Genomic DNA, 55,654 nt, shown 5'->3' with positions numbered 1-55,654 from the left:
CGGCGAGCTGGTCGTCGTCGGGCGCACCAGCCCGCTGTCGCCCGCGCAGTCGGCGGAGCTGGCGGCGGTGCTGCGCCCGGCGGGCGAGGACCACCCCTGGCCCGAGCGCATCGGCACCGGCCGGTTCGGCGGCGGGCGGCTGTCGGTTCCGCTCACCCGCGTCGAGCCGGCCGCCGTCGTCGAGGTGAGCGCCGACGCCGCTCTGCAGGCCGGGGTGTTCCGCCACCCCCTGCGCTTCGTCCGGGTCCGGCCCGATCTCCGCCCCGAGGACCTCTCCCCGGTCTGAGCAGCTCTGTGCCGAGCCGCTGCCACAGCTCGCCGGCCGCTCGGGAACGTCCCCTTCTGAACCCGGGCCCTACGGCTCCTGCGGCACCCGACCCAGGCCGACCAGGAGACGGCGCAGCAGCGCCGCGAGCTGCTCGCGGTCCTCCGACGGCAGCGCGTCGAGCAGCCGCCGCTCGGTGTCCAGGTGGTCGGGCAGCGCGGCGTCCAGGGCCGCCCGGCCGGCCGTGGTCAGCGTGACGACGACGGCCCGGCCGTCGGCCTCGCTCCGCTCGCGGGTGATCAGGCCCTTCTCCTCGAGCCGGTCCAGCCGCTGGGTGATGGCGCCGGAGGTGACCAGGGCGGTGCGCATCAGCGCGGTGGGCGTGAGCTGGTAGGGCTCCCCCGCCCGGCGCAGCGCGGCCAGCACGTCGAAGGACGGCGCGTCCAGGCCGTGACGGGCGAAGGTGGCCCGCTGCGCCAGGTGCACCTCGCGCTGCAGCTGGGTGATGCGCCCGACGATCCCCATCGGCGAGCAGTCCAGGTCCGGCCGCTCCCGGGCCCACTGCCGCAGGATCTGGTCGACGGCGTCCTCCACGTCGCTCACCGTAGTGGGCCAGCCCACACGGCTCGGGCGGCGCGCGTCAGCGCAGCCGCGTGCTGAGCCGGACGGTGCACCCCACCTGCTCCGGCAGCACGTCGACGTGGTCCCAGAGCTTGCGGGCCAGCCACAGGCCCATGCCACCGTTGGCGAGGTCCACCCCGTGGGCCGGCCGGAAGCCGGCGAAGGGGACGTCGAAGCCGCCGCCGTGGTCGCTGATCGTGCACACCAACCGGTCGGCGGTGGCCCACACCCGGGCGGAGACCGGTCGCGAGCCGTGCCGGAAGGCGTTGGAGGCGATCTCGCTGACCGCGAAGTGCAGGTCGGCGGCCTGGTCGGGGTCGGGGACGCGGCTCTCGACGACCCCCCGCAGCTCGCGGCGGAGCACGGCCAGCGACGGGGAGTCCTCGATCGCGACGTCCGGCGCGGCGTCCTCCACCGGCTCGCGCGGCAGGGGCAGCCGGCGGACGAAGTCGGCCGGCTCCTGGAACCCGGGGCTGGGGACGGCGCGGGGGTGGACCCCGTCCAGCAGCGTGGGGTGCGTGGCGGGCACGCCGGCCAGCACCTCGGCGGGCAGCGCCCGGCGGTCGAAGAGGCACAGCGCCGAGACCGGGCGGGCCGCCAGGAGGAGGTTCATGGCGGCCTCGTAGCGCAGGCCCTCCCGCCAGTTCCGCGGCTCGGGGCCGAAGTCCAGCTGGCCGGCGATGCGCAGCCGGCCGGAACCGCCCGCCTTCGCCCGCCGCATCAGCTCCCACGTCGCCGCGACGGCGTCGGGCACGGCGGTGTCCAGCAGGCGCAGCCGGGCGTCGGACTCGACCGCCCCCGCGCGCTCACCCAGCGCCCCGGAGATCAGCGTCGCGGTGTCCGGCGCGCACGCGAGGACGACGAGGTCGTCGTCGCGCAGCCCCTCGTCCAGGTACGGCAGGGCGCAGGCGAGGAGGTCGTCGTCGGAGCCGACCAGCGCCGCCACGTGGCTGCCGCGCGGACGGGTCCCGGCGACAGCGCCGGCCGCGTCGCCGCCCGCCACCTGAGACATCCCGACCCCTGCACCATCCGGGACCGGAACCGTCCCGGCCAACTGGTTGAGCATTCTCCGACATCATCCGGCACGCGCCGCCGCCGGGGCGCGGCGGAACGAGCTCCGTTCACTCCGAAGGGCGGCCTGCGGCGGAGGCGCCCCGCCGGATGTTCCACGTGGAGCAATGCGCGGGTGGGCCGCAGCACGGGAGGAGCGGCCGGACCGCGGGCCTGTCCCGTTCCCCGATCACCGGCCGCCCCACCCGCCTCACCGGCGGCGGGACACCGTCACCATGAACTTGGGGTCCTGCCCGGCCACGCGCGTCGGCCCCACCACGCGACCGAGCACCGGGCGGTAGCGCAGCGCGGAGTTGTAGACCGTCCAGAGCTCACCTCCGGGCCGGAGCAGCCGCGCCGCGGCCGCGAACAGCCGGTCGGCCGCCGTGGGAACGACCGCGGCGCCGACGTGGAAGGGCGGATTGCAGACGACGAGGTCGACGCTGCGGTCGGGCACCGTCGCCGCGGCGTCGTCCCGGAGGGCTGCCACGCGGTCGGCCACCCCGTTGGCCGCGGCGGTCGCCGCCGCGGAGGCGACCGCCGCCGCGGACTGGTCCACGGCGAGCACCCGCAGCTCCGGCCGGCTCCGCGCCAGGAGGGTGGCCAGCACCCCGGTTCCGCAGCCGAGGTCCAGGGCGGTCCGCGCGTCGGCGGCCATCTCCGGCAGCGAGCGCACCAGCGCCCGGGTACCGATGTCGATCTTCGTGCCGGCGAACGCGGCGCCGTGGGCGCAGACGGTCAACCCCAGGTCGGGGTGCACCTGCTGCCGGGGGAACGACGACGGTCGCGGCCGCGGCCCGCGGGCGACCAGCACCCGCGACTTCTGCCGCGCCAGCGTCGCCTGCACCTCGCCGAACGACGCGCCGAGGACGTCGTTCATCGCGTGCGTCATGTGCTTCACCCGGCCGCCCACCAGGACGGTGACGCCGGGAGCCGCCGAGGCGGCGACCACCTCGGCGATCTCCCGCAGCGCGTCGAGCGCCTTGGGGGCCTTGACCAGCACCACCCGGGCCCCGGCGGCCAGCTCCTCGCCGAGCGGCAGCGAGCGGAAGCTGCCGGCCAGGCCCACCCGCTCGGCGTTGGCGGCCAGCGCCCGCTCCCCCACCAGCAGGTCCTGGCTCACCCGCAGGCCGGTCAGCCCGTGCCGGGCCGCCAGCCCCAGGGCCAGCGCGCCGTAGGAGTCGTCGACGACGGCGACCTCCCCGCCGCCGCAGCCGGCGACGAGGTCGGCCGCGATGTCGAGCAGCAGCCGGTCGGTCGCGTCGACGGCGACCAGGTCGGGGGCCTCGACGTCCGGCTCCCGCCGGAGCGCCCCGAGGACCTCGGCCGGAGAGACGGGCACGTCCGCGTTCAGGGCCGGGGAGTGGCGGCGACGAGGTCGGCGACGACCCGGGCGAGCTCGGGGCCGACGTCCTCCTGGAGGAAGTGCCCTCCCCCGCGCAGCGTCGTGTGTGCCATCCCCCGGGCCCCGGGGACGAGCTTCTGGAACACCCGCTCGCCCCCGCCGGTGATCGGGTCGCCGTCGGAGAAGGCCGTCAGGAAGGGCTTCTCCCAGCGGGTGAGCACCTCCCAGGCGGCTCGGTTGGCCGCGGCCGCCGGATCGCCGGGCGACGTCGGCACCAGCGCGGGGAACTGCCGGGCCCCGGCGGTGTACCGGTCGTCCGGGAAGGGGGCGTCGTAGGCGGCGACCACCTCGGGGGCGAGGCCGGCGACGGTGCCGTTGCCGACGATCCGGCCGATGTGAAACTTCGGGCTCTCCTGGGAGAACCGCTGCCAGGCCAGGAACGCCTCGCTCATCTTCTGGTCACCGGTCGGCAGGCCGGTGTTGGCGGCGACCACGCGGGCGAACCGGTCGGGGTTCTCGGCGACCAGCCGGAGGCCGATCAACCCTCCCCAGTCCTGGCCGACGAACGTGATGTCGCGCAGGTCGAGCTCGTCGAGCAGCGCCTGTCGCATCCACTCCACGTGCCGGGCATAGGTGTAGTCCGCGCGGTCGACCGGCTTGTCCGAGCGGCCGAAGCCGACCAGGTCAGGAACGACGACGCGCAGGCCCGCCGCCGTCAGCACGGGGATCATCCGGCGGTAGAGGAACGACCACGACGGCTCGCCGTGCAGGAGCAGCACCGTCTCGCCGTCCGCGGGGCCCTCGTCGAGGTAGGCGATCCGGAGCCGCCCGCCGTCGCCGTCGTCGACCTCGACGTAGCGGGGCTCGTACGGGAAGTCGGGCAGGCCGGTGAACCGCTCGTCGGGCGTCCGCAGGATCTCCATGAAGCCGCCTTTCCCAGGCCTCGGGCACGCCGAACCCATGCATCCGGTCTCGTCGGCAGAACCGTGTGCACAGCCTCCTGTTCCGGAGGGCGGGTCACACGTTCGGCAGCCCCACGGGGCAGGAGACGCCGGTCGAGTGCACCGGGCAGTAGCCGTTGGGCACCTTGTAGAGGTACTGCTGGTGGTAGTCCTCCGCGTAGAAGAACTCCCCCAGCGGCGCGATCTCGGTGGTGATCTCGCCGTAGCCGGCGGCGGTGAGCCGCTCCTGGTAGGCGTCCCGGGTGGCCAGCGCGGCCTTCTCCTGCTCGGGCGAGGTGTAGTAGATCGCCGAGCGGTACTGGGTGCCGATGTCGTTGCCCTGGCGCATGCCCTGCGTCGGGTCGTGGTCCTCCCAGAACGCCTTGAGCAGCTGCTCGTAGGAGGTCACCGCGGGATCGAAGACGACGAGGACGACCTCGGTGTGCCCGGTGCGCGCCGAGCAGACCTCCTCGTAGGTGGGGTTGGGCGTGTGACCACCCGCGTAGCCGGCCGCCGTCGAGTAGACCCCGGGGAGCTCCCAGAACACCTTCTCCACGCCCCAGAAGCACCCGGCGCCGAACACCGCGGTCTGCATGCCGTCGGGGAACGGCGGCTGGATGCGGTTGCCGTTGATCGCGTGCACCTCGGGCACGTGCGGCAGCGGGTCGGGACGGCCGGGCAGCGCGTCCTCGGCCGAGACCGGCTGCGTCTTGAACCGGGAGAAGAGCATGCCCCGAGCGTAGGCCGGGGCCGCAACCCGACGGCGCGCGACCGGACCGCCGTCTGCGGCGCTGACCTGCACCGGGCAGGATCGCGGTCGTGCCCGTAGCGACGCGTGAATGGCAGCTGGCGGCCCGGCCGCACGGCGAGCCGACCCCCGACGACTTCCGCCTGGTCGAGCTGGAGCGACCCGATCCGGCCGACGGACAGGTCGTCGTCCGGATGCTCGTGATGAGCGTCGACCCGTACATGCGCGGCCGGATGAACGCCGGCAAGTCCTACGCCGCCCGCTGGGAGATCGGCGAGACGATGCGGGGCGGCGCGGTCGGCCGGGTGGTCGCCTCCCGTTCCCCCGACGTCCCGGAGGGCGCCCTCGTCCTCGCCGACGCAGCCTGGCGCGACGTCGCCGTGCTCGACGCCGCGCACGTCCGGGTGCTGCCCGAGCTGCCGGGCATCCCGCCGAGCTACCACCTGGGCGTCCTCGGCATGCCGGGCCTCACCGCCTGGGCAGGCCTGTTCCGGCTCGCCGCCTTCCGGGAGGGCGACGCGGTCTTCGTCTCCGGCGCCGCCGGCGCGGTGGGCAGCCTGGTCGGCCAGTTCGCGCGGCTCCACGGTGCCTCGGCGGTCATCGGCAGCGCGGGCACGCCGGAGAAGGTGCGCTGGCTGACCGGGGAGCTCGGCTTCACCGCGGCCTTCGACTACCACGACGGACCGGTCGCGGAGCAGCTCGCGGCGGCGGCGCCCGGCGGCATCGACGTCCTCTTCGACAATGTGGGCGGTGAGCACCTCGAGGCGGCCATCGGCGCGTTCAACGAGCACGGCCGGGGCGCGCTGTGCGGCGCGATCTCGGGCTACAACGCCACCGAGCCGCCACCCGGGCCGCGCAACATGTTCATGATGGTGACCAAGAAGCTGAGCCTGCGGGGGTTCATCGTCGGCGACCACGCCGATCTGGCCCCGGAGTTCAGCGAGAAGGTGGGCGCGCTGCTCACCTCGGGGCAGCTCGTCGTCCGCGAGACCGTCCGCGAGGGGCTGGACGACGCAGTCGACGCCTTCCTCGACCTCCTCCGCGGCGGGAACACCGGGAAGATGATCGTCAAGCTGGCCGACTGACCCCGCGGTTCCCGGGGACGACGGCGGGGCAGAGTGCGGGTCATGTGGCTCTTCTTCACCCGCCGGCTGCGCATGTGGCTGATCCTGACCGTCGTCGTCCCCCTGGCCACCGGCGCGCTGCGCCGTCTCGGGCGGGGGATCGAGCAGCGCCGCGGTCCCTCCACGGTCAGCAACGCCCTGCTCAAGGCCGGGGACCTCGGCGACCGCGCCCGGGCGAGCCTGGGTGGCGGCCGCCGGTCCCGCCGATCCCGCCGGGCGTGACCGGGCCGGTCCTCGAGACCCGGCCGGCGACCACCGGGCCCCGCGCGGTCGCGCTGTTCTGCCACGGCGGGACGGTGGCCAGCGTGGAGCCGCCCAAGGAGCGCGCCCTGTCGCTGGTGCGGATGCGGGCGATCGAGCACTTCGTCTCCTCGGCCGCCGCCGGCCAGGGGCTCACCACCAGCCTGCTGCGCTACCGGGTGGCCGGCTGGAACGGGGCGGCGGCCGACGCCTACGCCGACGTCCGGTGGGCCCTCGACCGGATCCGCGCCGAGCACGGCGACCTGCCGGTCGTCCTCGTCGGGCACTCGATGGGTGGCCGGGCGGCGCTGCGCGCCGGCGGGCACGACGGCGTCACCGCGGTCTGCGCGCTGGCTCCCTGGACGCCGCCCCGCGAGCCGGTGGCGCACCTGCGGGACCGCACGGTCGCGATCCTGCACGGCCGGGGCGACCGCTGGGTGCCCGCGCAGCTCTCGGCAGAGTTCGCCGTGCGGGCCCAGCAGGCGGGGGCACGGGTGGCGCGGTTCACCGTCGCGGGCGGGCACAGCATGGTGCGCTCCGCGCACCGCTGGCACGGCTTCACCCGCGACGTCGTCCTGGCCGGGGCGGGGCTGGCGCCGATGCGGCCCGACGTCGCCGAGGCGCTGGCCCGGCCTGCGCCGGAGGGCCTGGCCGTTCCGCTCTGAGGACGCCGCCCGCTCCGGAGCTCAGCCGCGGACGGCGACCTCCGGGGCGGGGTCACCGGCCAGCCGGGCCCACAGCAGCTCGTCGTGCTTCACGCCGTCGCCGTAGCGGAAGGACCGCCGCAACCGGCCCTCGTAGCCGAAGCCGGCCTTCTTCGCGACCCGCCCGGAGGCGGTGTTCTCCACCGCGTGGCACAGCTCGATGCGGTCGATCGGCAGCGCCCGGAAGGCCCACCGGCAGACGGCGTCGACCCCCGCGGCGGCGAGACCCCGGCCCCGGGCGGCGGGCACCGTCCAGTAGCCGACCTCGGCACCGCCCTGGAGCCGGTCGATGGAGTGCAGCGACACCGACGCCAGCAGCTCCCCGGTCACCGGCTCCACCAGCGCCCACGACGCGTGGTCGCCCGACGTCCAGTCCATCCGGCGGCCGAGCAGCACCAGGGCGTCGGTGCGGGAGGCCACGCCGCCGCCGTTCCAGAGCCGGATGCCGGGGTCCTGGAAGGCCGTCCACACCGCCTCGACGTCGTCCTCCCGCCAGGGCCGCAGCAGGAGCGGGCCGACGGGCAGCTCGACGCGCTCCAGCGGCCCGGGCGGCTGCGGCGGCGTCACGTCCCCGATCGTGCCGGACGGCTCACCCCTCGGCGGAGCCCGGGGCGGCCATCGGCTTCATCGTCTTCGCGGCGGCCGTGTCGGGGGTCACCGCCGACATGCGCCCCATGGCCTTGCTGGCCAGGGAGCCGGCGAACACCGTGGCCTCGCCCTTCATCAGCGCCGCGAAGCCCTGCTCGGCCACCTGCGCCGGGTCGTCCTTCTTGTCCGACGCGCCGAGCTTGGTGTCGGTGAGGTCGGCGCGGTCGAAGAACTCGGTGTCGGTCGGACCGGGGAGCATGGTCGTGACCGTCACGTCGGTGTCGGCGAGCTCCTCGCGCAGCGCCAGCGCCAGCGACTGGACGAACGCCTTCGACGCCCCGTAGACCGCCTGGAAGGGCTGCGGCGCCTGGGACGCGACCGACGAGGTGAACAGGATCCGGCCCTCGTTGCGGACCACCATGTCCTGGGCGATCCGCTTGGCCAGGTGCATCGTCGAGACGCAGTTCAGCGCGACCAGGCGCAGCTCCGCCTCGAGGTCGGTCTCGACGAAGCGGCCGCCGACGCCCACGCCGGCGTTGAGGGCGGCCGCGTCGAGCGGCCGGCCGGCGCCCCGCACGGCGGCCACCAGCTTTTCCACCTCCTCGCGGCGGGCGAGGTCGGCACGCACCGGGGAGACGGCGGCGCCGCGCTGGCGCAGCTGCAGGGCCGCCGCCTCCAGCCCGGTGTCCTCGGCCGCGACGATCAGGTCGTAGCCATGCTCGGCGAACTGCTTGGCCAGCTCGAGCCCGATGCCGCTGGAGGCACCGGTGACGAGGGCGAGGGGGCGGACTGCGGTGTCGGGCACGGGACCTCCACGGTCGGACGGGGAACGGCTGATCCGTGCCCAGGGACGGCGCGGCCCACTCCTGGCCGGCCGCACGTGTCGCCCGGCGGACCGGCCGGGTAGGGGCCCCGGCATGGCCGTGGACGTCACCGTCGCGGTGCCACCCGCGCTGCGGTTCCTGCTCCCGGCGCGGGACCGCGCCGTCGGCGTCCGGCGACTGCGGTTCGATCCCGACGCGACCCTCGGCCACCTGGTGCGCGCGGCGGGCGTGCCGCCGACCGAGGTCGGCTCCCTGCGGCTGGACGGGGAGCCGGCCGCCCCCGCCGCCCGGGCCCGGCCGGGCAGCACCCTCGTGATCGAGGAGCGCGCCCGCCCGCAGGCCGCGCCGCCGGGCGGCTACCTGCTCGACGTCGGCCTCGGCACGCTGGCCCGCCGGCTGCGGCTGCTCGGCCTGGACGCGGCCTGGTCGAACCGGGCGGAGGACGCCGACCTCGTGGCCCGCGCCGCCGCGGAGGACCGGGTGCTGCTCACTCAGGACCGCGGGCTGCTGATGCGCGCGGCCGTGCGGCACGGGGCCCTCGTCCGCGGCGCGGGCACCCAGGCCCAGCTCGCCGACGTCCTCGACCGCTTCGCGCCCGCCCTGGCGCCGCTGACCCGGTGCCCCGCCTGCGGTGGCGTCGTCCGGCCGGTGCCGAAGGCCGAGGTCACCGAGCTGCTCGAGCCGGGCACGCGGCGCAGCGTCGACGAGTTCGCCCGGTGCACCGCCTGCAAGCAGGTGTACTGGCGCGGCGCGCACGCCCGGCGCATCAACGCCCTCGTGCGCGCAGCGGGGGCGCGGGCAAGGCCAGCCTGACCTTGGCCCCGGGGGGCCACCGGTCGGCCCCGGCGTGACACCTCCGCCGGGCAGGAAAGGAGCGATCACCCACCGTCCGCCCGCCCCGGAGGCCGCCGTGTACCTGTCGAAGACCGAGGCCGCCGTCCTGCCCACGACGCTGGGGCCGGCTCCGCGGCCCTACGCGCCCGCCCCGGGCCGCCGGCGGCTGTGGTCGATGCTGGGCCCGGCCTTCGTCGCCGCCGTCGCCTACGTCGACCCCGGGAACTTCGCCACCAACTTCTCCGGCGGTGCGGCCTTCGGGTACACGCTGCTGTGGGTCATCGTCGCGGCGAACCTCATGGCGATGCTCATCCAGTCGCTGACGGCGAAGCTCGGGCTGGCCACCGGCCGCGACCTGGCCACCCTCTGCCGGGAGCGCCTTCCCCGGCCGGTCACCTGGGGCCTCTGGCTGCAGGCGGAGGCCGTGGCCATCGCCACCGACCTGGCCGAGATCGTCGGCGGCGCGGTGGCCCTGAACCTGCTGTTCGGGGTGCCGCTGCCGATCGGTGGGCTGATCACCGCGGCCGTCGCCTTCATCCTGCTGGCCGCCCAGTCCCGCGGGCACCGGCCCTTCGAGCGGGTCATCACCGGGCTGCTGCTGGTCGTCGGCCTCGGCTTCGGCTACACGCTGATCGGCGCCGGCGTCGACATGGGCGGAGTGGCCGGCGGGATGGTGCCCTCGTTCGACGGCGCCGACAGCGTCGTGCTGGCCACCGGGATCCTCGGCGCCACGGTCATGCCGCACGTGATCTACGTGCACTCCGCGCTCACCCCCGGCCGCTACGGCGACGCCGTCACCGCCGGCCGCACCCGGCAGGGACGACGGCGGCTGCTGCGAGCCCAGCGGCTGGACGTGCTGCTCGCGATGGGCCTGGCCGGGCTGGTCAACGCGGCGATGCTGGTCATCGCCGCGCAGCTGTTCACCAGCGGCAGCGGCGCCGACACCCTCGAAGGCGTGCACGCCGGGCTCGGCGACCAGCTGGGCACCGGCGCGGCGCTCGCCTTCGCCGTCGCGCTGCTGGCCTCCGGGTTCGCCTCCTCCTCGGTCGGCACGCACGCCGGCCAGGTGGTCATGGCCGGGTTCCTGCGCAAGCACATCCCGGTGCTCACCCGCCGGCTGATCACCCTCGCGCCGGCGCTGGCGGTGCTCGTGCTGGGCGGCGACCCGACGACGGCGCTGGTGTGGTCCCAGGTCGTGCTGTCGTTCGGCATCCCGTTCGCCCTGGTACCGCTGCTGTGGCTGACCAGCCGCCGCGACCTGATGGCCGGCTGGGTCAACCGGCGGGTCACCACCGTCGTCGGCTGCGTCGTCGCGGCGCTGATCATCGGGCTGAACGGCCACCTGCTGCTCGGCCTGGTGACCGGCTGACCCGCTAGGCGTCCCAGATGCCGGCGAAGTGGTGCACCGGCCCGTGCCCCGAACCGACGCCCAGCGCCGCACCCCCGGCCAGCGCGGCCTGCAGGTAGTCGCGGGCGCCCTCGACGACCGGCGCCCAGTCGGCCACCTCGACGGAGACGTCCACCGATCCGGCGCGACGGCGGGCCAGCAGGGCGGCGATCGCCGACGACAGCGTGCAGCCGGTGCCGTGCGTCGCCCGGGTGGAGATCCGCGGCCGCACGGTGGTCAGGACGCCGGCCGGGGTGGCCAGGACGTCGACGCTGTCGGCCCCACCGAGGTGCCCGCCCTTGAGCAGCACCGCCCGCGGGCCGAGCTCCAGCAGCGCGCGCGCCTGGGCGGGCAGCTCGTCGGCCGTCGCAGCCGGCGGTACGTCGAGCAGTGCCGCGGCCTCGGGCACGTTGGGTGTGATCAGGTCGGCCACCGGTAGCAGGACGTCGCGCACGGCGGCGATCGCGTCGTCGTCCACGAGCCGGTCGCCGCTGGTGGCGACCATGACCGGGTCGACGACCACCGGCCCGGCGGCCCGGCCGGCCAGTCCGGCGGCCACGGCGTGGACGACGTCGGCCGTGCCGAGCATGCCGGTCTTGGTGGCGTGCACCGTCACGTCGTCGAGGAGCGTGCCGATCTGCTGGGCCACGAACGCCGCCGGCACGGGGTGCACGCCGGTGACGCCACGGGTGTTCTGCGCGGTCAGCGCGGTGAGGACGGCGGTGCCGTAGACCCCCAGCGCGCTGAACGTCTTGACGTCGGCCTGGATCCCGGCGCCGCCACTGGGATCGCTGCCGGCCACGGTGAGCGCCACGGGGGTCATGCCGGCCCCGCCACGGCGAGGGAGGCCCGCAGGGACCGGGCCGCCGCCTCCGGGTCCGCCGCCGCGCAGATCGCGGAGACCACGCAGATCCCGTCCACGCCGGTCACCTCGGGCGCCCGGGCGGCGTCGATGCCCCCGATCGCCACCGAGCGCAACCCGCCGGCGCGGGCGGCGGCCGCCAGCACGGCCACACCGGAGGGTCCGATGCCGGTTCCCGCGTCGGGCTTGGTCGGCGTCGACCACACCGGGCCGATGCCCACGACGTCGACCGTGCCCGGCGGCAGGGCCAGCGCGACGGCCATCTCCGCCTCGTCGCCGGTCGAGAAGCCGAGCAGCCGGTCGGGGCCGATGAGGGCGCGCACCTCGGCCGGCGGCAGGTCGTCCTGCCCGACGTGCACGCCGTCGGCCCCGGCCATCAGCGCGACGTCGACGGCGTCATCGACGAACAGCGCCACGCCGGACGTGCCGGCCAGCGCCTCCCGGACGGCGAGGGTGAGGGCGTACAGGTCGCGCCGGGACGCCGTCTTGTCCCGGACCTGCACCGCGGTGACGCCGCCGGCCACCGCGGCCCGGACGACGTCGGGCACGCTCCGCGCTCCGACCAGCTCCGTGTCCGTGACCAGGTAGAGCGTCGGGTCGAAGGCCGGCCTCATCCGGTCACCTGCGCGGGGCCGAGGTCGGTGACCGCGTGGAGCGCGTCGAGCCAGAGCGGGGCGAACGTGCCCGGCCCGGCGGCGACGGCAGCCGCGGCCTCGGCGGCGAGGGCGACGTGCGCGTGGGCGGCGACCGCGCCGGTCAGCGGGTCGCCGGTGACCGCGACGTAGCCGGCGACCAGCGCGCCGAGGGCGCACCCGGCGCCGGTGGTGCGGGTCAGCAGGACCGAACCCCCGCCGATCCGCACGGTGCGGGACCCGTCCGTGACCACGTCGACCTGCCCGCTGACGGCCACCACTCCGCCGGTGCGCCCTGCCAGCGCCGTGGCGGCCTGCAGCGCGTCGTCGGGAGTCGCCGTCGAGTCCACCCCGCGCCCGCCCCCACCGGCACCGGCCAGCGCCATGATCTCGGAGGCGTTGCCCCGGACGACGGCCGGCCGGGAGTCGAGCAGCTCGGCGGCCAGGCCGGTGCGGAAGGGCAGTCCGCCGACCGCCACCGGATCGAGCACCCAGGGGGTGCCCGCCCCCGAGGCCGAGCGGGCGGCGAGGCGCATCGCCGCAGCGGTGCGCTCGTGCACCGTGCCGAGGTTCACCAGCACCGCCGAGGCCACGGCCGCGAAGCCCTCGGCCTCCAGCGGTTCGTCCACCATGGCCGGCGCCGCACCCACGGCCAGCAGCGCGTTCGCGGTGAGCGTCTGCACCACGGTGTTGGTCAGGCAGTGCACGAGCGGAGCGGCGCCGGTCAGCGCCGATCGGGCGGTGGTCAACGCAGCGGCATCCACGCCGTGACATCCCTTCGCCAGCATGACCTGGTCAGGTTCGACGGGTGTGGTCTCAGCCCGCGCGACGGCGGACACCCCGTGTCACTCGGCGGCGACGGTACCCCACCCCCGGGCAGCGGCGTCGAAGAAGTCCAACTCCAGCCGCATCGCCCGGCGGTACGCCCGTCGCACCTCCGGGGTGTCCGCGGCGGTCCGGTCGAGCAGCGCCTCCAGCGTCGCGGCGAGCTGGTCGAACCCGGGGTCGGCGTAGGTGTCCACCCACTCCCGGTAGGGCCCGGTCGCCCGTGGAGCCAGCGCCTGACCGAGGTGCGCGTACAGCCGCATGCACGGCGTCATCGCCGCGCACGTCTGCCCGGCACCGCCCAGCGCGGCGGTGGCCAGCAGGAACTCGGTGTAGGCCAGCGTCGCCGGCGCGGGCTCCACGTCGGCCAGGTCGATGCCCCACCGGGCGGCGTAGCCGTCGTGCAGCCGCAGCTCGTCCCGGACGCCGGCCAGCAGGTCGGCGAACGTCTCCAGCGTGTCCCGGTCGCGGCTGTGCGCCACCCCGAGGGCGTAGCCGCGGGCGAACGCCTCGAGGAAGAACGCGTCCTGGGCGACGTATCCGGCGAAGCGCTCGCGGGGCAGCGACCCGTCGGCGATCCCCGTCACGAACGGGTGCGCCAGGGCGGCCCGCGCGAGGTCGGCGCTGCCGGCCCACAGCGCGGCGGAGAGCGTCATGCGGGCAGCGCCGTCGGCCAGAACGCCGTCTCCGCGTCGACCACCTCGAGGAAGACCGCGTCGACGGCCGCCGCGTCGGCGGCCGCCGCGTGGACGGCCGCATCGGCCGCCTCCTGGAGCAGCGCGACGTATGCGGCGAAGCCGGGAACCGTCCAGTGCTCGACGAACGCGCGGTAGGCCGGCGCGCCGGGCAGCGCCGAGGACCATGCGTCCAGGTACGTCCGCTCGATCGTCCACAGCGCGGTCAGCGCGGTCGCGACGTCGGCGCCGTCCAACCGCTCCAACAGCCGCGCATAGGCCTCGGTGGCCGGCAGCCGCGGCCCGCCGAGGTCCAGCCCCCGCACGGCGGCCTGCTCCTCGAACCAGGCCAGCTCCTCGACCAGCGCGACGCACCCCGCGGCCAGCACCGGCTGCGCGGCGCGTGGGGCGCGTGCCAGCAGCCGCGCCTGGAAGTGCAGGAGGTCGGCGACGAAGTGCGCGTCCTGCACCAGCCAGGTGTCGAACGCGGCGGCGGGCACGGTGCCGTCCCGGACGGCGCCGAGGAAGGGATGGCGGGTGGCTCCGCGCCAGGCGTCGGCGTGGCGGGCGAGCAGGTCGGTAACCGGCATGCCGGCCAACCTACGACGTGCGTATGGTGACCATGCCATGTGCGGGAGCTCGGATCGACCGGGCTGAGAGGGCGACTGGACACGTCGCCGACCGCTGGAACCTGACCGGGTAATGCCGGCGTAGGGAGCGACCATGAGCACGTCGGACCACGTCCGTACCCCTGATGCACCCCTCACCCTCGGCGAGGCGCCACCACCCACGCTCGGCCTCCGGGACACGGTCGGCCTCTGGGCGAACCTCGGCGTCAGCCTGCTGCTGCCGGTGGCGGCCGTCTTCGTCGTGCTGCCGGGCCGGCCGCTGTCGGTGACCCTCTCCGCGATCGTCGTCGGCGCGGTCATCGGATCGGTCCTGCTGGGGCTGGTCGCGGCAGCGGGTGCGCGGGAACGCGTACCGGGGATGGTGCTGCTGCGCGGCCTGCTCGGCCGGCGCACGTCCTGGCTGCCGACCGCGTTCAACCTCGTCCAGTGCATCGGCTGGGCGACGTTCGAGATCGTCATCATCGCCGAGGCCGCGTCGCGGGTGCTCGATGCACCCCGCTGGCCGTTCGTCCTCGCCGCGGGGGTGCTCGCGACCGCGATGGCGCTGCGGCCGCTCGGCGTCGTCCGCGTCCTGGCCCGCTACGCGGTCTGGGCCGCGCTGGCCGCCGTGGTCTACCTGTTCGTGCAGGTGCTGGCCGAGCCGCTGCCCCCGCTCGAGGGCGGCGGGGCGACGTCGTTCTGGACGGCGGCCGACGTCGTCATCGCGCTGCCGGTCTCGTGGCTGCCGCTGGCCGCCGACTACACCCGCCACGCGCGCAGCACCCGGGCCGCCGGCGTGGGCGCGGGCGTGGGTTACGGGCTCGCCACGGTCGCCATGTTCACCCTCGGCGTGCTGGCGCTGGCCGCCTACGGCAGCGGCGGGCTCGACGTGATCGACGCGCTGCTGGCCGTGCCGCTCGGCGCGCTGGCGGTGCTGGTGCTGGTCACCGTGGAGCTCGACGAAGCCTTCGCCAACGTCTATTCGACCGCGGTGTCTGCGCAGAACGTCGTCGGCCGGCTCGACCGGCGGGTGCTGGCGGTGGCCGTCGGCGGCGTCGCGACGCTGCTCGCGCTCAGCCTCGACGTGGTCGCCTACGAGCCGTTCCTCTTCCTCATCGGCGCGGTGTTCGTGCCGCTCGCCGGCGTGCTGCTGGTGGCCTACTGGCTCACCCCGCGCGGCGGCTGGGACACCTCCGACACCGCGCCGGCCCGGCCGCTGTACCTGCTGCCGTGGCTCGCCGGCTTCGCCGCCTACCAGCTCACGCTGCCCACGTACTTCCCCGGTCCGGGCTCGGGCTGGACGGCGTGGTGGAGCGCGCGGCAGGCCGACCTGGGCATCGATGCGGGCAACGGCTGGTCGGCGTCGCTGGTGGGGCTGGCCGTGGCCGTCGCCCTGACGCTGCCGCTGGTGCTGGCGGGCCGGCGCCGGTGACCGACGTTGCCGTCGCGGGCGGGGGGCTCGTCGGAATGGCGGTGGCCTGGCGCTCGGCGCTGCGCGGGCTGTCGGTGACCGTCGTCGACGACGCCCCGGGAACCGGTGCCTCGGCCGCCGCGGCCGGGATGCTCGCGCCGGTGACCGAGGCGGGCTACCGCGAGGAGGCGCTGCTGGGGCTGGGCACGGCCTCGCTGCAGCGCTGGCCCGCCTTCGCCGCGGAGCTGGAGGCGGCCTCCGGCCGGACGGTGGGTCTGCGCACCGCCGGCACACTGGTGGTCGGCTTCGACGAGGACGACGTGCGCGAGCTCGACGCACTGCACGCCTTCCAGCGCGAGCTCGGCCTCGCCGTCGAGCGGCTGACCCCGCGCGAGGCCCGCCGCCGGGAGCCGGCGCTGGCCACCCGGGTGCGCGGTGGGCTCCTGGTCCTGGGCGACCACTCCGTGGACGGCCGTGCCGTGCACGCCGCGCTGCTGGCCGCCGCAGAGACCGCGGGCGTCGCGGTCGCGCGCGGGCGGGTGGCCGACGTCGCCGTGGCCGGCGGCCGGGCCAGAGGGTTGCGGCTCGAGGACGGGACGACGGTGCCGGGTGACCGGGTGGTGCTCGCGCTCGGCGCGCACAGCGGCGGGCTGCCCAGCGTGCCGCCGCTGCCGGTACGACCGGTGAAGGGGCAGATCCTGCGGTTGGCCGGCGCGGGCGGGCTGCTCGAGGGCACGGTGCGCGCGCTGGTCCGCGGCCGGCACGTCTACCTCGTCCCCTACGGCGCGGACCGGCTGATCGTCGGCGCCACCGTGGAGGACCGTGGTTTCGACGCCCGGGTGACCGCCGGCGGCGTGCACGACCTGCTGCGCGACGCGATCGAGGTCGTTCCCGAGGTCGAGGAGCTGGAGCTCGCCGAGACGCTGGCCCGCTGGCGCCCGGGCACGCCGGACAACGCGCCGCTGCTCGGGCCGTCGCCGCTGCCCGGCCTGGTGCTGGCCACCGGCCACCACCGCAACGGCGTGCTGCTCACCCCGGTCACCGCGGAGGCGATCGCCGAGCTGCTGGCCACCGGCGCGCTGCCCGAGGTGGCCGCGCCGTTCACCGCCGACCGCTTCGCCGTCGGCTCGTCAGGGGAGGTCCGAGGATGCAGGTGACCGTCAACGGCGATCCGGCTGAGCTGGCCGACGGCGCCACCGTGGCCGACCTGGTGGCCGCCCGCGCCGGCGGGCACGACCGGATCGCCGTGGCCCGCAACGGCGACGTCGTCCCGCGCAGCAGCTGGGCGCAGACCCCGCTGGCCCCCGGCGACGCCGTCGAGGTGCTGGCCCCGACCGCAGGAGGGTGAGATGACGACCGACGACGTGCACACCGAGGGCCTGGCGTCCGCGCTGGCGCAGGAGGAGACGGCCGACCCGTTCCTGCTGGGCGGGCAGACCTTCCGCTCGCGGCTGCTTCTCGGCACCGGCGGGGTACCGAGCCTGGAGGCGCTCGAGGCCGCGGTGCGCGCGTCGGGCACCCAGCTGGTCACCGTGGCGCTACGCCGGGTGGAGGCTTCGGCGTCCGGCTCGATGATGCAGGTCCTGCAGCGTGCCGGGGTCCAGCTGCTGCCCAACACCGCCGGCTGCCGGACCGCCAGGGAAGCCGTGCGCACCGCCCGGCTGGCCCGCGAGGCGTTCGGCACCCCGTGGGTGAAGCTCGAGGTGATCGGCGACGACCGCACGCTGCTGCCCGACGCGGTCGAGCTGCTCGACGCCGCCGAGCAGCTGGTCGCCGAGGGTTTCACCGTGCTGGCCTACACCACCGACGACCCGGTGCTCGGTCGCCGCCTGGCCGACGCCGGCTGCGCCGCGGTCATGCCGCTGGGCTCCCCGATCGGCAGCGGTCTGGGGATCCGCAACCCGCACAACATCGCCCTCCTGCGCGAGGCGGTCGCCGTACCGGTGGTCCTCGACGCCGGCATCGGCACCGCCTCCGACGCCGCGCTGGCCATGGAGCTCGGCTGCGACGCGGTGCTGCTGGCCTCGGCCGTCACCCGCGCCCGCGATCCCGAGCGCATGGCGCTGGCGATGCGCCAGGCGGTCGAGGGCGGCCGCTCGGCGAAGCTCGCGGGCCGCATCCCGCGCCGCTGGCACGCCGAGGCCTCGACGTCGTTCGAGGGTCTGCCCGGGCTGTGACCGTTCCCCGGCTGCTCGTCGTCACCGACCGGACGCAGGCGTCCCGGCCGTTGCCGGACGTGGTGGCCGCAGCCGTGGCCGCCGGCGCGCGCGCGGTGCTGCTGCGGGACAAGGACCTGTCCCTCGGGGAGCGGCGCGCCCTGGCCGGGGAGCTGCGCGCGGTGCTCGACCCGGTGGGCGGCCTGCTGGTGTGGGGCGGCGCGGCCGGGGCGCCGGCAGGCACGGCGGTGCACCTGTCGGCCGACGACCCGTTCCCAGCGGTACGCCCGCCGCTGGTGGGGCGCTCCTGCCACTCGGCGGCCGAACTGGCCGGGGCCGCAGCCGAGGGCTGTGACTGGGTGTCCCTCTCCCCGATCTTCCCCACGTCCTCCAAGCCCGGTTACGGCCCGGCGCTCGGCCTGGACGGGCTGGCCGCACTGGCCCCGGCGGCGCCGCCGGTGCTCGCCCTGGGCGGCGTGCGACCGGAGCACGTCCCCGGCTGCTTGGCTGCCGGCGCGCACGGCGTCGCCGTCATGGGAGCGGCCATGCGGGAGCCCGCCGTCGTGGCCGACCACCTCGCTGCGCTCGCGGGAGCCACGTACCAGCAGGGGACCGCCTCGGCGCCGGGAGTGCGGGATCCTGATGCGCTGTGGTCCTCCGCCGCGGGCCGTCAGCGCGTCTGACCCGGGGGTGCTCGAGAGAAGCCCACCGAACGGTCGGTCTCTGCTTACAGGGGGAAGCAGAGACCGACCGTCCACCGACCACACCCCCGGCCCGCGTCGTGGCCCGCAGCCCGGCGGTCCGGCACTCCTCACCGCGCGCGTGGGCGCTCGCCGGCGCCGACCTGACCGGTTACTGGTCACCGGTGTTCGTCGGCTGATCTCCCTCGGCGGTGTGATCTGGGCGACTTCGGGTTTGTTCCGCTTCGCGGAGGCCGATAGGGGATTGTTCGGTCGGCACGGGCATCGCGTCGGCCCGGGACCGAGGGGCACACACGTGACAGGGCAGGCGGCCGGCACCAGCTGGCCGTCGGCGTTCCCGCCGCCCGCTGATCCGGTGCTCTCCTGGCAGCTGCGGGACGTCGCCGAGCTCCCCGCCGTCCGCGCGCAGGTGCGGGCGCGCGTGGACGGAGCCGACGCCGACGACCTCCTCGACCGGCTGGTGCTCGCGCTCGACGAGATGGCTTCCAACGCGCTACGGCACGGCGGCGGGGACGTGCGCGCAGCGGTCCGCCGCACCGGGGGGGCCTACCTCGTCGAGGTCTCCGACCAGGCGGCGCAGACGCCGCCCACGCCGGCGGTCGGCCGCGATCCCAGCCTCGGTGGCCTGGGCCTGTACCTCATCGCCGAACTCGCGCCCCAGCACGGCTGGTACGTCGACGGCGGCGCCAAGCACGTCTGGGCGCTGCTCGCCGGCTGAGCCTCGCGCCGTGCCGCCCGCTCAGTCCTGGGGGTGCAGCCGGATGGCCACGAGCGCGACGTCGTCCTGCAGCCCCTCGGGTCGCAAGCGCTCGATCACCGCGTCGCACAGCTCGGGCAGCGGCCGGTCGGCCAGTTCCCCCAGCGCCGCCCTGAGCCGGGCCGTGCCCTCGTCGAGCGAGAGGTCGCGTCCCTCCACCAGCCCGTCGGTGTAGAGCAGCACCGTCGTCCCCCACGGCACGGTCACCACCGTCTCGCTCCGCCGAGCGCCGGCATCCACCCCGAGCATGAGCTCGGCCCGCTCCCCGGCCAGCTCCTCCATCCGGCCGTCGGGCCGGAGCACGAGCGGCGGCGGGTGCCCGGCGTTCGACCAGCGCAAGCGGGTCACGCCCGCGGCACGCTCCTCGGCGGTCTGCTCGATCCGCACGATCGCGGCGGTCGCCAGCGTGCCCATGCCCAGGCCCTGGACGGCGGCGTCGAGCTCGGCCAGCACCGCGGCCGGGCCGATGCTGTCGCGGTAGCCGATCCCCCGCAGCATCCCGCGCAGCTGCCCCATGGCCGCGGCCGCCTCGGTGTCGTGGCCGACGACGTCGCCGATGACCAGCATCGTGGCGCCCGACGGCTGCACGAAGGCGTCGTACCAGTCACCGCCGACCTCGGCGACGGCCATCGCCGGGAGGTAGCGCACCACGATCTCGGAGTGGTCCGGCTGCGGCGGCGCGGTGAGCAGGCTGCGCTGCAACCCCTCGGCCAGCCGCCGCTGCTGCTCGTAGAGCCGGGCGTTGTCCAGCGCCAGCGCGACCCGCCCGGCGATGTCCCGCGCCGTCGCCACGTCCTCGTCGTCGGGCACCGGCCGGTCCGGCGAGCGGTAGACGCTGAGCGCACCGAGCGTCCGGCCGCGGGCCGTCATGGGCAGCGTCATCGCCGATCGCGGGCACAGGGCCGAGAAGGCATCGCTCACCGGGCCGGGCGGCAGCGTCCGGCCGACGGCCGCGCCGACGTCGGGAACGACGAGCGACTGACCGGAGGCCAGCGCCCGCAGGACGGGCGCGTCCGGCTGCAGGGCCGCCAGCCGGGTGGCCGCGTACGCTGCCACCACGTCCCGGCGTTCCGCGTCGCGGTGCCAGCTGGCGACGTCGCGCATCCGCCCGTCGGCGTCGACGAGGCTGATGATGACCCAGTCCCCGAGCTCCGGGATGAGCAGCCCGGCGACCCGCTGCAGCGCGGCCTTCTCGTTCTCCCGGCTGTCGAGCGAGGCGGCCATCGCCGTCGTGGCGTGCGCGACGAGGCCGAGGCGGGAGGCGCTGCGGCGGGCCTGCTCCCCGGCCGCACGGCGTTCGCTCACGTCGAGGAAGGACACCGAGAGCCCGTCGGGCGTGGGCCAGGCGCGCACCTCGAACCACGCGTCCAGCGGCGGCGGGTAGTAGGCCTCGAACAGCCGCTCCTCACCGCTGGCCACGGCCGCCCGGTACTGCCGTTCGAAGTCGCTGCCCACGGCGGCCGGGAAGAGCTCCCAGACGACGCCCCCGAGCAGCTCCTCGCGGGAGGCGCCCAGCACCCGCTCGGCCTCGGCGTTCACGTAGGTGAAGCGCCACTCCCGGTCCAGGGAGAAGAACGACGCCTTCATCGCCTCCAGGAGGCGGGCGATGCGGACGTCCTCCTGCCGCTGTGGCGTGGTGTCGTAGCCGGCCCCGAGCAGCCGCGCCGCGGCCCCGCTGTCGTCGGCGACCGCCCGGCCCCGGCCACGCACCCAGCGGGTCTGCCCGGCCGGCAGCACGACGCGGAACTCGGCGTCGTACTCGCCGACCGTCTCGACGGCGGTCTGCAGGGCCTCCAACGTCCGCTCGCGGTCGTCGGGGTGCAGACGCGCCGCGAACGACTCGATCGTCTCCTGGAAGTTCGCCCGCTCATAGCCGAACAGGGCGAGCATCCGGTCGTCCCACAGCAGCCGCCCGGTCTCCAGGTTCCAGTCGAAGCTGCCGATGCCCGCGGCGTCGATGGCCAGCTCGAAGCGCAGCCGGTGGGCCTCGTACTCGGCAGTGAGCGCCATGAGCTGCAGCTCGGTGCCCACGGAGTCGGCGAGCTGGCGGAGCAGGGCGACGTCCCGGTCGGTCCAGCGCCGCGGCCGGGACTCGTACACGCACAGCGCGCCGATCGGCCGGCCGGTCACGCGCAGCGGGATGCCGAGGTAGGCCCCGACCTCCCCGCTGCGGACCGGGGCCCGGCCGGACACCCGCTGGTCCCGGGCGGCGTCCGGCACGACGACGGGCGCGTCGGCGGCGACGGCGACGGCGCACAGCGACTCGGCCAGCGGCAGCCGGGCCCCGATGCCGCCCGGCGGCAGCCCGGTCCCGGCCACCGCAGTCTGCACGTCGCCGACGAGGGAGACCTGTGCGGAGTCGCACTCCAGCAGCCGGGTGGCCAGGTCGGTCAGGCGCTGGAGGCTGCGGTCGCCGAGGGCCTCCCCGGCCAGCCGGCGCACCAGCTCGGCGACGTCCTCCGAGCCGGACGCCGCACCGTCGTGGGCGCCCAGAGGGGCCGGCCCGTCGGGAAGCTCGGCGGCGGTCACGGGGGCTTGCCTCCACAGGCGGTCCGCGGGGTGGCCGACGGCACGGTTGCTCCGGTACGCGGCGAGAGGTAGAGGCTTTCACACCCGCCGCCGGCCGTGCGCATCAGCGGCGCGGAACCGAGGGAGGGGGCCGGGGCGGTGCCCGCGAGCCGGGGCGGGCGCCCGGCCGGGAACCGGACCGCCAGGCGGTCCGGCCCGCTCCGGCGGGCGCCCGCCGATCGGCGGGAAGCGGACGGGAGGTCCCGTCCACCGGCACGTGCGCACGGTTCCCCGGGACGTCGTCCCACGCTGCCCCGGAGCGCCGGTACCTGGACGTCGGACGTCGGCCCGGAGACGTCGACACCCCTTCCGGCCGCAGGCCGGTGGCGCGCCGCGCCGCAACCGGGCAGGCACCGGCCGGTCAGAGACCCGGTGGTCGCGAGGGGGATCGCGCCAGCGGGCACCGGCAGGAGGCCTGTCGTCCACCTCGCGGAACGGTTCCGGGTCCGCGGTCCACGCCGTCGGCCATCCGGGCCTCCCTGGAGGGTCCGCGCGCATCCTGCGGTGCAGGAGCGGTGCGGGGAACGAAGCCGGGTAGGACGAGCGGAGCGGTCTGCGGCGCCCGGAGGGGCACCGTCGGAGGTGGGCCAGGTGCGGCCGAGGTCGGCCGAGGGGGGACGTGCTCGCAGAACCGAGTCGACGATCCGCGCCACCCGGGGAAGAGGGCGGCCGGTTCCGGCGTGCTCGACAGGAGAGCGGAAGACGGCGTTCCGCGGCTGGCTGCCGTGGTCGCGCTGCGCGGATCAGCTCGGCGCGGGCGGCGCCGGGCGGGTGTGCGACGGGGGTGCCCGCTCGGTGGACGGGCCGGGATCGGCGTCGTCCGCGGGCCGGGTTCGTCGCGGGGGGAGGGGCGAGCCCCGGACCGGGCACCCGGACGGGTCGCCCCGTGCCCCGGCTCCACCCGGCCCCCCGGGGGATCTCGGTGCCGGTACCCGGGAGGTGCGGCCGGACAGGCCGGAGGTGCGGACCGGGAGAGACTGCGCCGTGGACCGCGCCCCGTACCGACCCGAGGACGGCCGCTCCCGCGGTGGACGCGAGCCGACGCGTGGCTGCGACCGTGTCGAGGGCTCCGTGGCACCCGGGTGAGGGGGACGGGCGGTCGCGTCAGGTTCGGCCGTACCGGTTCGCGACCCCGGCGAGGAGGCCGGTCCCGCCGGAAGGAGCGCCGCGGCGGGGGAAGGCGCCACGGGCTGGATCGAGGGGGTGCTGGGCAGCTCGCGCAGCACCACGGGTGGGTCGACGTCGCGCGGCGCCGGTCGGGCGGGGCAGCCCCAGGCGAGGTGCTCGCCGCGCTCGCCGGCGCCCCACAGGGCCATCCGGCGGCCGAACGTACGCACCGCGGCGCGGCGGCGGCCCGGCACGGGAACCGGGTGCGCGGGAGTGCGCCAGGCCAGGTTCTCGCCCTGCTCTCCCGCACCCCACATCGCCATCCGGCGGGTGATCCCGCGCAGCCCGCCCAGCGGCTGGCGGACGTGCTCGGGAACGACGAACACGCGCGGGGTGAGCGGGGCGGGCGCGCGCGGAGCACGGGCCGGTGGAGCCGGCTGGACCGATCGCAGCGGCACGGGGCGGGCGGCCGTGCGGTGCGTGGCCGGACGGGGGCGCTGGCGCGGACGGGCGTCGTCGGCCCGGTCGAGGAGGTCGATGAGGCCCGCCAGCGTGCTGGCCGGCTCGCGGCCGGGCAGGTCGGCGCGCACGGCCGCGGAGGCCGACCGACCGGCCCGCTGGCTGCTGCTCATGTCGCCTCCCGAAGTCGTGTCCGCAGCCGGGGAAGGTGCCGCGGACAAGGAGAAAGGTAGGGACCGGAAACGTCCGGCAAGCGCTTCCGGGGCGCCCCTCCGAACGCGCGTGACCGAACCGTTGCCGAGCCGTTCCCGAACGGCCGGTGACCCGTTCTCCCGCGCATGACCTTGTCGACTTGACGGTGCTCGCCGAGCGCACAAACGGCTTTCGGAGGGCTCGGTCGTCCCGGGACCCGCCGCGGCGCGCCCGCGTGTCGGGCGTCTTCCCCGATCGGGCGCGCGCTCCTCCACCCACTGGCGCGGGCCTCCTGTGGAACGGCCCGACCCCGCCACCCAGGGCCCGGACGCGTCCGCGGAGCCGGCTGGGAAGATGCCGCGGTGACCGACCGCATCCCGCTGGTGATCGACACCGATCCGGGCATCGACGACGCCCTCGCCATCCTGCTGGCGCTGGCCAGCCCCGAAGTGGACCTGCGGCTGGTGACCACGGTGCACGGCAACGTCGAGCTGGCGCAGGTCACCGAGAACGCGCTGCGGGTGCTACACCTGGCCGGCCGTTCGGACGTGCCGGTCGCCGTCGGGGCGGGGGCCTCGCTCGTCCACCCGCAGCCGGAGCGGGCCGGGCACGTGCACGGAACCGCAGGGCTCGGGGGCGTGGAGCTGGCGCCGTCCCCGGCGGCGGTGGACCCGCGCCCGGCCGTGACGGCCCTCGCCGAGCTGCTGCTGGCCTCCCCGGAGCCGGTGACCGTGGCCGCCATCGGCCCGCTCACCAACATCGCGCTGCTGCTCGCCGTCCACCCGGAGGCGGCCGGGCGCATCGGACGGCTGGTGGTCATGGGCGGGTCCGCCGGCCGCGGCGGCAACGTCACCGCGGCGGCGGAGTTCAACATCTGGTCCGACCCGGAGGCGGCGCAGGCGGTCTTCACCTCCGCGCTGCCCACGGTGATGGTGGGGCTCGACGTCACCCTGCCCACGGTCCTCACGGAGGAGGGCATCGCCCGCTTCGCCGCGGCAGGTCCCGTCGGGCGGCAGGCCGCAGCGATCCTGCAGCAGTACGTCGACCACGCCCGGAACGCCTACGGGACGGCCGGCGTCGTCGTGCACGACGCGCTGGCCCTCACCGAGGCGATCGCCCCGGGCAGCCTCGGCACGGTGCGGCGCGACGTCGTCGTCGACACCACGCTGGGTGCCGGCCGCGGCCAGACGCTGGTCGACCGGCGGTCGGTCGCCACGTCCACCACCGCCCTGCAGGTGGCGGAGACCGTGGACAGCGACGCCGCCGTGGAGTTCCTCGTCTCCCGGCTGGCCCGCCTGGACTCCACCTAGGCCCGCCGCACGACCCCGTCGACGATCCCTGCGGCGATGTCCCGCAGCTTGCGGTTGTACCGCTGGGAGGCCTGCCGGAGAACCTCGAACGCCTGCTCCGCATCGATCCGCTGCTGCGCCATCAGCACCCCCTTGGCCTGCTCGATGACGGCGCGCGACTCCATGGCGATGCGCATGTTGCGGGCGTCGTCGGCCAGCCGGGCGTGCGCGTCGGCGTTGGCGACCGCCACCGCGATCATCTCCGCGGCGCCCAGCCCCGCGGCCAGCGAGTCCGGGGATGCGAACGCCGCCACCTCGGTCGAGTAAGCGTTCAGCGCCCCGATGCTCGTGCCCTGGTAGGGCAGCGGCACCGACAGCGAGCTGCGCGCCGCCGTCGTGCGGACACGGGCGATGTAGGCCGGCCAGCGCTCCTCGACGTGCGTGTCGTCGATGCGGAGGACGACTCCGCCGCGGCCGGCGTCCAGGCAGGGGCCGCTGCCCTCCGCGTACTGCAGCTCGTCGGCCTCCAGCGCCATCGCGCCCCAGTGAGCGGCGGTGAAGGCGACCTCGTCCCGGACCAGGGTGGTCGACACCGCTTCGGCACCCGGGATCACGCGGGCCGCGATCGCGGCGATCTCCGTGAGCACGTCGGCGAGCTCACGGCCACCGAGACTGACCAGGCTGAGCTCTCGCAGGGCGTCTTCCACGCGGACAGTGTGCCCGGTGGGCGACTCACCGGTCGCCCCCCTTCGCGCACCGGGTCGCCATCGGTCAGGATGGTGCGACCGGATCCCCGTCCCCGCGCCGCCTGCGGAGCAGACGCGAGAGGAAGCGATGGCCGACGAGCTGGCGCACCACGCGTGGCCGAGCGCCCCCGTGCCGTCCGTCCCCGGCGACGTCTGGCACTGGCAGCTGGAGGCGATGCAGGTGGTCTCCCGGGTGCGCACCGACCTGCGCGCGCGGATCGCCCACCCGTCGGTCTCCTCGGCGTCGACGGAGGACGCGCGCGACGGGCTGCTCCTCGTCTTCGAGGAGCTGGCCTCCAACGCCCTCCGGCATGGGGGCGGGGACGTGCGGGCCCTGGTGGTGGCCGGCCCGGCCGGCTGGCTGCTCGATCTCAGCGACGAGGCCCCCGACCGCCCGCCGGTCCCCGCCGTGGACCGCGATCCCGCACTCGGCGGCATGGGGCTCCACCTCGTCGCCCAGCTCTCCACCGCCTACGGCTGGGAGGAGCGACCCGGCCGCAAGCACGTCTGGGCGCTGCTGCCCACCGGCCGGGAGGTGGCCGAGCCGCTGCGCGACCGGCTCCCCGAGCAGCGCTCGCCCGGCGTGCCCCGGGACTGAGCAAGGACCCCCCTGCCCCCCACCGCCCGCAGGCTCGCGGCGGGGCCCTGCAGGAAGGCCGCTCCAGCACGTCACCTCGCTCGGGGCGAGCCTCCGGAGGGGGCCGATCCAGCGCGTCACCGGGCCGCGGCGGCCACCGCGGTGCAGAACCGGCCGGCATCGGCGCGCACCTCGGCCATGGGGGCCAACAGCTCCTCCTCCGCCACCCCGCGGACGGCCGCGCGCAACCGCCGGTCGGCCGTCCGGGCGCGACGGCGCGCGCGCAACGCCACGAACGGACGGCACACCAGCGCCAGGAGCAGCCCGGCCAGCAGCCCCCCGCCGAGCAGGAGCGTGGGCAGCGGCAGCCCCTCCACCCGGGGCAGCGGCACGATCTCGTCCAGCTGGAAGAAGCCCAGCGCGACGAGGGCCAGCAGCCAGAGCGCGCCGACCAGCGCGGTGACGACCAGCAGCCACTGCAACCCCGCGGCCGCCCGCTGCCAGAGGGGCACCCGGTCGGGGCCGAGCTCCGTGCCCCCGACCGCCCGGTCCAGCGCATCGGCGAGCCGGTCCTCGGACACCTCGGCCGTGCGCCGCAGCTCGTCCCGCCAGGCCGGCGCCAGCCCGTCGCCCACGGCGTCCCGCGCCTCGCGGACCGCGGTCGCCATCCGGGCCCGTTCCACGGCACCGGCCGCCGGCAGCGACGTGCGGGCCCGCTCGTCCCCCAGGTGCAGCCGGGTCAGCGGGTCGGCGCGCAGCTTGCGCGTCCAGCGGAGCAGCGGCCAGCCGGTGCGCCCGGAACCCTCCCGCCGGGTCGAGCGCTCGACGGCGGCGGTCACCGTGGGCACCCCGGCCGCGTCGGCCAGGGCATCGGTGAGGTCGTCGGCGAGGCCGCCGGTGGAGGAGGCGCCGGCCGATCGGCCCCACCGCCGGCCGCCGCCCGCCGTGATCTCCGGGCAGTGCGCCGCCAGGCCCGCGGCGCTGGTGCGCACGTCGGCCAGCAGCCGCTCGCCCGCCGCGCGGCGCGCACCCACCCGGCGGGCGAGCTCCCCGCGCAGCTCGGCGAGCCCGGCCCCGGTGCGCCCGGAGACCGCCAGAAGGGGGGTGGCGGCCAGGCCCTCCCGGTCGAGCAGGCCCCGCAGGTCGGCCAGGCACGCGCGGGCGGCCGCCGCCTCGAGCCGGTCCACCTGGTTCAGCACGACCAGCAGCACCCCGGCGTGACCGGCCAGCGGCGCCAGGTAGCGCTCGTGCACGGCGGCGTCGGCGTACTTCTGCGGGTCCAGCACCCAGACCAGGACGTCGACCAGCCCGACCAGCCGGTCCACCTCCAGCCGGTGCTCGACGCGCACGCTGTCGTGGTCGGGGAGGTCGAGCAGCACCAACCCGTCCAGGGCCGGCTCCGGCTCCCGCCGGTGCCGCCGGGGCACCTCCAGCCAGTCGAGCAGCCGGTCGGTGCCGTCATCGGGCCGGCCCCAGACGGTGGCGTGCGCGACGCCCGTGGTCGGGCGCCGCACGCCCGGTGTGCTGACCTCGCTGCCCGAGAGAGCGTTGAACAGGGTGGACTTCCCGCTTCCGGTGGCGCCCGCCAGCGCCACCACCGTGGCGTCGCCCAGCGCCTCGCGGGCACCGGCCTTGGCCAGCACGGCCCGGGCCTGGGCGACCTCCGGCACCTCCAGCCGCCCGTCGGCGAGCTCGACGGCCTCCCGCAGCGCCGCCAGCCGATCGGCCAGCGACTTCTCCCCCGCTCTCATGCCCGGCGCGCCTCGGCCAGGGCCCGGGCGGCCGCACGCAGGTCGTCGGCCGCGGACGGAGCCGGCGCCACGGCGTCCACCCGACCGTCGAAGCGGTCCTGCTCGTACCGCAGCAGCGCCTCGGCCCGCTCGTCCAGGTCGGCCCGTGCCCGCTCGGCCAGCGCCCGGACCGCGGCATCGCCGAACACGGCCTCGAGCACCCGCTGCCCCACGGCCGTCGTCCCGCCGGCCACCGCGACCTCGCCGCCGAGCAGCCCCCCGGTCTGGGCGAAGACCGCCACCATCACCACCGCGCCCGTTCCGCTGACGCCCCAGGACAGCAGCCGGGCCCGCGAGCGCTTGTCGGCGCCCTCGCTGCGCACCAGGTCCAGCACCGTGCCCTGCCAGTCGCGCACCTGCGCCGCGGCGGCCTCGGTGAAGTCCGGGGAGACGCCGGCCAGCTCCCGCTCCTGCCCTGCCAGCAGCGCCGGACCCGCGGGCAGCGCCCGCCAGGCCGTGACGGTCCGCTCCGCGGCCCGGTCGGCCTCGGCCCGCAGGAGCTGCTCCACGCTGCTCTCCAGCGCGCCCTGCAGGCTCTCGGCCGGCGCCGGACGCCCGGTCAGCGCGGCGGCGACGCGGTCGCGCACCCGGCCGACGCGGCTCTGCAGGGTGCGCATCCACTCCCCGGTGCCGACGAACTCCTGCCAGCGGGCCAGCACCTCTCCGCGGAGCAGGCTGCCGCTGCGGACGCCCTGGTCGATCCCGTCGCGCGCCGCGTCGTACGCGGCCGCCGCGGCGTCGTGCAGGGCACCGGCGACGGCGAGCTGCTCCTCCACCGCCGCGGCGACCGCGGCGGTGCGCTCCTGCAGGCTGTCCAGCGCCCCACCGAGCGTCTGGCGGACCACGGCCGCCCGCTGCTCCTGGTCGGCGGCCAGGCCGTGCAGCCAGTTCCGCAGCGGGGCCACCTGCTCCTCGGGCAGCCGGCCGTCGGCGAGCGGGCGCTCCTCGATCACGAACAGCCGGGCGGCGGCCAGCCCGGACCGGTCGAGCATGGCCGTGAGGTCCGCCGAGATCTCCGCGGCCGCCTCCGGCGGCACCCGGTCCAGGACGACGGCGAGCGCCGTCCCCCGTTCCTCGGCGGTGCGCAGCAGGTCCCAGGGCACCGCGTCGGCGTAGCGGGCCGCGGTCGTGACGAAGACCCACAGGTCCGCGGCGGCCAGCAGCTGCCCGGCGAGGTCGCGGTTGGAGGCCACCACCGAGTCGACGTCCGGCGCGTCGAGCAGCGCCAGGCCGGTCGGGACGTCGTCGCGGACGACCAGCTGCACCGTGCCGGGCCCGCCGTCGCCGCCGGTGACCCGTGCCAGGCCGGGGAGGACGCGGTCGCCGGAGAAGCTGCCGGCGTCGGCCCGGGCGCAGACCAGCACCGGGGCCCGCGTCGTCGGGCGGAGCACCCCGGCGGTCGTGACCGGCGCACCCACCAGGCTGTTGACCAGCGTGGACTTGCCGGCGCCGGTGGATCCGCCGATGACCGTGAGCAGCGGCGCGTCCAGGTCGAGCAGGCGCGGCAGCAGGTAGTCGTCGATCTGGTCGGCGACGCCCCGCGCGACCCTGGCCGCGTCGTCGCGCCCCGGCGTCGCCAGCCCGAGGGGTGCGGCGGTCAGCAGCTCGCGGAGCACCGTGAGGGCCTCGGGCAGACGGGGCGGCGACGTGGTCACGTCTGCTCCTCTGCCCCGGGACACCTCCCGCTACCCGCCGGTTTCCTGCACCGCCGGGTGGCCGGCCCGACGGTCAGCCGTTGCGGCGGGCCGTGAACCCGGCGACGAAGTCGCGCAGGCTGCGGGTGGGCCGCAGCCATGCACCGTTCGGCGGCAGGGCGTCGAGACGGACCCGGTCCAGCGGCTCGACGAAGGCGCCGGGGACGTCCTCGATGTCGATGAACTCCAGCAGGTCCGAGCCGATCGCGTAGCCGGCCACCTCGCTGAAGGCGACGACGACGACCTGGGTGCCCTGCCGGGCGAGCTCCTCCAGGGGCTCGGCGAAGTTGCGGCCGTCGCCGGAGAAGACCACCAGCCGCCGCAGCCGGTGGCTGTGCTGCCGGACGGCGATGTGGTCCAGCATGGCCTGGTCGATGTCGTCGTCGGGCTGCGACTTCGGCCGGGCGAACACCGAGTAGCCGAAGCCCCGCAGCGCCTCGACCCAGCGCTGCAGCGAGCCCGGCTGCGGCGGGATGTTGGCGAAGACGCACGCCTCGACGTCGGACGAGTCGGGTGCCGACGGGTCGCCCGCCCCCTCGACGAACCAGGCCGCGATCGCGTCGAAGCGCGGACGCGAGGCCGCCGTCGGCCGTGCACCGATGACCGTCGACAGGGTCATGTCGATGTTCGGGGCGTCCCAGATCAGCAGGTCGAGCGGGGGACGCGGCCGACCGTCGTCGGCGGCCCGCGCCGGCTCCTCGCCGATCCCGGCGGTGGCCTCGGAAGTGTCCAGCACGGGGACAGTCTGCCCGGCGCCGGCATCCGGCGTCCCCGCGGGCGGTGCGGGCGCGGCGACCGGCCGCGGCGGGCCGGCGGGAGAGGTCGCACGGCGGCCGGGACGGCGGAGGTTCACCCGGGTGCCGGAACGGCGTGACCGGCCATCGCGAGGGCGCACAGGTCTCCTCCGGCCTGCTGGACCTCGCGGACCCAGCCCGGCAGCCGGTCGGCCGGCATCGGGTGGCCCAGCAGCCAGCCCTGGGCGAGGTCGCACCCGGCCTCGCGGACCATCCGGAGGTGCTCCGGGGTCTCGACCCCCTCCGCCACCGAGCGGATGCCCAGGGTGCGGGTGAGCCCGACGATCGCCGCGAGCACCGCGCCGGTCTCCCCGGCGGCCACCCGCTCGGCCGCGGCCAGCAGCGAGCGGTCGATCTTGAGGGTGCCGATGGGCAGGGCGAACAGCTGCGCCAGCGACGACCAGCCGGTGCCGAAGTCGTCGATGGCCACGCGGACGCCGAAACTCCGCAGCACCGACAGTTGGTCCTCGGCCCGGGTGGGGTCCTCCGCGACGCTGGTCTCGGTGAGCTCGAGGACCAGCTGGTCGGCGGGCAGGCCGGACTGCTGGAGCGCCACCCGCACGTCGCGCACCAGCGTCTCGGCCGAGAAGTGCCGGGCGCTGACGTTGACCGACATCCGCAGGCGCAGGCCCTGGGCGGCCCACTCGGCCGCCTTCCGGGTGGTCTCCCGCAGCAGCCAGCGGGTGATCGGGATGATCTGGCCGGTCTCCTCGGCCACGGACAGGAAGGTGTCCGGGGAGAGCAGGCCGCGCTCCGGGTGCTGCCAGCGCACCAGCGCCTCCACACCCTCGATCTCCCCGGTGTCCAGCCGGACGACGGGCTGGTAGTGCACGACGAGCTGGTCGATGGCCTCCCCGCGCAGCCGGGTGGCGACCTCCAGCCGCCACCGGGCCGCCTCCCGCAGGGCGGGGGAGAACAGGTGCACGCGGTCCCGGCCGGAGCTCTTGGCCGCGAACATCGCCGCGTCGGCGTCGCTGAGCAGGTGGTGGGCGTCGCGCACCTCGGGGCGGGCGACCGCCACGCCGATGCTGGCGCTGAGCGGCACGGTGATCTCCCGGACGGCGAAGGGGCGGGCGAACGCCGTCTGCAACCGGAACGCCAGCGCCGCGGCCTCGGACGCGTCGCACCCGTGGGCAAGCACCACGAACTGGTCGGCCCCCAGCCGGGCGACGGCGTCCCCGGGGCGGAGCTGCTCGGAGAGGCGGCCGCCCACCAGGCGCAGCAGTTCGTCGCCAATCTGGTGCCCGAGCGAGTCGTTGATGGTCTTGAAGCCGTCGAGGTCCAGCACCAGCAGGGCCACCCCCGCCCGGTGGTCGGCGGCGAGCGCCATCCCGGTGAGTTCGAGCAGCCGGGACCGGTTGGGCAGCCCGGTGAGGTCGTCGTGCCGGACCTGCCAGACCAGCTCGTCGCGCGCCCGCACCTGGTCGGTGATGTCGGTGTGGGTGATCACCACCCGCCCTTCGTCGTCCACCCGGGTGGCCTGGAGCTGGAACCAGCCGATGCCCTGGCGGGTCGTGCAGGAGTAGTCCCACCGGAACGTGTCGCCGTCGGCGGCGTCGTCCCCGGCCAGCAGCGCGCGCAGACCGGCGGCCAGGCCGGCGTGCATCTCCGGCTCCAGGCCGCGGGACATCACCATCAGGTAGTTCTCGCCGGCGCGGCCCGGCAGGACGACGTCGGGCAGGTCCTCGCCGGCGCGGACCCAGGCCGCGTTCGTCGAGAGGATCCGGCCGTTGCGGTCGACCAGGACGGTGGGGGAGGGCAGCGCCTGGAGGACCGCGGTCAGCTGGCGCACCTGCGCGTCGCGCCTCAGGTCGCGCCGATGGCGGGAATCGACGTCGCGGAAGAGTACGGCCGCCCCAGCGTGGTCGGGGAAGATCCGGACCTCGTACCACCGGGACCGCGGCTCGTAGAAGAACTGGAACTCCCGCGACCGGCCGTCGTCGAGCACCTGGCGGTACTGCTCCTCGGCCACCGAGTCGCGCAGCCCCGGGAAGGCGTCACGGGCGTCCCGGCCGATCAGCTGGTCGGCGCGGTGCCCGAGGAGGCGCTCGGCGGCCTCGTTGAGGTAGGCGAAACGCCCCTGCGCGTCCAGGCGGTAGACCGCGTCGGGCACGCCGTTCAACGGGTCGGGCCGGTCCTCGGGGGGCCGGTCGTCACCTGGTTGCACGCTGCCCGCTCTCGTCCGGTGGTGGTCTGCGTCCGCGCACGGACCTGGGCACGGACCGCCTCGCCGTCGGAACGGGCAGCACGTGCGCCGTCCCCGAGAGTAATAGCCCGGGGCCGGCCTCAGCGCGGGACGACCCCCCATCGCGGGCGCCGTCCGCGCGCCCGGTCGGCCGCCGATGACGGCTCCGGCGTCCCCGGCCAGGTGGGCGGCGTGAAAGGTGGTGCGTCCGCTCGCGGTCAGGCCGGCGGACCCCCGAGCAGGAGCTCGCGCACCAGGTGCATCGCCATCGTGACGGACCGGTTCCGGATCGCCGACCGGGAGCCGGGCAGGGCCAGCGACCGCGTCCGCTCGTCGTCGGGACCGAGCACGCACAGGTGCACGGTGCCCACCGGCTTGGCCGCGGTGCCCCCGCCCGGGCCCGCCACGCCGGTGATGCCCACGCCGATGTCCGCGCCGAACCGGGTGCGGGCGCCCGCGGCCAGCGCGCGGGCCACCGGAGGGCTCACCGCGCCGTGCTCGGCCAGCGCCGCGGCCGGAACGCCGAGCAGCTGCTCCTTGGCGCCGTCGGCGTACGCCACCACCCCGCCCAGCACGGCGGCCGACGCGCCCGGACGCTCGGTGAGCCGGGCCGCCAGCAGGCCGCCGGTGCACGACTCGGCGGTGGCCACCGTCAGCCCCCGGTCGGTCAGCGCCCCGGTGACGAGCTCGTCGAGCGTCGGCCCGGTGGAGAAGAGGGTGCCGGCGTACCGCTCGCCGAGGACGGCGGCGAACCGGTCGTAGGCCGCCTGGGCCGGGGCGGGGAAGCGCGTGACGATCTCCAGCTCCCCCTCGCGCAGACAGGTGGTGATCTCCAGGCCCGCGAGCTCGGGCTCGAGGTCGCGCAGGGTCGCGGCCAGCTGCGCCTCCAGGGTGCCCCACAGCCGGAGCGTCTCCTGCCGCAGCTCCGTGGCGCCGGACAGCGCCGCGCGGGTGGGCTCCGCGGCGAGCGCCGCCGCCCACATCCCGCGCAGCTCCCCCGGCGGGCCGGGGAGCACCACCACGGGCGGGCCGGTGCGGCCCGCGGCGGGGGGCACGACCAAACCCGGCGCCGTGCCGACCGGCTCGAGCACCGTGGCCCCCTCGGGGACCATCGCCTGCTTGGCGACGCCGGCCGCGGTCGACTCCGGATCCGACCGCCAGCCGCGGCGCGCCATCAGCCGCTCGACGATCTGCCCGATCCGCTGCTCCAGCCCGCGGTCGAGAGCCGCTGGTCGGCCCTGGAACCCGCCCACGACCTGCGCGGTCAGGTCGTCAGCGGTCGGGCCGAGCCCGCCGGTGGTGATGACCAGGTCGGCGCCGGTGCCGGTCAGGAACGACAGGGCGGCCTCGAGGTCCTCCGGCCGGTCACCGACCACCACGACGTGACCGACGTCGACGCCGATCCGGCGCAGCTGCTCGGCCAGCCAGGGACCGTTCCGGTCGGCGACCCGCCCGGTGAGGACCTCGGTCCCGGTGACGACGATTCCCGCTCGGATGACCACGGCCCGACCCTAGGCGCGCCGACCGGCCCCGGCAGACGAGGGACGCCCGCTCCGGGTGGCGCGCGGACGCGGGACCCCGGCGCCGATAGCGTGCGGAGCGCACAGCACCGACCGGCGATCGGAGCCGGAGCCGTTCCGAGGAGGCACCCGTGAGCACGCCGTCCGACCCGCAGACGCCCGGCGCCGGCTTCGCGCAGCCTGTGACGAAGGAGATCCCCGTGGTCCCGCCCGCCTCGGCCAGGACGACCGTGCAGCAGCTTCCGCCGCCCTCCTCGCCGTCGCCGTCCCCGTCGGCGGGCTCCGCGCCGCAGCCGGCCCCCGCGACGGCGGCACAGCCGACCGGACCGGTCGACTTCGTCCCGGGCCCGCCCGGCGCCGGCTCCCCTCCCCCGCCGGCTCGACCGGTGCAGCCGATCCGGGCCGACCAGCCCGAGGGGTCGTCGTGGCCGGAGATCCTCGACGCCGGCGAGGCGGGTGACGACGCCGGTGCCGGGCAGGGAGCCAAGGCCCCCCGGGACCGGGTCGCGCTCGCCGGCGCCGGGCTGGTGGTGCTGTCCCTGCTGCTGCTCGAGCTGGGACTCTCGCTGCGGTTCGGCACGGTGTCGGCGTGGTCGGCCATCCCGCTGTGGTCGGCCTTCGCCACCGCCTGCGTCGTCCTGGGGCTCGCCGCCTCCGCGGGGCTGGTGCCCGCCGGCCGGCGGCTGGGCGGGCGGACGGGCTGGCGGATCGCCGCGGGCGGGCTGGTCGGCCTTGCGGTGTTCTGGGTGCTGGTGGTGCTGCCGAACGCCGACAGCGACCGGGGTTTCCTGCTCACCGCCGCCCTGGGCGCCCTCGGCGGCGCCCTGTGGCTCACCAGGGCTCGCGACGACCGGGCCGCCGGAGCGGACCGCTAGGTCCGGCCCCGCCCGCGGCCCCGTCCGTCGGCGGCTCCGTTCCCGTTCCCGCCGGCGTTCCCGTTCCCGCCGGCGTTGCCGTTCCCGCCCGCGTTGCCGTTCCCGTTCCCTTTCCCGCCCGCGTTCCCCGGGTCGTCGCCGGAGGTGCCCCTTCCGGGCAGCTCGTCGTTCCCCTCGTCCTCCGGCTCCTCGGCGTCCTCGTCGGCCGGCGGCGGGGTGGGAGCACCCGAGTCGACCTGCTGGGGGACCAAGGGCGCCGGTGCCGGGGCCGGCGCGCGTTCCGACGGCGCGATTGCGTAGGTGACGGTGACGACGGAGCCGCGGGCCAACGTGCCCACCGGGCCGACGGCCAGTACGTGGTCGGGGCGCACCGCCGTGCTCTCCTCCCCGACCAGGTCGACGCCCAGCCCGGCACCGGTCAGGTCGGCCTCCACGTCGGCCACCGGCCGCCCGAGGTAGTCGGCCGCGGTGACGACCACCGCCTCCGGGGCCTCCGTGGTGCCGGTGCCCGGGTCGGCCGGGGCGTCGCCCCAGACCTGCAGCGCGGCCACGCCCAGCCCCGCGCCGACCAGCAGCGCGGCGAGCAGGGCCACGAGCCGCCGGGAGCCCGCGCGGGGGGCACGGGTTCTGGCCGCGACCGCCCCCGCGGCGAAGGGCCGGGTGTCCACGCGGCTATCGACCGGGGGCAGCGGTCGCCCGGCACGGACGTCGTCGACGGCGTCCCGGAAGGCCGCGCCGTCGGGGAACCGCTCGGCGGGGTCCTTGAGCAGCGCCCGGTCGATGAGCGTGCGCACTTGCGCCGGGACGTCGGCCGGCAGGGGTGCGGGCACCTCTCGGAACTGGCGCAGCGCGATCTGCACCGAGTTCTCGCCGTCGAAGGCCCGGTGCCCGGCGAGGCACTCGTAACCGATCATGCCGAGCGCGTAGACGTCGCTCGCGGGGCCGGCCTTGCTGCCGGCGGCCTGCTCGGGGGAGAGGTAGTGGGCGGTGCCCACCACCTGACCGGTCTGGGTCAGCGGCGCGCTGGCGGCCGACCAGGCGATGCCGAAGTCGGTGATCTTCACCGTGCCGTCGGAGCCGACCAGCACGTTGCCCGGCTTGACGTCGCGGTGCACGAGCCCGGCGGCATGCGCGGCGGCCAGGCCCGCGGCCGTCTGGCGGAGCACCTCGAGCGTGCGGTCGACGCCCAGCCGCCCTTCCCGCTGGAGGAGCTGCGCGAGAGACTCGCCCTCGACCAGCTCCATCACCAGGTAGGCCAGCGGCTCACCGTCCTCGGCGGTGGACTCCCCGTAGTCGAACAGCGCGGCGATGTTGCGGTGGGTGAGCAGGGCGCTGTGCTGCGCCTCGGCGCGGAAGCGGGCGAGGAACGTCGCGTCCCCGGTGTACTCGCTACGCAGCACCTTGGCCGCGACCGGCCGCTGGAGGACGACGTCCCGGGCGCGCCAGACCTGCCCCATGCCGCCGGTGGCGAGCAGCGACAGCAGCTCGTACCGACCGCCGAGCAGCCCCGTCGAGGGCGGCCGGCGCCCCGGCGTCACGGGACCGGGGACGTGGTCGGCGACGACGTCGTCGGGCTCGGGGTGGGCTGCGTGGTCGGCGTCGGCTCGGTCGGCTCGGTCGGCTGGGTCGGCTCCACCGTCCCGGTCGGCCCGGTCGGCTCGCTCGGCTCCACCGTCCCGGTCGGCCCGGTCGGCTCCACCGTCCCGGTCGGCCCGGTCGTCGTCTCCTCGGGCTCCGTGGTCGTGGGCGTCGCCGGGAGCGTGGACGTCGTCGTCCCCGCCGGGGTGGTGGCCGGGGGGGCCGCAGGCTCGAAGGTCCGTCCCCCGCTCGACGGCGCCGCGCCGTCGAGCGCCGCGCCGGTCACCACCGGCCCCCGGGGCTCCTCGCGCTGCTCGGGCGTGGCCGCGGCGTAGTGCACGACCACCCGGTCCCCGTTCCGCAGCGGGCGGCCCGCGGGGTCGATCCCGGTCACCCGGTCGGGGAGGACGTCGTCGCGCACCTCGGCCCGCACGGTGACGGTGAGCCCCAGCGCGGCGAGCCGCTCGGCGACCTCGCCCACCGGCCGGCCCACGTAGTCGTCCTCCGTGAGCACGATGCTGCCGCTGATGCGCTGCTCGGCCGCCGCGGCGGTGGCCGGCGGCGTCCCGTCGGTGAGCGACTGCAGCAGAGCGGCGGTGATCCCCGCCCCGACCAGCAGGCCGAGCAGGGGCAGGAGGGCCACGGCCAGCCGGCCGCGCCGACGGGCCACCGGCGGACGAGCCACACCCGGCTCGGTCGGCGGCCCCGCCGGGTGTCGTCCGGCCGGGCGCGCACCGGCGGTCCGGCGACGCCGCGGCGCGCCGGCCACGGCCGGGTCGGGAGCCGGCCGACGACCGGCCTGGAGGTCGGCGACGGCGGCGGCGAAGCTGGCGCCGTCGGGGATGCGGGCGTCCGGGTCCTTGACCAGGGACCGGCTGATCAGCGTCCGGACACCCGGGGGCAGCTCACCGGGCAGCGGCTCCGGTTCCTGCCGGACCTGCTTGAGGGCGATGGTGACCGCGTTGTCGCCCTCGAACGCCGGGTGCCCGGTGAGGCACTCGTAGCCGATCAGCCCGAGGGCGTAGACGTCGCTGGCGGGGGTGGCGTGCCGGCCCTCGGCCTGCTCGGGGGAGAGGTACTGCGGGGTGCCGATGACCTGGCCCGTGCGGGTGAGCGCCACGCTGCGCGCCGACCAGGCGATGCCGAAGTCGGTGATCTTCACGGTGCCGTCGGGGCGGACCAGGATGTTCCCGGGCTTGACGTCCCGGTGGACCATGCCCATCCGGTGGGCCTCGGCCAGCCCCGAGGCCGTCTGGTGGAGCAGCGACAGCGTCGTCCGCGGGTCGAGCGGGCCCTCCCGCCGGAGCAGGGACGACAGCGGCTCGCCCTCCACGAGCTCCATGACCAGGTAGGCGAGCGTCTCCCCCGACCCGTCCTGCGCGGTCTCCTCGCCGTAGTCGAAGACGGCGGCGATGTTGGGGTTGCTCAGGGCGGCGGCGTGCTGGGCCTCGGCGCGGAAGCGGGCGACGAAGGTGGCGTCGCCGGTGTACTCGCTGCGCAGCACCTTCACGGCGACGGCGCGGTCCAGGGCGGTGTCCACCGCCCGCCAGACCTGGCCCATGCCCCCGGCGGCGATCAGCTGGTGGAGCTCGTAGCGGTTGCCCAGGCACCTGCGTCCTGGTTCCACCACGGTGGTCGCTCCTCGTCCGTCCGGCCCGTGCGCTCGGGCCGGTGCATGTCCGTCCGGGGAGCCGCGCAGCACCCCGCCGTGCGGTGTCCAGTCCGCATCCGGGCTACACATCACGGTTCGGCCACATCGTCCCCGACGGGTGGGGTCGCTCCGGACCCGTCCCGCTGCGGCGCCGCCCGCCTCCGGCGCGCCGGTCGCACCACGTGCACGCAGGGCCACGGGAACAGTGACGCTCCGGCGAGCCACGCCCGACCGGCCGTCGCAGTCCCGGATGCCAGCGCCGTGGAGGACCGCGTGATCGGCCCCCCGGGGCCTGGCAAGGTGACCGGCGACACAGGCCGCTCCTGCGGCCGCACCGAACGAGCCGGAAGGCGGGGCGACGATGTCCGACACCGTGACCCGGGAGGACGCCGGCGGCGTCGCGACCCTCACCCTGCTCCGCGCCGGGCTGACGTCGGCGCTGCGGCGCGACCTGCGGGCCGCGGTGGAGGACGTCGCGGCCGACGAGTCGGTGCGGGCCGTGCTCCTCACCGGGGCCGGGCGGGCCTTCTGCGTCGGCCAGGACCTCGGCGAGCACCTGCAGAAGCTGCAGGGCGGGGGCGAGGGCGATGCGCCGCTGTCGGTCGTGGAACGCGAGTACAACCCGCTGGTCCTGGCGCTGGCCGGGCTCCGGGTGCCGGTCGTCGTCGGCATCAACGGGGCGTGCGCCGGCGCCGGCCTGGGCATCGCGCTGGCCGGGGACCTGCGGGTCGCGGCCGCCGGGGCCAAGTTCACGACGGCCTTCACCGGCATCGGCCTGTCCAGCGACTCGGCGCTGGCGGCGCGGCTGGTGCACAGCGTGGGCGGCTCGCGCGCCGCGCAGCTGCTGCTCCTGCCCGAGCCGTTCCTGGCCGAGACCGCCGCCGAGTGGGGGCTGGTGCACCGCGTGGTGGCCCCCGAGCAGGTGCTGCCGGAGGCGCAGGAGCTCGCCGCGCGGCTGGCCGCGGGCCCCACTGCCGCCTACCGGGCGGTGAAGACCGTGCTGGCCACCGCGGCCACCGACTCGCTGGAGGAGACCCTCGCCCTCGAGGGGCGGCTACAGGCGGAGGTCGGGCGGACCGCTGACCACCGGGAGGCGGTCGAGGCCTTCCTGGAGAAGCGGGCACCCCGCTTCACCGGCCGCTGAGGCGCTCCCGGCGGGCCCGGGACGTCTGCACCTCCGCCGTCGGACGGGTGGGTCCGACCCGACAGCAGGGGCGTCAGGGGGTCGCCGTCCCCGGCGACGGCGCGGCGAGGGTGGTACAGGCGGAGCAGGCGTCGGCGGCGCGGACCGGCCACTCCCGCTCCGGGGTGACGCGGGCCAGCGAGCCGCAGACGGTGAGCTCGCAGGCGCCGTCCACCTCGGCCGGCGGCCGGTGCAGCTCCACGGCGTGCCACAGTGCGGCGGTGGGCCCGTGGGTGCGGCTGCGTGCGGCGGCGAAGACGGTCGTCTGCAGCATCATGCGCAGGACGTCGGCAGGTCGGCGGTCCCGGGTGACGGGGCCGCGGACCTGTCTCCCCCCGACGGGTGAGGGCCCCGGGTCGGGTGCAGGATCGGGCGCATGGAGCTCACCAAGCACGGTCACGCCTGCGTTGTTCTCGCCGACGGGGAGCGGCGGCTGGTCGTCGACCCCGGCGCCTTCACCGACCCGGTGGCTCTCGACGGCGCCACGGCGGTGCTGGTGACGCACGAGCACGCCGACCACTTCGTGGCCGACCGGCTGCGCGCGGCCATGGCGGCGAGCCCGGAACTGGAGGTGTGGACGAACCGGTCGGTGGCCGCCCAGCTGGAGGGGGCCGGGAACCGGGTCCACGTGGTGGGCGCCGGTGACGTGGTCACGGTGGCGGGGTTCGAGGTGCAGGTGCACGGGGAGCTGCACGCCGAGATCCACCCGGAGCTGCCCCGGGTGGCCAACGTGGGTTTCCTGGTCGACGGCGAAGTATTCCACCCCGGTGACGCCTTCACGGTGCCCGATACGCCCGTCGCGACGCTGCTGCTGCCCCTGCACGCGCCGTGGTCCCGGACCGCCGAGGTCGTCGACTACCTGCGGGCGGTCCACGCCGACCAGGCGTTCGCGGTCCACGACGGGCTGCTCAACGACACCGGGCGGGGCGTCGTCGGCGGGCTGCTCGGGGAGCGGGGTCCGGGGACCCCGACCCCCGTCAGCCTGCTGACCCCGGGGGACACGGTCGAGCTCTGAGTCCCCCGGGGCCGACCGGATCAGTGCCGGACGGAGCGGTTCGAACGACCCGCGGTGCCCGCGTAGGCGCCGACCAGCACGAGCGCCGCGACCACGGCGAGCACGAAGCCCAGGATGTTGAGCTCGAAGATGTCTCCGGTGCCGAGGAAACTGGCGATGAGTCCACCGATGATCGCGCCGAGGACACCCAGCACCAGGGTGGCGACGATGCTGATGTGCTGCTTCCCCGGGAGGAGCAGGCGGGCGAGCGCGCCGATGATGAGGCCGATCACGATGAGGCCGAGGATGTCGAAGAGCACAGCGTTCTCCTTCGTTCGACCGGCGCTGCGGCACCGGCAGGGAGCCGGGCGCACCACGCCGGTGCACGACCAGAGCCAGTACCCGTCCACATGACGGTGATGCGTCGTTCCCCCGATCGAGGTGGTGATCAGCGCCGCTCAGGAGGTGCGTGCCGCGGCCACGTGGTCGGGCACCTTCGCCAGCTCCGCGTCGACGGTCCGCTGCACGAGCCGCCGCAACGCACCCCGCTGCAGCCGGCGCACGATCCGGCTGCCGGCGGTGGGCTGGTGGGTGATCGCGATGGCGATCCGTGTGCCGCCGGCGGCGGTGTCGGACAGCTCGATCTCCGTCGTCCACGTCTCGGGAGTGAGCTCCAGGCGCGTGGTCACCCGGCGGCGGGGCTCCCAGGCGACGATCTCGCCGCGGGGCGCGCCGGGGCGCGGCGCCGCGCCGTCGAGCCTCCCGGGCGAGCAGACGAACGTCGTCCCGGCTCCCGGGGACCTGGAAGCGTCGAGCACGTAGGAGACGTCGCAGACGGCGCAGTAGGGCTCCAGCACGGCCAGCGCCCGCCAGACCTCGGCGCGTGGTTCGGGCACCTCACGGGCACCGGTCGCGGTCGTCACCTCAGCGCCCTCCCACGGAGACCTCGAACTCCACCTGGCTGACGTCCGGCCGGAGCCGGGAGAAGCTGTGCACCAGCGGCCGCCCGTCGCTGTCCCGGACGGTGGTCCGCACGACCAGGAGCGGGGAGCCGGCCACCACGCGGAGCAGATCGGCCTCCTCCGGCGCGGCGGTGCCGACGTCCACGACGATCCGCGCGTGGGCCAGGTCGGCCGAGTACTCCGCGCGCAGGTAGTCGTAGAGCGATCCCTCGCCGAAGTCCGCATCTGCCGCCCGCGGGTAGAGGCCGGCCGGGAGGAAGCTGTGCGCGACGTGGTTCGGGGTGCCGTCCACGCTGCGCAGCCGCACCAGCTCCACGACGTCCGCGGCCGGCTCGAGGTTCAGCTCGGTGGCCACGGTGGCCGGCACGGGCACGATCCGCTGGGTGAGGACCGTGGTGCCGACCTGGGCCCCCTGCTCGGTCATGACCGAGTTGAACCCGGCGATGCGGTGCACGAAGCTCTCGCGGTACTCGTGCCGGATGGCCGGGCGGGTCACGTAGGTGCCCCGGCCCTGCTCGCGGACGAGGTGGCCGTCGGCGACCAGGCCGTCGACCGCGCGGCGCAGTGTGATCCGGCTGACCCCGTACTCGGCGCAGAGCACCGGCTCCGGAGGGAGGAGCGTCAGCTCCGGCAGGGCGGCGACGCGGCGCCGGAGGTGCTCCCGTACCGACAGGTACTTCGGTCCGGACACGGGGCTCGCCACGCCCCGAAGGTACTGCCCGAACAGACGTCTGGTCGTCATGTCGTATGAGACGTCACCTCCACGTGTCCCGAACCCTCCCGGTGACGGGCGCACGGAACCTGGAGGCGGCGGGTGGCACGCATCCGGGCGGGGGCAGAAGATCACCGGGTGACCGGATCCCCGGACTGGCGAAGGCGCAGGTGGGAGGCGACCCACGAGCGGATCTTCACGACCGCGGTGCGGTTGTTCGAGGACGAGGGCTTCGACCAGGTGAGCGTCAGCAGGATCGCCACGGCGGCCGGCGTCTCGGTGCCGACCTTCTACGCGCACTACCCGAGCAAGGAACACGTCGTCATGCGCCTGATGGCCCCCGAACAGGTGGCCGCGCTCATCGCCGCCCAGCCGGCGTCGCTGCCCCTGGCGGCGCGCATCCGCCAGGCCGCGTACGACTTGCTCACCGGGATCGACGGCGAGACCCGCGCGCAGCTGAACGCCCGCTGGCAGATCATCGCCGGCAGCACGGCGCTGCGGTACCGCGCCGGCGAGTTCGACCGGATCACCGCGACGATGGTCGCCGCCTCCCTCACCGAGGACGGGGCCCCTCGTCCGGCCGACCTCGTGGTGGCCAGCGCCTACCTCGCCGCCTTCACGACCGGCCTGCTCGTCTGGGCCGACGGCAGCGAGACGAGCCTGGAGGAGTGCATCCGGGCGGCGTTCGCCGCCCTGGAGAAGGCGTGAGCGGTCAGCCGCCCGGCGCCCGGAGCTCGATGACGGTGACCTCCGGCCGGGCCCCGATCCGCATCGGCGGACCCCAGTACCCCGCTCCGGTGGTCACGTACAGCTGGGTGTCGCCGTGCCGGGACCAGCCCTCCACCGCCGGCTGGTCCAGGCGTACGGCGTAGTCGAAGGGCCACAGCTGCCCGCCGTGGGTGTGGCCGGACAGCTGCAGGTCGACCCCCGCCGCCGCGGCCTGCTGCACCTGCACCGGCTGGTGTGCGAGCAGGACCACCGGCGTGGCGTCGTCCCGTCCGTCCAGCGCGGCGTCGAGATCGGCGCCGTGGCCGGGCAGCCCCGAGATCGCCGCGGTCCGGTCGTCGATGCCGGCGAGGTCGAACGAGGCGCCGCCCCGGCGGATGGCCACCCGCTCGTTGCGGAGCACGTCCACGCCCAGGGTCGGCAGGTGCCGCATCCAGGCGCGGGTGTCGACGAAGTACTCGTGGTTACCGGTGACGAAGTAGACGCCCTGCTCGCTCACCAGGTCGGCGAGCGGGGCGACGTCCTCCCGCAGGTCGTCGACGTCGCCGTCGACCAGGTCGCCGACGATCGCCACGACGTCGGGGCGCTGCTGGTTGACGATCTCGACCACCCGCTCGAAGCGGCGCCCGCCGTAGGTCGCCGAGAGGTGGCCGTCGGAGAAGGTGACGATCCGCAGGCCGTCCAGCGCCGGGTCCAGCCCCCGCAGGGTCACCGGGACCCGCCGGACCACCGGCGCGGAGTTGGCGAACCAGGCGCCCGCGCCGGCCGTGCCGAGCGCCACCGCGCCTGCGGTCACCGCCAGCCCCCGGGCCAGGAAGAGCCGCCGGGGGAGGTCCGTGTCCGTGACGCCGCGGTCCTCCTGGACCGCGACCCGGCCGGGTTCCGTTCCCCCGTCAGCCGGAGCCGCTGCGTCGTCCCTGCGCGGACCCCCCCGGAGCCCGTTCGGGACGACCCTCTCCCGCGTCCGGCGGATCGAGGCGTTGCCGACCAGCCGCACCGGTTCGAGGACGACCAGGGCCAGGACGGCGTAGAGCGCGATGCCGAGCCAGCTGTAGCCGACCCAGCTCAAGGGGGTGATCGCCTCCACGGAGAGGACGCCGCGCAGCGTCACGGCCAGGACCGGCAGCACCGCGAGGACGGCGGTGAGCGCCGTCAGCCGCCGGCGCAGCCGTCCCGGCCGCGTGGTCCCGCGCACCACGCGCACCCACAGGTAGGCGTGCAGCGACCCCACGGCCAGCAGGACGACCGTCCCGAAGCCCAGCAGACCGATGAGGGACAGGGCAGGCCTCCGGAGGCGTCGAGCGGCGTGGGCGCCCGGGCGGTACGCACCGGTGCAGAGGGTTGACGACGGGGGACGGCGCCGCGTTCCCGGGGGTCAGCCGGCGGTGCCCAGCCGGGACGCGAGCGCGGACGCCAGCTTCGAGGCGCGCGGCGAGGGACGGGCGCCCGCGGCCACCAGCACCTCGCCCACCGCGGCCAGCAGGGGCTCCTCCCCCTCCACCAGCTCCACCTCGACCTCCCGCCAGGACCGGACCTCCGGGGATCCGCCCGGCGCCGTGGCCGGCACCGTCGCCGTCACCGTGTCGTCGGCGAGCTCGGCCAGCGCGCGGCCCGCGGCGTTCCGGAGCACGGTGACCACCCGCCGGGTGCGCATGGTCACGACCGGCCCAGGGACCTCGCCCGCCAGGAGACCGGCGACCACGTCCAGCAGCTCGGCGGGGGCCGTGCCGGTGCCGTGGTCGAGCGGCAGGTGCAGTTCCCGGCGGGCGGCCCCGGCCGGGAGCTTGAGGTGCCAGCCCTCGTCGGGCCCGCCGGTGCGGCGGCGGAGGGTCACCCGGCCGCGGACCAGCCGCAGGTCGGCGGTGTCGTGGTAGACCGCCGTCAGCTCGTGCGTCACCGGTGCGTCCATGACGGCGACGCCGGGGACCGCGTCGAGCGCCGGCAGAACGAAATCCGTGTCGACGTCGAACTTGCGCTCGACCTCCAGCTGCTCGGTGACCACGGACCCGACCGTAGGGCAGCCACCGGTCGGCGGCCGCTCCGCGCGCTGGCTACCGTGGCGGCCATGTCCCCGACGCCCCTCGATCCGCGATGGGCAGCCGGGGCGGCGCTCCCGTGGGCGGTGTGGGCGGCGCTGCGCGCCACCGGCGCCGAACGCGGCTACCCGCTCGTGCCGGCGCTGGCCTTCACCCCGTACGCGGCCGCCACCGCAGTTCTCCCGCTGGCCGCCGCCGTCCGGGCCCGCTCGCTGCCCGGCACCCTGCTGGCCGCCGCGGCCGGCGCGACGCTCGGCGCCGCGGTCGTGTCGCACCGGGGCCGCCCGCCCACCGGTCCCCCTCCGGCGGGCACCCGGCTGCGGATCGCCACGGTCAGCCTGCGGTTGGGCCGGGTTCCGGCCGGACCGGTGGTCGAGCTGGTGCGCGAGCACGACGTCGACGTCCTGGCGGTGCAGGAGCTCACCCCCGACGCCCACCGGCGGCTGACCGCGGCCGGCCTGGACCGGGAACTCCCCCACGTCCACGTCGTCCCCGCCCGGCCGGGCAGCGTCGTATCCGCCTCCGGCGGCGTCTGGAGCCGGTGGCCGGTCACCGGGCGGCGGGTGGTGCCCGGTGGCTACGAGCAGCCCGTGGTCCGCCTGCCGGGCGGCGACGGGCCCGACGTCGAGATCACCTCGATCCACTCCCGGCCCCCGTCGACCTCCCCCGCCGCCGTGCGCGGCTGGAGCGAGGACCTCGCCGCCCTGCCGCCGCCCGACCCGGTGGTGCTGCGGGTGCTGGCCGGCGACTTCAACGCCACCCTCGACCACGCCGCGCTGCGGGCGGTGCTGCGCCAGGGGTACCGGGACGCCGCCCGGGCGGCGGGTCGGGGGCTGACGTGGACCTGGCGACCGCTGCGCCTCCGCTTTCCACGGCTGGCGCTGGACCACGTCCTGGTCGACCTGCGCCTCGCCGTCACCGGCTTCGCGGCGGCGCCGGTGCAGGGCAGCGACCACCGGTCGCTGGTCGTGGATCTGGTGCTGCCGGGCCGCTGACCGGGCGTCGATGTTCATCCACGCTCCCGACTGGGCAGGCTCGGGGACGCGGCGCACCCCGAGCGCCGCACCGGAGGGGAGCCGACCCATGTTGAGCGAGCGCGAGGTGGCCGCCGCGATCGGCAGCACCGCCTACGGCGACGGTGGCGACAAGCTGGGCACCGTCGAACACTTCTTCGTCGACGACCGGACCGGGAAGCCGACCTGGGTGGCGGTGACCACCGGCCTGTTCGGCACGCGGCACTCGATCGTGCCTGCCGGGAACGCCGCGTGGGACGACGGGCGGCTGCACCTGCCGGTGAGCGCCGAGGCGGTCAAGACCGCCCCGTCCGTGGGCGGGAACCACCTCGACCCGGGCGAGGAGGCCGAGCTGCGCCGCCACTACGGCCTCGCCGAGGGCCGCGGCACCGACCTGGACGAGGACGGTGAGCGCAGCCCCGACGCCGTCACGCCCGTCGCCGCCGCACCGCTGGCCGGGCCCACCGACACCGTGCCGGCGGCAGGCGCGGTCCCCCCGCCCCCGGCCGCCGGAGCCGCGCCCGCCGGGGGCACCGACGGCGCCATGACCCGCAGCGAGGAGCAGCTGCGGGTGCGCACCGAGCAGGCGGTCACCCGACGGGTGCGCCTGGTGAAGTACGTGGTCACCGAGGAGGTGCAGATCACCGTGCCGGTCCGGCGGGAGGAGATTCGCCTCGAGGAGGTGCCGTCGGACGCGACCGGGACGGCGACGGAGGACGTCCCCGGTGAGTCGCTCGTACCGGCGGGCGCATCGGCCGGCTCCGGGCTGCCGGACGAGATCGTGCTGCACACCGAGCGCCCGGTGGTCAGCGTCGAGGTCGTGCCGACCGAGCGGGTGCGGCTGCGCACCGAGCTGGTCGAGGGCCAGGAGACCGTCACCGAGCAGATCCAGCGCGAGCAGGTCGTCGTCGACCAGGACGGCACGCCCCGGACCTGAGCGGCCACCGGATCAGCCGCGCCGGTCCTGGAGGAAGCGCAGCCGGTCGCGGGTCGCCGTCACCTCGGCGGGGTCGACGTCGGCCAGCACGAGGGTCTCCGCGCCCGCCGCGGTGGCGAGCAGCTCGCCCATCGGGTCCACGACTCGGCTGTCACCGGCGTGCTCGGTGCCGTCCCCCGCGGTGCCCACCCGGTTGCAGCCCACGACGTAGGCCTGGTTCTCGATGGCCCGGGCCTGCAGCAACGTCTGCCAGTGCAGCCGCCGGGCGCCCGGCCAGTTGGCCACCACCACGTAGAGGTCGGTGCCGGGCGCCGCGCGCCAGAAGACGTCGGCGAAGCGCAGGTCGTAGCAGACGAACGGGGTGACCCGCAGACCCCCGATCTCGACGGTGACCGGCCCCTCGCCGGCCCGGAAACGCTCGTGCTCCCCGCCATGCGCGAACGGGTGCAGCTTGCGGTAGCGGTGCGTGGTCCCGTCGGGCCCGGCGAGGACGAAGGAGTTGTAGGGCAGCTGCTCCCCCGGCGCGATCTCCGGGCAGCTGCCGCCCACCCACACGCCGTGCTCGGCCGCCTGGGCGGCGAGGAACCCCGCCGACGGACCGCCCTCGGGCTCCCCGATGCCCGGCGTCATGGAGAAGCCGGTGGAGAACGTCTCGGTGAGGAGCACCAGCTCCGCACCGGCGGCGACCGCCCGTCCCACCTGCGGCGCCAGCCGCGCGAAGTTGGCCTCCCGGTCCTCCCACACGATGTCGTGCTGCACCGCCGCGATCCTCATGCCAGCCTCCCCAACCGCTCGACCGCCTCGGCGAGCACCGCATCACTCTTGCAGAACGCGAACCGCACCAGGTGCCGCCCCAGGGAGGCGTGCTCCGGTGTGTAGAAGACCACGGTCGGGACGGCGACGACGCCGGCCCGCTGGGGAAGGGCCCGGCAGAAGGCCAGCCCGTCGCCGTCGGGCTGCACCCCACGCACGTCGACCGTCGCGAAGTAGGTGGCCTGCGGGCTGATCACCGGCAGCCCGGCGTCCCGCAGGCCGGCGACCAGGACGTCCCGCCGGGCCTCCAGGTCGCGAGCCACCCCGTCGAAGTAGGCGTCGGGCAGCCGCAGCCCGGCGGCCACCGCGGGCTGCAACGGCCCGGCGTTGACGTAGGTGAGGAACTGCTTGGCGGTGCGGACGGCGGTGACGAGGGGCGCGGGCCCGCAGACCCAGCCCACCTTCCAGCCGGTCACGTCGAACGTCTTGCCGGCGCTGGAGACGACGAGCGTCCGCTCGCGCATGCCCGGCAGCGTGGCGGGGGAGACGTGCCGGGCGCCGTCGAACACCAGGTGCTCGTAGACCTCGTCGGTGAGCACCAGGAGGTCGTGGGCGGTGGCCAGCTCGGCCAGCACCGCGAGCTCGGCCACGGTCAGGACCGTGCCGGTGGGGTTGTGCGGCGTGTTCACCAGCAGCAGCCGGGTGCGCGGCGTGACGGCAGCGCGCAGCTCGGCCTCGTCGAAGGTCCAGGGCCCCACGCCGTGGGCGGGTGGGTGCAGCGGCACCGGGCGGAGCACGCCGCCGGCCATCGCCACCGACGCGCTGTAGCTGTCGTAGATCGGCTCGAGGACCACGACCTCGTCGCCGTGCTCGAGCAGCGAGAGCATGGCCGCCGCCAGCGCCTCGGTGGCACCGGCGGTCACCAGCACCTCGGTATCCGGGTCGTACGCGAGGCCCTGGAACCGCTGCTGGTGCTCGGCGACGGCGGCCCGCAGCTCCGGGATGCCCGGGCCGGGCGGGTACTGGTCGGCGGCGGTGCCGATCGCGGCCCGGGCGACGTCGAGCACCTCCGGCGGCCCCGGGTAGTCGGGGAAGCCCTGGCCGAGGTTGATCGAGCCGGTCGCGACGGCGAGGGCGCTCATCTCGGCGAACACCGTCGTACCGAAACCGCGCAGCCGGGACGCCAGCGGATCCCTCACCGTGCTCCTCCCCGCGGTTCCACGTGGAACCGCTGCCGTGCCTCCCGGGCCGCGAGCCTCCCGGCATCAGCCGATCCGGACGTCCTCGGCACCCTCGATCGCGACGACGTCACCGGAGCGCAGCTGCCGGCCGCGGCGCTCCTCCGGCTCGCCATTGACGGTCACCGCCCCGGAGAGCAGGACGTCCTTCACCTGGGCGCCGGTGGGGACGGCGTCGACGAGCTTGAGCAGCTGGCCGAGGCGGATGCTGTCCTCGCCGGGACGCAGGTCGATGGTGCGCACGGTCGTCAGTCTGCCGTCGGTGCCAGGACGTCGCCGACCCGGACGGTGCCGGGCTCCACGACGGCGGCCCGCACCGCCAGCAGCCCGCCCCGTTCGCGGTGGACGGTCTTGAGCACCGAGGTGTCGCGGGCGATGCCGCCCGGCTGCGGGCGGGTGGTCATCACGCAGCGGGGGATCCCGGTGCCGACGCGCAGGTGCACGCCACCCAGCTCCACCTCCCGGCCGCGCAGGTCGTCCTCCCCCCCGCCGTCCAGGACGACGTTGGCCCGGAACCGGCGGCGGTCCCAGGTGCCGAGCGTGCCGGTGGAGACCAGCGAGAGCCGGATGCGCGGGCTGTCGTGGAACGGGCCCGACGCACCCTCCCACTGCAGCCATTCGGCGGGGTCGGGGACGTCCTCGTCCGCCGGGGTCTCGTAGGTGGGTGCGGCGTCGTGGTCGGCTGCCGCGCGCAGCTCCACCCGGCGGCCGAGCCAGGCCGACAAGACGCCGTCGTCGGCGGTGACCGTGCCGTCGGGCAGGACCACCTCGACACCGCCGCCGGGGCGCAGCCGGGCGGCACCGAACAGCAGCTCGGGCACCCGCCGCGCGGTCAGCCCCAGGCCGGTGACCCGATCGAACAACGCCCAGCCCCGGTCCCCGACGATGCCGAGCGGGCCGATCCACGCCTCGGTCAGCCGCTCGCCGTGCAGCGACTTCACCGGGTAGCGCCAGAGCTCCTGCACCCGCACCTCAGGCCGCCGGGGCCCAGGCCAGCGACCAGGTGCCCGACCACGTCTGCCCAGGCGCGAGGACGACCAGGTCGACGCCGTCGGCCAGCGCGTTCGGCGGGCAGGTCATCGGCTCCACGGCCAGGCTGCGGCGCCACTGGCCGGCGGAAAGGGTGTCCCCGCTGTAGACCTGCAGCCAGGGCCACGAGCCGTCGACCGAGAGCACCAGCTCGCCGGCGCGGCCCCGCAGCCGCACGTGCGCCCAGCTGTCGTCATCGCGCTCCAGGCCGGTGAGCGGGGTGTCCAGCGCCCGGTCGCCGATCCGGCCGGCCGCGCCGTCGAAAGGCCGCCGCTCCCCCGTCGGCAGTCCGCCGTCGACGGCCAGCTCGGTGCGGGCCGGGAGGGTCAGCTCGGCGTCCGCGATGCCGCCGTCCGCCGTCGCCCCGACGGAGAGGTAGGGGTGAAACCCGGCGCCGAACGGCGCGGGCGCCTCACCCACATTCCGCACCCGCAGGGTGGTGGTGAGCCGGTCGGGGGCGAGTCGGTGGTCGACCGCGACGGCCAGCCGGAACGGGTAACCCGGGTGCGGCTCGACCGTGGTCCCGACCGTGACGAACCCGTCCGCCTCTGCCAGCACCGACCACGGCTGCCAGGCGACCAACCCGTGGATGGCGTGCGGCTCCTCGGGCGACCGGACGTCGAGCTGCAGCTCCTCGCCCCCCCACGTCCACCGGCCGTGCCGCAGCCGGTTGGGCCAGGGCACCAGGGTGGCGCCGCGCCAGCCGGGCAGGACGCGACCGGCCGGGTAGCCGTCGAGCACCTCCCAGTCCCCCACCGCGAGGCGGCGCAACGTCCCGCCGCGCAGGTCGACGGCGAGGACGGCACCGCCCGCGGCGAGCTCCACCTCGGTGCGGTCGGCACGGGGCCAGACGTCGGGCATGGCGCCACCTCACCACACCCGCCGCCAGCACTCCCCCCGAGATCCGCACAGTCGGGGCCCATCGAGCCCTGATGGCCCCGGGTGCGCAGATCTCGCGCGACGTCAGGGGTGGTAGGTGACCTGCTCGGCGAACTCCAGCACCTGCTCCTGAGTGAACGCGTCGGGCACCTGAATCTCGAAGGTCGTCCCGTCCTCGAACTGACCCTGCAGGAACCAGGCATGCCGCTGGTCCGCGTACCCGGCGTCGATGCGGACCAGATAGGCCGGGCGGTCGTGGACGGTCACCGGGACCACGTCGCCGACGGGCCCCATGAGCTGGTCGCGCAGCTCGTCCGGCGGAGAGACGTCCTCGGGCAGCGGCACGTGCACTGTGATCGTCTGCTGCTCGTAGGCGTCGTTGACCAGGGTGAGGACCCGCCCCATCTTGTAGAACTGCACCGACCACCCCGCCGGCGCCAGTTCGGCGGTCAGGGTGACCCGTTGCGGCTGGTCGACCAGCGACTCGGCGACGGCGACGAGGCGTTCCGCTGAGCCGTAGCGGCCGTACCCGAGGAGCATCACCCAGTGGTCGTCGGACCGCTCCCAGTTCAGCCGGGCGAAGGTCCGCCGGCCGCAGTCCTCCCCGACTCCGGCGCCGGTGCACCACGTGCGCGAGTACCGGACGAGCTCGGCGTCGCGTCCGTCCACCGACACCTCCCCGGCCGACAGCTCCCGGTAGTCGGCCGAGTCCTCGTCCGGGCTCTCGTGCTCGTCCTCGGCGACGTAGACGGTGAACCCGTTCCGCCCGGTCGCGTCGTCGTAGGAGGCGATCGAAGCGCCCTCCCCGTTGCCGTCGAAGGCCGGCGCCATCCCCTCGGGCTCCGGCTCCAGCGACAGGGGGAAGGTCGGCATCTGGAAGTCGACGAGGGTGACGCTGGTGGCCGGCGTCCCCGGCCCGTCCGGGGCGGCGATGACGACGGCGGCGGCCCAGGCGGCCGCGACCGTGACGGCGGCCAGCCCGGTGCGGACGGTGGCCTTCCGGCTCGGCCGGCGGCGACGGTGGAGGGCAGGGCCCTCGATCTCGGCGAGGAGCGCGGCCCGGGCGGCCGAGCGGGCGGCGGGGGCGAGCGGCGGGGCCTCGGGCCCGGCCTCGCGGAGCAGCGTGAGGTCGTTCATCGGTCCTCCTCCTCGGAGGTCGGCGCCAAGGGGGAGACGTCGCCGAGGGCGGCGCGGGTCTGGCGGCGGGCGCGGTGCAGCCGCGAGCGCACCGTGCCGACCGGGACGTCGAGGACGGCGGCGATCTCCTCGTAGCCGAGCTGGCCCCAGGCGAGCAGGAGCAGGGCGTCGCGGTCGCGTGGCTTCAACCCGGCCAGCGCGGCGGCGAGCGGGCCGCGCAGGGCCTGGGCGTCCAGCCGGTCCGCGGCGTCACCCGGGTCCTCGCCGTGCCGCTCGGGTTCGGCGGCCGCCCGGGCCAGTGCGCGGTAGCGGCGCTGCTCCGTGCGCCGGTGGCCGTGCACCACGTTGGTCGCGATGCCGAGAAGCCACGGCCGGACCTCGACGTGCTCGGGGCGGTAGGCCGCACGGCGCCGGAACGCGACGAGGAAGACCTCGCTGAGCAGGTCGTCGGCGAGCTCGCCCACGCGGCGGCCGAGGTAGCGGTGCACGGTCGCGGCGTGCCGGTCGAACAGCGCGGCGAACTCCGCCGGGTCGTCGACCGAGCGGGCGATCAGCTCGGCGTCCCTGGGGAGCGCGTCGGGCAGCGCCCGCAGCCGAGGGGGCTCGGCGGGAGGACCGGCGGACCGGTGCATCGCCGTCGGGGTCACGGGAGGTGATGATCCGGCCGCGATCGGTGAAGTCGTCACACCCGTTGATGTCCGGTGCGCCGGATTCGGTTCACGGGCGGTCGGTGCGGCCGGGACCGGTCAGTCGCCGCAGTTCCCGTCGCCGTAGGCGAAGACGGTGTCGGCGGCGGCGAAGAACTCCTCCGCTTCCTGCTCGGAGAGCTCCCCGGCCTCGAGGGCCCCCGCGAGGTCGCCGTCCTCCGGGAACGCCTCGACCATGTGCTCCGCGGCCTCGCGCACCTCGTCGCCGGCCTCGTCCGGAACCCTGTCGGCCAGCTCCTCCAGCACCTCTCGGACCTGCGCGCCGTCCTCCGGCTCCACCTCGGCGGTCGACAGGTACTGCTCGCAGAAGTCATCGACGCCCGGGCCGCCGCACGCGGTCACGGTCAGCGACAGCAGCGCCGCGGTGGCGGCCCGGGCGATCCTCCGCAGGCGCACGGCCATTCCTTCCAGAGCGGGGCGGACCGCCCAGTCGGCGGCTCCGGCCCACCCTCACACATCCGGTTCCCGGACCGGAGCCGCCCGGTACCCGAACCCGGTCAGGCCGCGAGGACCCGCTCGAAGAACAGCGAGTGCTCGGCGTCGGGGTCGCCCACGTAGTGGCCGAACGCCCCGATCGGCCGGTACCCGGCGCCCGAGTAGAGCGCGATCGCCTCGGGCTGGCGGGGTCCGGTCTCCAGCCGCAGCGTCGTCCAGCCCCGCGCCCGGGCGGCGTCCTCGAGCCCGGCCAGGACCGCCTTCGACACCCCCCCCCCCGGCCGCGGGCGGCGGGAACCACGTACATGCGCTTCACCTCCGCCGCGCCGTTCCCCAGCGCGCGCACTGCTCCGCAGCCGAGCGCCGTCCCGTCGTCATCCCAGGCCACCGGGACCACGCTGACGTCGGCGGCCGACGGGGGCCGGCCGGCTCCTCCTTGCCGTCGTAGCAGCCCCGGACCTCGGTCTGCTGGTCGGTCGTGAGCCGTCGGACGTCCGGTCGTCCCAGGCAGCCGGCTCGATGATCACGCCGTCGATCATCCCAACGGCCCGGAACCGCTCCGGAGGTACCGTCCGCTGGACGCCCCACCGAAGGAGCACCGTGCCGGTCGACCGCGAACTGCCCACCCCCGAGGCCGAGGACCTGCTGGCCCTCGTCCGCGAGATCGCCGACGCCGAACTGGCGCCGAAAGCAGCGGCGTACGAGCGCGAGGAGCGCTTCCCCCGCCAGGTGTTCCGCCTCCTCGGCGACGCCGGGCTGATGGGGCTGCCCTTCCCGGAGGAGATCGGCGGGGGCGGTCAGCCGTACGCCGTCTACCTGCAGGTGCTCGAGGAGCTGGCGGCCCGCTGGGCGAGCGTCGCCCTCGGCATCAGCGTGCACACCCTGGCCTGCTCCCCCGTCGCCGCGTTCGGCACCGAGGCGCAGCGCCGCGAGCTCCTGCCCGAGATGGTGGGCGGGACGCTGCTGGGCGCCTACTCGCTGTCCGAGGCGCACGCCGGCTCCGACGTGGCCGCCATGCGCGCGAGCGCGACGCCCGCCGAGGACGGCTGGGTCGCCCGCGGGGAGAAGGCGTGGGTCACCCACGGCGGGCACGCCGACTTCTACTCGACGTTCCTGCGGACCCCTGCCGACGGGGAACGCGGCATCTCCTGCTTCCACCTGACTCCCGACCTGCCGGGGTTCAGCGCCGCGAAGCCCGAGGAGAAGATGGGCCTGACCGGCTCGACCACCTCCGCGATCCGGCTCGACGACGTGCCGATCCCCGCCGACCGGCTGGTCGGCGAGCCCGGGCGCGGCATGGCCATCGCCCTCGGCGCGCTGGACTCCGGGCGCCTGGGCATCAGCGCCGTCGCCGTCGGGCTGGCCCAGTCCGCCCTCGACGTCGCCGTCGCCTACGCCGTCGAGCGGGAGGCCTTCGGCCGCCGGATCGCCGAGCACCAGGGCGTGTCGTTCCTGCTCGCCGACATGGCCGCCGCCGTGGAGTCCGCCCGCGCCACCTATCTGGTCGCCGCCCGCCGCAAGGACGCCGGCAAGCCGTTCTCCCGGCAGGCGAGCATCGCCAAGCTCGTCGCCACCGACGCCGCCATGAAGGTCACCACCGACGCCGTCCAGGTGCTCGGGGGAGCCGGCTACACCCGCGACCACCCGGCGGAGCGCTACATGCGCGAGGCGAAGGTCATGCAGATCTTCGAGGGGACCAACCAGATCCAGCGCATGGTCATCGGCCGCCACCTCACCGCGGAGGCGGTGCCTCCCGCCGGCTGAGCCGCTGCCCCGCACCTGACGGGTTCCACGTGGAACCGGTGACAGCTGTCAGTGGACCCGGCCCGTCGAGCCGGAACAGACTGGGGCACCCGAGCGAGGAGACGCCATGCCCGAGCCCCACCTGCGTGCAGCCGATGCCGACCGGGCCGCGGTAGCCACCGTCCTGGGCAGGGCCATGTCGGAAGGCCGGCTCACGGTCGCGGAGTACGACGAGCGGCTCGCCCAGGCGTACGCGGCGCGCACGTTCGGCGAGCTGGCCCCGCTCACCGCCGACCTGCCGAACCTTGCCGACGCACCCGCACCCCGGGCCGCGGCGGCCACCCCCGATCGGACGACGGCGGCGGCCGCCTGCGCGGCCGGCCGGGGTGCGCACGGGTGGCCGGCATGGGGCTCGTGGTCGACCACCGCGCTGATCGTGCTGGCGATCTGGGGCGTGACCTCCCTGGCCGCGCGGGAGTTCCTGTACTTCTGGCCGTTCTGGGTGATCGTCCCGTGGGGCGCGATGCTCGCGGCCGGCTCGCTGGGCGAGCGCCTCCGCGGCGGGGCGAACCGGCAGCTCACCGGCTGACCCGCGGACGCCCCCGCACAGCGGCTGGGACCACCGCAGTGCCGGAGCACTTTACCCGCGAGGCCGTCGTCCAGCCGAGCCCGGCGGGTTCCCCGCGGACGGCCGCCGGGGCCGACCGCGGGGACGCCGTTCTCAGTAGGTGAAGCGGCCCACCGTCGTGCGCAGGTCGGCGGCCATGCGGGAGAGCTCGTCCACCGCGGTGCGGGTCTGGGTCAGCGCCTGCGTGGTCGAGTCCGCCGCCGTGGAGACCCCGGAGATG

General features: G+C 76.1%; 58 protein-coding genes and 2 riboswitches (1 of these 60 cut by a window edge). Of the genes, 22 read left to right on the top strand and 36 right to left on the bottom strand.

Features of this window, described 5'->3' with window-relative positions:
- On the top strand, window positions 1-286 hold the end of the coding sequence (locus ACI791_RS16215) for an ATP-dependent DNA ligase (protein WP_456586972.1). The gene continues 725 nt to the left of window position 1, outside the view; only the last 286 of its 1,011 coding nucleotides appear in the window; its start codon lies off the left edge, out of view; its stop codon occupies window positions 284-286.
- Window positions 287-355: 69 nt separating this feature from the next.
- Here ACI791_RS16215 and ACI791_RS16210 read toward each other — a convergent pair whose 3' ends face one another.
- From ACI791_RS16210 to msrA, 5 genes are all read right to left on the bottom strand, one after another.
- Window positions 356-859, bottom strand: a complete 504-nt coding sequence (locus ACI791_RS16210; RefSeq protein WP_456586971.1) for a MarR family winged helix-turn-helix transcriptional regulator — start codon at window positions 857-859, stop codon at window positions 356-358.
- A gap of 46 nt (window positions 860-905) precedes the next feature.
- Window positions 906-1,898, bottom strand: coding sequence for an anti-sigma factor RsbA family regulatory protein (locus ACI791_RS16205; protein WP_456586970.1), 993 nt, complete (start codon window positions 1,896-1,898; stop codon window positions 906-908).
- 249 nt (window positions 1,899-2,147) lie between these two features.
- Complete coding sequence (locus ACI791_RS16200) at window positions 2,148-3,278, bottom strand: class I SAM-dependent methyltransferase (protein WP_456586969.1); 1,131 nt, start codon at window positions 3,276-3,278, stop codon at window positions 2,148-2,150.
- 8 nt (window positions 3,279-3,286) lie between these two features.
- Complete coding sequence (locus ACI791_RS16195) at window positions 3,287-4,204, bottom strand: haloalkane dehalogenase (RefSeq protein WP_456586968.1); 918 nt, start codon at window positions 4,202-4,204, stop codon at window positions 3,287-3,289.
- A 94-nt stretch (window positions 4,205-4,298) separates the two neighbouring features.
- Window positions 4,299-4,952: a peptide-methionine (S)-S-oxide reductase MsrA gene (msrA, locus tag ACI791_RS16190; protein ID WP_456586967.1), complete on the bottom strand. Its 654-nt coding sequence runs from the start codon at window positions 4,950-4,952 to the stop codon at window positions 4,299-4,301.
- Window positions 4,953-5,041: 89 nt separating this feature from the next.
- Between msrA and ACI791_RS16185 the strand changes: the two genes are divergently transcribed.
- From ACI791_RS16185 to ACI791_RS16175, 3 genes are read left to right on the top strand one after another with little or no spacing between them, the layout of a single operon-like run.
- Window positions 5,042-6,055: an NADP-dependent oxidoreductase gene (locus ACI791_RS16185; RefSeq protein WP_456586966.1), complete on the top strand. Its 1,014-nt coding sequence runs from the start codon at window positions 5,042-5,044 to the stop codon at window positions 6,053-6,055.
- 42 nt (window positions 6,056-6,097) lie between these two features.
- On the top strand, window positions 6,098-6,316 hold the full coding sequence (locus ACI791_RS16180; protein WP_456586965.1) for a hypothetical protein: 219 nt from the start codon (window positions 6,098-6,100) through the stop codon (window positions 6,314-6,316).
- Window positions 6,313-6,999, top strand: coding sequence for an alpha/beta fold hydrolase (locus ACI791_RS16175; protein ID WP_456586964.1), 687 nt, complete (start codon window positions 6,313-6,315; stop codon window positions 6,997-6,999). Before ACI791_RS16180 ends, ACI791_RS16175 begins: the two co-directional genes overlap by 4 nt.
- Before the next feature lie 21 nt (window positions 7,000-7,020).
- On the opposite strand, the gene ACI791_RS16170 is transcribed toward ACI791_RS16175, so the two are convergent.
- Window positions 7,021-7,605 carry a GNAT family N-acetyltransferase gene (locus ACI791_RS16170; protein ID WP_456586963.1) on the bottom strand — a complete coding sequence of 195 codons (585 nt, stop codon included), beginning with the start codon at window positions 7,603-7,605 and terminating at the stop codon, window positions 7,021-7,023.
- Between the two features lie 22 nt (window positions 7,606-7,627).
- On the bottom strand, window positions 7,628-8,431 hold the full coding sequence (locus ACI791_RS16165) for an SDR family NAD(P)-dependent oxidoreductase (RefSeq protein WP_456586962.1): 804 nt from the start codon (window positions 8,429-8,431) through the stop codon (window positions 7,628-7,630).
- Between the two features lie 112 nt (window positions 8,432-8,543).
- Between ACI791_RS16165 and ACI791_RS16160 the strand changes: the two genes are divergently transcribed.
- Both ACI791_RS16160 and ACI791_RS16155 read left to right on the top strand, forming a co-directional pair.
- Window positions 8,544-9,263, top strand: a complete 720-nt coding sequence (locus ACI791_RS16160; protein ID WP_456586961.1) for a Mut7-C RNAse domain-containing protein — start codon at window positions 8,544-8,546, stop codon at window positions 9,261-9,263.
- 97 nt (window positions 9,264-9,360) lie between these two features.
- The gene (locus ACI791_RS16155; protein ID WP_456586960.1) at window positions 9,361-10,653 is read left to right on the top strand and encodes an Nramp family divalent metal transporter; all 1,293 of its coding nucleotides are present in this window, start codon (window positions 9,361-9,363) and stop codon (window positions 10,651-10,653) included.
- A gap of 4 nt (window positions 10,654-10,657) precedes the next feature.
- On the opposite strand, the gene thiD is transcribed toward ACI791_RS16155, so the two are convergent.
- The 5 genes from thiD to ACI791_RS16130 form a co-directional block, all read right to left on the bottom strand.
- The gene (gene thiD / locus ACI791_RS16150) at window positions 10,658-11,494 is read right to left on the bottom strand and encodes a bifunctional hydroxymethylpyrimidine kinase/phosphomethylpyrimidine kinase (RefSeq protein ID WP_456586959.1); all 837 of its coding nucleotides are present in this window, start codon (window positions 11,492-11,494) and stop codon (window positions 10,658-10,660) included.
- Window positions 11,491-12,147 carry a thiamine phosphate synthase gene (thiE, locus tag ACI791_RS16145; protein WP_456586958.1) on the bottom strand — a complete coding sequence of 219 codons (657 nt, stop codon included), beginning with the start codon at window positions 12,145-12,147 and terminating at the stop codon, window positions 11,491-11,493. The genes thiD and thiE overlap by 4 nt, the downstream gene beginning before the upstream one ends.
- Entirely contained in the window at window positions 12,144-12,914 is a 771-nt protein-coding gene (thiM, locus tag ACI791_RS16140; protein ID WP_456586957.1) for a hydroxyethylthiazole kinase, read from the bottom strand. Before thiM ends, thiE begins: the two co-directional genes overlap by 4 nt.
- Before the next feature lie 7 nt (window positions 12,915-12,921).
- Window positions 12,922-13,018, bottom strand: a riboswitch (TPP riboswitch).
- Complete coding sequence (locus ACI791_RS16135; protein WP_456586956.1) at window positions 13,011-13,646, bottom strand: TenA family protein; 636 nt, start codon at window positions 13,644-13,646, stop codon at window positions 13,011-13,013. It overlaps the preceding riboswitch by 8 nt.
- On the bottom strand, window positions 13,643-14,254 hold the full coding sequence (locus ACI791_RS16130; protein WP_456586955.1) for a thiaminase II/PqqC family protein: 612 nt from the start codon (window positions 14,252-14,254) through the stop codon (window positions 13,643-13,645). The genes ACI791_RS16135 and ACI791_RS16130 overlap by 4 nt, the downstream gene beginning before the upstream one ends.
- 31 nt (window positions 14,255-14,285) lie before the next feature.
- Window positions 14,286-14,398, top strand: a riboswitch (TPP riboswitch).
- Here ACI791_RS16130 and ACI791_RS16125 point away from each other — a divergent pair.
- From ACI791_RS16125 to ACI791_RS16100, 6 genes are all read left to right on the top strand, one after another.
- Complete coding sequence (locus ACI791_RS16125; protein ID WP_456586954.1) at window positions 14,388-15,704, top strand: purine-cytosine permease family protein; 1,317 nt, start codon at window positions 14,388-14,390, stop codon at window positions 15,702-15,704. Its footprint overlaps the riboswitch before it by 11 nt.
- Window positions 15,701-16,840: a glycine oxidase ThiO gene (gene thiO, locus ACI791_RS16120; protein ID WP_456586953.1), complete on the top strand. Its 1,140-nt coding sequence runs from the start codon at window positions 15,701-15,703 to the stop codon at window positions 16,838-16,840. Before ACI791_RS16125 ends, thiO begins: the two co-directional genes overlap by 4 nt.
- Window positions 16,831-17,031, top strand: coding sequence for a sulfur carrier protein ThiS (gene thiS, locus ACI791_RS16115; protein ID WP_347058795.1), 201 nt, complete (start codon window positions 16,831-16,833; stop codon window positions 17,029-17,031). Before thiO ends, thiS begins: the two co-directional genes overlap by 10 nt.
- A 1-nt stretch (window position 17,032) precedes the next feature.
- A complete protein-coding gene (locus ACI791_RS16110) occupies window positions 17,033-17,860 on the top strand; it encodes a thiazole synthase (RefSeq protein WP_456586952.1) in 828 nt (275 codons plus the stop codon).
- On the top strand, window positions 17,857-18,522 hold the full coding sequence (locus tag ACI791_RS16105) for a thiamine phosphate synthase (RefSeq protein ID WP_456586951.1): 666 nt from the start codon (window positions 17,857-17,859) through the stop codon (window positions 18,520-18,522). The genes ACI791_RS16110 and ACI791_RS16105 overlap by 4 nt, the downstream gene beginning before the upstream one ends.
- Window positions 18,523-18,835: 313 nt before the next feature.
- On the top strand, window positions 18,836-19,258 hold the full coding sequence (locus ACI791_RS16100) for an ATP-binding protein (RefSeq protein ID WP_456586950.1): 423 nt from the start codon (window positions 18,836-18,838) through the stop codon (window positions 19,256-19,258).
- Window positions 19,259-19,279: 21 nt separating this feature from the next.
- Here ACI791_RS16100 and ACI791_RS16095 read toward each other — a convergent pair whose 3' ends face one another.
- Entirely contained in the window at window positions 19,280-21,826 is a 2,547-nt protein-coding gene (locus ACI791_RS16095) for a SpoIIE family protein phosphatase (protein ID WP_456586949.1), read from the bottom strand.
- A 2,159-nt stretch (window positions 21,827-23,985) separates the two neighbouring features.
- On the opposite strand from ACI791_RS16095, the gene ACI791_RS16090 reads away from it, so the two are divergent.
- A complete protein-coding gene (locus ACI791_RS16090) occupies window positions 23,986-24,933 on the top strand; it encodes a nucleoside hydrolase (RefSeq protein WP_456586948.1) in 948 nt (315 codons plus the stop codon).
- On the opposite strand, the gene ACI791_RS16085 is transcribed toward ACI791_RS16090, so the two are convergent.
- On the bottom strand, window positions 24,930-25,619 hold the full coding sequence (locus ACI791_RS16085; protein ID WP_456586947.1) for a GAF and ANTAR domain-containing protein: 690 nt from the start codon (window positions 25,617-25,619) through the stop codon (window positions 24,930-24,932). The genes ACI791_RS16090 and ACI791_RS16085 overlap by 4 nt on opposite strands.
- A 127-nt stretch (window positions 25,620-25,746) precedes the next feature.
- On the opposite strand from ACI791_RS16085, the gene ACI791_RS16080 reads away from it, so the two are divergent.
- Window positions 25,747-26,256, top strand: coding sequence for an ATP-binding protein (locus tag ACI791_RS16080; protein WP_456586946.1), 510 nt, complete (start codon window positions 25,747-25,749; stop codon window positions 26,254-26,256).
- Between the two features lie 116 nt (window positions 26,257-26,372).
- On the opposite strand, the gene ACI791_RS16075 is transcribed toward ACI791_RS16080, so the two are convergent.
- The 5 genes from ACI791_RS16075 to ACI791_RS16055 all read right to left on the bottom strand — a co-directional run bounded on the left by ACI791_RS16075 (window position 26,373) and on the right by ACI791_RS16055 (window position 34,200).
- Window positions 26,373-27,986, bottom strand: coding sequence for a GTPase (locus tag ACI791_RS16075; RefSeq protein ID WP_456586945.1), 1,614 nt, complete (start codon window positions 27,984-27,986; stop codon window positions 26,373-26,375).
- Window positions 27,983-29,680, bottom strand: a complete 1,698-nt coding sequence (locus ACI791_RS16070; protein ID WP_456586944.1) for an ABC transporter — start codon at window positions 29,678-29,680, stop codon at window positions 27,983-27,985. Before ACI791_RS16070 ends, ACI791_RS16075 begins: the two co-directional genes overlap by 4 nt.
- Before the next feature lie 73 nt (window positions 29,681-29,753).
- Window positions 29,754-30,455 carry an NYN domain-containing protein gene (locus ACI791_RS16065; RefSeq protein WP_456586943.1) on the bottom strand — a complete coding sequence of 234 codons (702 nt, stop codon included), beginning with the start codon at window positions 30,453-30,455 and terminating at the stop codon, window positions 29,754-29,756.
- Between the two features lie 113 nt (window positions 30,456-30,568).
- Window positions 30,569-32,680 carry a putative bifunctional diguanylate cyclase/phosphodiesterase gene (locus ACI791_RS16060; protein ID WP_456586942.1) on the bottom strand — a complete coding sequence of 704 codons (2,112 nt, stop codon included), beginning with the start codon at window positions 32,678-32,680 and terminating at the stop codon, window positions 30,569-30,571.
- 236 nt (window positions 32,681-32,916) lie between these two features.
- Complete coding sequence (locus ACI791_RS16055; RefSeq protein ID WP_456586941.1) at window positions 32,917-34,200, bottom strand: competence/damage-inducible protein A; 1,284 nt, start codon at window positions 34,198-34,200, stop codon at window positions 32,917-32,919.
- 149 nt (window positions 34,201-34,349) lie between these two features.
- Here ACI791_RS16055 and ACI791_RS16050 point away from each other — a divergent pair, with 149 nt between their 5' ends.
- On the top strand, window positions 34,350-35,093 hold the full coding sequence (locus ACI791_RS16050) for a hypothetical protein (protein WP_456586940.1): 744 nt from the start codon (window positions 34,350-34,352) through the stop codon (window positions 35,091-35,093).
- On the opposite strand, the gene ACI791_RS16045 is transcribed toward ACI791_RS16050, so the two are convergent.
- Together ACI791_RS16045 and ACI791_RS16040 are read right to left on the bottom strand one after the other, a co-directional pair.
- The gene (locus ACI791_RS16045) at window positions 35,090-36,631 is read right to left on the bottom strand and encodes a protein kinase domain-containing protein (protein ID WP_456586939.1); all 1,542 of its coding nucleotides are present in this window, start codon (window positions 36,629-36,631) and stop codon (window positions 35,090-35,092) included. The genes ACI791_RS16050 and ACI791_RS16045 overlap by 4 nt on opposite strands.
- Entirely contained in the window at window positions 36,628-38,301 is a 1,674-nt protein-coding gene (locus ACI791_RS16040; RefSeq protein WP_456586938.1) for a serine/threonine-protein kinase, read from the bottom strand. Before ACI791_RS16040 ends, ACI791_RS16045 begins: the two co-directional genes overlap by 4 nt.
- Before the next feature lie 382 nt (window positions 38,302-38,683).
- Between ACI791_RS16040 and ACI791_RS16035 the strand changes: the two genes are divergently transcribed.
- The gene (locus ACI791_RS16035; RefSeq protein ID WP_456586937.1) at window positions 38,684-39,466 is read left to right on the top strand and encodes an enoyl-CoA hydratase-related protein; all 783 of its coding nucleotides are present in this window, start codon (window positions 38,684-38,686) and stop codon (window positions 39,464-39,466) included.
- Between the two features lie 73 nt (window positions 39,467-39,539).
- Here the strand turns inward: ACI791_RS16035 and ACI791_RS16030 are convergent, their stop codons facing one another.
- Window positions 39,540-39,782 carry a hypothetical protein gene (locus tag ACI791_RS16030; protein ID WP_456586936.1) on the bottom strand — a complete coding sequence of 81 codons (243 nt, stop codon included), beginning with the start codon at window positions 39,780-39,782 and terminating at the stop codon, window positions 39,540-39,542.
- 99 nt (window positions 39,783-39,881) lie between these two features.
- Here ACI791_RS16030 and ACI791_RS16025 point away from each other — a divergent pair, with 99 nt between their 5' ends.
- Window positions 39,882-40,520 (top strand): MBL fold metallo-hydrolase, encoded by a 639-nt coding sequence (locus ACI791_RS16025; RefSeq protein WP_456586935.1) that lies wholly within the window; start codon window positions 39,882-39,884, stop codon window positions 40,518-40,520.
- A 20-nt stretch (window positions 40,521-40,540) separates the two neighbouring features.
- Here ACI791_RS16025 and ACI791_RS16020 read toward each other — a convergent pair whose 3' ends face one another.
- From ACI791_RS16020 to ACI791_RS16010, 3 genes are all read right to left on the bottom strand, one after another.
- On the bottom strand, window positions 40,541-40,819 hold the full coding sequence (locus ACI791_RS16020; RefSeq protein WP_456586934.1) for a GlsB/YeaQ/YmgE family stress response membrane protein: 279 nt from the start codon (window positions 40,817-40,819) through the stop codon (window positions 40,541-40,543).
- A 138-nt stretch (window positions 40,820-40,957) separates the two neighbouring features.
- Window positions 40,958-41,422: an SRPBCC family protein gene (locus ACI791_RS16015; protein WP_456586933.1), complete on the bottom strand. Its 465-nt coding sequence runs from the start codon at window positions 41,420-41,422 to the stop codon at window positions 40,958-40,960.
- A gap of 1 nt (window position 41,423) precedes the next feature.
- A complete protein-coding gene (locus ACI791_RS16010; protein WP_456586932.1) occupies window positions 41,424-42,164 on the bottom strand; it encodes a GntR family transcriptional regulator in 741 nt (246 codons plus the stop codon).
- Window positions 42,165-42,311: 147 nt separating this feature from the next.
- Here ACI791_RS16010 and ACI791_RS16005 point away from each other — a divergent pair, with 147 nt between their 5' ends.
- A complete protein-coding gene (locus ACI791_RS16005; protein ID WP_456586931.1) occupies window positions 42,312-42,881 on the top strand; it encodes a TetR/AcrR family transcriptional regulator in 570 nt (189 codons plus the stop codon).
- A gap of 4 nt (window positions 42,882-42,885) precedes the next feature.
- Here the strand turns inward: ACI791_RS16005 and ACI791_RS16000 are convergent, their stop codons facing one another.
- Complete coding sequence (locus tag ACI791_RS16000) at window positions 42,886-44,130, bottom strand: metallophosphoesterase (protein WP_456586930.1); 1,245 nt, start codon at window positions 44,128-44,130, stop codon at window positions 42,886-42,888.
- A 144-nt stretch (window positions 44,131-44,274) separates the two neighbouring features.
- Window positions 44,275-44,901, bottom strand: a complete 627-nt coding sequence (locus ACI791_RS15995; protein WP_456586929.1) for a CYTH domain-containing protein — start codon at window positions 44,899-44,901, stop codon at window positions 44,275-44,277.
- A gap of 63 nt (window positions 44,902-44,964) precedes the next feature.
- On the opposite strand from ACI791_RS15995, the gene ACI791_RS15990 reads away from it, so the two are divergent.
- Both ACI791_RS15990 and ACI791_RS15985 read left to right on the top strand, forming a co-directional pair.
- Window positions 44,965-45,930: an endonuclease/exonuclease/phosphatase family protein gene (locus ACI791_RS15990; RefSeq protein ID WP_456586928.1), complete on the top strand. Its 966-nt coding sequence runs from the start codon at window positions 44,965-44,967 to the stop codon at window positions 45,928-45,930.
- 88 nt (window positions 45,931-46,018) lie between these two features.
- Complete coding sequence (locus ACI791_RS15985; RefSeq protein WP_456586927.1) at window positions 46,019-46,885, top strand: PRC and DUF2382 domain-containing protein; 867 nt, start codon at window positions 46,019-46,021, stop codon at window positions 46,883-46,885.
- Between the two features lie 12 nt (window positions 46,886-46,897).
- On the opposite strand, the gene ACI791_RS15980 is transcribed toward ACI791_RS15985, so the two are convergent.
- The 9 genes from ACI791_RS15980 to ACI791_RS15940 all read right to left on the bottom strand — a co-directional run bounded on the left by ACI791_RS15980 (window position 46,898) and on the right by ACI791_RS15940 (window position 53,332).
- The gene (locus tag ACI791_RS15980; RefSeq protein WP_456586926.1) at window positions 46,898-47,659 is read right to left on the bottom strand and encodes a nitrilase-related carbon-nitrogen hydrolase; all 762 of its coding nucleotides are present in this window, start codon (window positions 47,657-47,659) and stop codon (window positions 46,898-46,900) included.
- Complete coding sequence (locus ACI791_RS15975; protein WP_456586925.1) at window positions 47,656-48,837, bottom strand: pyridoxal phosphate-dependent aminotransferase; 1,182 nt, start codon at window positions 48,835-48,837, stop codon at window positions 47,656-47,658. The genes ACI791_RS15980 and ACI791_RS15975 overlap by 4 nt, the downstream gene beginning before the upstream one ends.
- A 66-nt stretch (window positions 48,838-48,903) precedes the next feature.
- Window positions 48,904-49,119 carry an RNA-binding S4 domain-containing protein gene (locus tag ACI791_RS15970; RefSeq protein WP_347058756.1) on the bottom strand — a complete coding sequence of 72 codons (216 nt, stop codon included), beginning with the start codon at window positions 49,117-49,119 and terminating at the stop codon, window positions 48,904-48,906.
- 5 nt (window positions 49,120-49,124) lie between these two features.
- The gene (locus ACI791_RS15965; protein WP_456586924.1) at window positions 49,125-49,841 is read right to left on the bottom strand and encodes an MOSC domain-containing protein; all 717 of its coding nucleotides are present in this window, start codon (window positions 49,839-49,841) and stop codon (window positions 49,125-49,127) included.
- A gap of 7 nt (window positions 49,842-49,848) precedes the next feature.
- Window positions 49,849-50,766, bottom strand: coding sequence for an aldose 1-epimerase family protein (locus tag ACI791_RS15960; protein WP_456586923.1), 918 nt, complete (start codon window positions 50,764-50,766; stop codon window positions 49,849-49,851).
- A gap of 102 nt (window positions 50,767-50,868) precedes the next feature.
- Window positions 50,869-51,921: a hypothetical protein gene (locus tag ACI791_RS15955; protein WP_456586922.1), complete on the bottom strand. Its 1,053-nt coding sequence runs from the start codon at window positions 51,919-51,921 to the stop codon at window positions 50,869-50,871.
- A complete protein-coding gene (locus ACI791_RS15950) occupies window positions 51,918-52,568 on the bottom strand; it encodes an RNA polymerase sigma factor (protein ID WP_347058748.1) in 651 nt (216 codons plus the stop codon). Before ACI791_RS15950 ends, ACI791_RS15955 begins: the two co-directional genes overlap by 4 nt.
- 99 nt (window positions 52,569-52,667) lie before the next feature.
- A complete protein-coding gene (locus tag ACI791_RS15945) occupies window positions 52,668-53,024 on the bottom strand; it encodes a hypothetical protein (RefSeq protein WP_456586921.1) in 357 nt (118 codons plus the stop codon).
- A 101-nt stretch (window positions 53,025-53,125) separates the two neighbouring features.
- Window positions 53,126-53,332: a hypothetical protein gene (locus tag ACI791_RS15940; protein WP_456586920.1), complete on the bottom strand. Its 207-nt coding sequence runs from the start codon at window positions 53,330-53,332 to the stop codon at window positions 53,126-53,128.
- Window positions 53,333-53,663: 331 nt separating this feature from the next.
- Here ACI791_RS15940 and ACI791_RS15935 point away from each other — a divergent pair, with 331 nt between their 5' ends.
- Window positions 53,664-54,827 carry an acyl-CoA dehydrogenase family protein gene (locus tag ACI791_RS15935; RefSeq protein WP_456586919.1) on the top strand — a complete coding sequence of 388 codons (1,164 nt, stop codon included), beginning with the start codon at window positions 53,664-53,666 and terminating at the stop codon, window positions 54,825-54,827.
- A 106-nt stretch (window positions 54,828-54,933) separates the two neighbouring features.
- A complete protein-coding gene (locus tag ACI791_RS15930) occupies window positions 54,934-55,395 on the top strand; it encodes a DUF1707 SHOCT-like domain-containing protein (RefSeq protein WP_456586918.1) in 462 nt (153 codons plus the stop codon).
- Window positions 55,396-55,654: the final 259 nt, after the last annotated feature.

The organism is Blastococcus sp. SYSU DS0973 (assembly GCF_054051055.1).
This window is presented reverse-complemented; position numbering and strand designations above follow the sequence as displayed.

Bases quoted from the DNA above. Each gene is read 5' to 3' on its own strand.
- ACI791_RS16205 (WP_456586970.1), bottom strand. From the start codon at position 1,898: ATGTCTCAGGTGGCGGGCGGCGACGCGGCCGGCGCTGTCGCCGGGACC.
- ACI791_RS16195 (WP_456586968.1), bottom strand. From the start codon at position 4,204: ATGGAGATCCTGCGGACGCCCGACGAGCGGTTCACCGGCCTGCCCGAC.
- msrA (WP_456586967.1), bottom strand. From the start codon at position 4,952: ATGCTCTTCTCCCGGTTCAAGACGCAGCCGGTCTCGGCCGAGGACGCG.
- ACI791_RS16180 (WP_456586965.1), top strand. From the start codon at position 6,098: ATGTGGCTCTTCTTCACCCGCCGGCTGCGCATGTGGCTGATCCTGACC.
- ACI791_RS16160 (WP_456586961.1), top strand. From the start codon at position 8,544: ATGGCCGTGGACGTCACCGTCGCGGTGCCACCCGCGCTGCGGTTCCTG.
- thiD (WP_456586959.1), bottom strand. From the start codon at position 11,494: ATGACCCCCGTGGCGCTCACCGTGGCCGGCAGCGATCCCAGTGGCGGC.
- thiE (WP_456586958.1), bottom strand. From the start codon at position 12,147: ATGAGGCCGGCCTTCGACCCGACGCTCTACCTGGTCACGGACACGGAG.
- ACI791_RS16135 (WP_456586956.1), bottom strand. From the start codon at position 13,646: ATGACGCTCTCCGCCGCGCTGTGGGCCGGCAGCGCCGACCTCGCGCGG.
- ACI791_RS16130 (WP_456586955.1), bottom strand. From the start codon at position 14,254: ATGCCGGTTACCGACCTGCTCGCCCGCCACGCCGACGCCTGGCGCGGA.
- ACI791_RS16125 (WP_456586954.1), top strand. From the start codon at position 14,388: ATGAGCACGTCGGACCACGTCCGTACCCCTGATGCACCCCTCACCCTC.
- thiS (WP_347058795.1), top strand. From the start codon at position 16,831: ATGCAGGTGACCGTCAACGGCGATCCGGCTGAGCTGGCCGACGGCGCC.
- ACI791_RS16110 (WP_456586952.1), top strand. From the start codon at position 17,033: ATGACGACCGACGACGTGCACACCGAGGGCCTGGCGTCCGCGCTGGCG.
- ACI791_RS16080 (WP_456586946.1), top strand. From the start codon at position 25,747: ATGGCCGACGAGCTGGCGCACCACGCGTGGCCGAGCGCCCCCGTGCCG.
- ACI791_RS16075 (WP_456586945.1), bottom strand. From the start codon at position 27,986: ATGAGAGCGGGGGAGAAGTCGCTGGCCGATCGGCTGGCGGCGCTGCGG.
- ACI791_RS16035 (WP_456586937.1), top strand. From the start codon at position 38,684: ATGTCCGACACCGTGACCCGGGAGGACGCCGGCGGCGTCGCGACCCTC.
- ACI791_RS16030 (WP_456586936.1), bottom strand. From the start codon at position 39,782: ATGATGCTGCAGACGACCGTCTTCGCCGCCGCACGCAGCCGCACCCAC.
- ACI791_RS16025 (WP_456586935.1), top strand. From the start codon at position 39,882: ATGGAGCTCACCAAGCACGGTCACGCCTGCGTTGTTCTCGCCGACGGG.
- ACI791_RS15990 (WP_456586928.1), top strand. From the start codon at position 44,965: ATGTCCCCGACGCCCCTCGATCCGCGATGGGCAGCCGGGGCGGCGCTC.
- ACI791_RS15985 (WP_456586927.1), top strand. From the start codon at position 46,019: ATGTTGAGCGAGCGCGAGGTGGCCGCCGCGATCGGCAGCACCGCCTAC.
- ACI791_RS15980 (WP_456586926.1), bottom strand. From the start codon at position 47,659: ATGAGGATCGCGGCGGTGCAGCACGACATCGTGTGGGAGGACCGGGAG.
- ACI791_RS15960 (WP_456586923.1), bottom strand. From the start codon at position 50,766: ATGCCCGACGTCTGGCCCCGTGCCGACCGCACCGAGGTGGAGCTCGCC.
- ACI791_RS15955 (WP_456586922.1), bottom strand. From the start codon at position 51,921: ATGAACGACCTCACGCTGCTCCGCGAGGCCGGGCCCGAGGCCCCGCCG.
- ACI791_RS15930 (WP_456586918.1), top strand. From the start codon at position 54,934: ATGCCCGAGCCCCACCTGCGTGCAGCCGATGCCGACCGGGCCGCGGTA.